Origin of the sequence: Caulobacter sp. SSI4214 (genome assembly GCF_012184455.1) — a bacterium.
Classification (GTDB): domain Bacteria; phylum Pseudomonadota; class Alphaproteobacteria; order Caulobacterales; family Caulobacteraceae; genus Caulobacter; species Caulobacter vibrioides_E.
Genome location: NZ_SZWJ01000022.1, coordinates 1 through 56,550 on the forward strand (window position 1 = coordinate 1; position 56,550 = coordinate 56,550).

At 65.2% G+C, this 56,550-nt stretch carries 51 protein-coding genes, 1 tRNA gene and 2 pseudogenes (1 of these 54 only partly in view); 23 read left to right on the plus strand and 31 right to left on the minus strand.

Going from position 1 to position 56,550, the window contains the following annotated elements:
- Positions 1 to 852 (minus strand): protein-disulfide reductase DsbD domain-containing protein (locus tag FCU40_RS08835; RefSeq protein WP_275052045.1); only part of this gene is annotated, 852 nt, incomplete at its 3' end.
- 114 nt (positions 853 to 966) lie between these two features.
- On the opposite strand from FCU40_RS08835, the gene FCU40_RS08840 reads away from it, so the two are divergent.
- Positions 967 to 1,359 carry a hypothetical protein gene (locus FCU40_RS08840; RefSeq protein WP_004615838.1) on the plus strand — a complete coding sequence of 131 codons (393 nt, stop codon included), beginning with the start codon at positions 967 to 969 and terminating at the stop codon, positions 1,357 to 1,359.
- Positions 1,360 to 1,418: 59 nt separating this feature from the next.
- Here FCU40_RS08840 and FCU40_RS08845 read toward each other — a convergent pair whose 3' ends face one another.
- The 5 genes from FCU40_RS08845 to FCU40_RS08865 form a co-directional block, all read right to left on the minus strand.
- Positions 1,419 to 2,216, minus strand: coding sequence for a SapC family protein (locus FCU40_RS08845; RefSeq protein WP_004615840.1), 798 nt, complete (start codon positions 2,214 to 2,216; stop codon positions 1,419 to 1,421).
- 119 nt (positions 2,217 to 2,335) lie between these two features.
- Entirely contained in the window at positions 2,336 to 2,863 is a 528-nt protein-coding gene (locus FCU40_RS08850) for a GNAT family N-acetyltransferase (protein ID WP_168074426.1), read from the minus strand.
- Positions 2,864 to 2,876: 13 nt separating this feature from the next.
- Positions 2,877 to 3,755: an N-carbamoylputrescine amidase gene (gene aguB, locus FCU40_RS08855; protein ID WP_168074428.1), complete on the minus strand. Its 879-nt coding sequence runs from the start codon at positions 3,753 to 3,755 to the stop codon at positions 2,877 to 2,879.
- Complete coding sequence (locus FCU40_RS08860; protein WP_168074430.1) at positions 3,755 to 4,756, minus strand: agmatine deiminase family protein; 1,002 nt, start codon at positions 4,754 to 4,756, stop codon at positions 3,755 to 3,757. Before FCU40_RS08860 ends, aguB begins: the two co-directional genes overlap by 1 nt.
- 171 nt (positions 4,757 to 4,927) lie before the next feature.
- Positions 4,928 to 8,293 carry a carboxypeptidase regulatory-like domain-containing protein gene (locus FCU40_RS08865; RefSeq protein ID WP_168074433.1) on the minus strand — a complete coding sequence of 1,122 codons (3,366 nt, stop codon included), beginning with the start codon at positions 8,291 to 8,293 and terminating at the stop codon, positions 4,928 to 4,930.
- A gap of 207 nt (positions 8,294 to 8,500) precedes the next feature.
- Here FCU40_RS08865 and FCU40_RS08870 point away from each other — a divergent pair, with 207 nt between their 5' ends.
- Both FCU40_RS08870 and FCU40_RS08875 read left to right on the plus strand, forming a co-directional pair.
- The gene (locus FCU40_RS08870; RefSeq protein ID WP_168074436.1) at positions 8,501 to 10,075 is read left to right on the plus strand and encodes a glycosyltransferase family 39 protein; all 1,575 of its coding nucleotides are present in this window, start codon (positions 8,501 to 8,503) and stop codon (positions 10,073 to 10,075) included.
- An 83-nt stretch (positions 10,076 to 10,158) separates the two neighbouring features.
- Positions 10,159 to 11,142: a DJ-1/PfpI family protein gene (locus tag FCU40_RS08875; protein WP_168074438.1), complete on the plus strand. Its 984-nt coding sequence runs from the start codon at positions 10,159 to 10,161 to the stop codon at positions 11,140 to 11,142.
- Positions 11,143 to 11,200: 58 nt separating this feature from the next.
- Here the strand turns inward: FCU40_RS08875 and FCU40_RS08880 are convergent, their stop codons facing one another.
- Both FCU40_RS08880 and FCU40_RS08885 read right to left on the minus strand, forming a co-directional pair.
- Complete coding sequence (locus FCU40_RS08880) at positions 11,201 to 11,842, minus strand: 3-oxoacid CoA-transferase subunit B (protein ID WP_004615854.1); 642 nt, start codon at positions 11,840 to 11,842, stop codon at positions 11,201 to 11,203.
- Entirely contained in the window at positions 11,842 to 12,552 is a 711-nt protein-coding gene (locus FCU40_RS08885; protein ID WP_004615856.1) for a CoA transferase subunit A, read from the minus strand. The genes FCU40_RS08880 and FCU40_RS08885 overlap by 1 nt, the downstream gene beginning before the upstream one ends.
- Between FCU40_RS08885 and FCU40_RS23270 the strand changes: the two are divergent.
- The 3 genes and pseudogenes from FCU40_RS23270 (at position 12,455) to FCU40_RS08895 (ending at position 15,169) form a co-directional block, all read left to right on the plus strand.
- A pseudogene (locus FCU40_RS23270) lies at positions 12,455 to 12,663 on the plus strand (hypothetical protein). The gene FCU40_RS08885 and the pseudogene FCU40_RS23270 sit on opposite strands and share 98 nt — an antisense overlap.
- Positions 12,660 to 13,256 (plus strand): NAD(P)H-dependent oxidoreductase, encoded by a 597-nt coding sequence (locus FCU40_RS08890; protein WP_168074439.1) that lies wholly within the window; start codon positions 12,660 to 12,662, stop codon positions 13,254 to 13,256. The pseudogene FCU40_RS23270 and the gene FCU40_RS08890 overlap by 4 nt, the downstream one beginning before the upstream one ends.
- Positions 13,257 to 13,264: 8 nt before the next feature.
- Positions 13,265 to 15,169 carry a monovalent cation:proton antiporter-2 (CPA2) family protein gene (locus tag FCU40_RS08895; RefSeq protein ID WP_168074440.1) on the plus strand — a complete coding sequence of 635 codons (1,905 nt, stop codon included), beginning with the start codon at positions 13,265 to 13,267 and terminating at the stop codon, positions 15,167 to 15,169.
- Between the two features lie 10 nt (positions 15,170 to 15,179).
- On the opposite strand, the gene FCU40_RS08900 is transcribed toward FCU40_RS08895, so the two are convergent.
- A complete protein-coding gene (locus FCU40_RS08900) occupies positions 15,180 to 16,232 on the minus strand; it encodes a fatty acid desaturase (protein WP_168074441.1) in 1,053 nt (350 codons plus the stop codon).
- A gap of 289 nt (positions 16,233 to 16,521) precedes the next feature.
- On the opposite strand from FCU40_RS08900, the gene FCU40_RS08905 reads away from it, so the two are divergent.
- Positions 16,522 to 17,457 (plus strand): isopenicillin N synthase family oxygenase, encoded by a 936-nt coding sequence (locus FCU40_RS08905; protein ID WP_168074442.1) that lies wholly within the window; start codon positions 16,522 to 16,524, stop codon positions 17,455 to 17,457.
- 54 nt (positions 17,458 to 17,511) lie between these two features.
- On the opposite strand, the gene FCU40_RS08910 is transcribed toward FCU40_RS08905, so the two are convergent.
- Both FCU40_RS08910 and FCU40_RS08915 read right to left on the minus strand, forming a co-directional pair.
- The gene (locus tag FCU40_RS08910; protein WP_168074443.1) at positions 17,512 to 19,182 is read right to left on the minus strand and encodes a pilus assembly protein; all 1,671 of its coding nucleotides are present in this window, start codon (positions 19,180 to 19,182) and stop codon (positions 17,512 to 17,514) included.
- Between the two features lie 138 nt (positions 19,183 to 19,320).
- Positions 19,321 to 20,781 (minus strand): pilus assembly protein TadG-related protein, encoded by a 1,461-nt coding sequence (locus FCU40_RS08915; protein WP_168074444.1) that lies wholly within the window; start codon positions 20,779 to 20,781, stop codon positions 19,321 to 19,323.
- Positions 20,782 to 20,907: 126 nt separating this feature from the next.
- Here FCU40_RS08915 and trmD point away from each other — a divergent pair, with 126 nt between their 5' ends.
- The gene (gene trmD / locus FCU40_RS08920) at positions 20,908 to 21,645 is read left to right on the plus strand and encodes a tRNA (guanosine(37)-N1)-methyltransferase TrmD (protein WP_004615870.1); all 738 of its coding nucleotides are present in this window, start codon (positions 20,908 to 20,910) and stop codon (positions 21,643 to 21,645) included.
- Between the two features lie 2 nt (positions 21,646 to 21,647).
- Positions 21,648 to 22,043 (plus strand): 50S ribosomal protein L19, encoded by a 396-nt coding sequence (gene rplS, locus FCU40_RS08925; protein WP_004615872.1) that lies wholly within the window; start codon positions 21,648 to 21,650, stop codon positions 22,041 to 22,043.
- 75 nt (positions 22,044 to 22,118) lie between these two features.
- Here the strand turns inward: rplS and FCU40_RS08930 are convergent, their stop codons facing one another.
- Complete coding sequence (locus FCU40_RS08930; RefSeq protein WP_168074445.1) at positions 22,119 to 22,871, minus strand: SDR family oxidoreductase; 753 nt, start codon at positions 22,869 to 22,871, stop codon at positions 22,119 to 22,121.
- Between the two features lie 137 nt (positions 22,872 to 23,008).
- Here FCU40_RS08930 and FCU40_RS23275 point away from each other — a divergent pair, with 137 nt between their 5' ends.
- The 7 genes from FCU40_RS23275 (at position 23,009) to FCU40_RS08965 (ending at position 30,241) form a co-directional block, all read left to right on the plus strand.
- Positions 23,009 to 23,896: an AraC family transcriptional regulator gene (locus tag FCU40_RS23275; protein WP_168074446.1), complete on the plus strand. Its 888-nt coding sequence runs from the start codon at positions 23,009 to 23,011 to the stop codon at positions 23,894 to 23,896.
- A gap of 384 nt (positions 23,897 to 24,280) precedes the next feature.
- Entirely contained in the window at positions 24,281 to 24,865 is a 585-nt protein-coding gene (locus tag FCU40_RS08940) for a hypothetical protein (RefSeq protein ID WP_168074448.1), read from the plus strand.
- A 135-nt stretch (positions 24,866 to 25,000) separates the two neighbouring features.
- Positions 25,001 to 26,446 carry a 3-isopropylmalate dehydratase large subunit gene (leuC, locus tag FCU40_RS08945; protein WP_168074450.1) on the plus strand — a complete coding sequence of 482 codons (1,446 nt, stop codon included), beginning with the start codon at positions 25,001 to 25,003 and terminating at the stop codon, positions 26,444 to 26,446.
- Positions 26,443 to 27,051 (plus strand): 3-isopropylmalate dehydratase small subunit, encoded by a 609-nt coding sequence (gene leuD / locus FCU40_RS08950; protein ID WP_168074452.1) that lies wholly within the window; start codon positions 26,443 to 26,445, stop codon positions 27,049 to 27,051. Before leuC ends, leuD begins: the two co-directional genes overlap by 4 nt.
- A 136-nt stretch (positions 27,052 to 27,187) precedes the next feature.
- Complete coding sequence (locus FCU40_RS08955) at positions 27,188 to 27,490, plus strand: putative quinol monooxygenase (RefSeq protein WP_168074454.1); 303 nt, start codon at positions 27,188 to 27,190, stop codon at positions 27,488 to 27,490.
- A gap of 12 nt (positions 27,491 to 27,502) precedes the next feature.
- A complete protein-coding gene (gene leuB / locus FCU40_RS08960) occupies positions 27,503 to 28,555 on the plus strand; it encodes a 3-isopropylmalate dehydrogenase (RefSeq protein ID WP_168074455.1) in 1,053 nt (350 codons plus the stop codon).
- Positions 28,556 to 28,618: 63 nt separating this feature from the next.
- Entirely contained in the window at positions 28,619 to 30,241 is a 1,623-nt protein-coding gene (locus tag FCU40_RS08965) for a long-chain fatty acid--CoA ligase (protein WP_168074456.1), read from the plus strand.
- A gap of 23 nt (positions 30,242 to 30,264) precedes the next feature.
- Here the strand turns inward: FCU40_RS08965 and FCU40_RS08970 are convergent, their stop codons facing one another.
- From FCU40_RS08970 to FCU40_RS08980, 3 genes are read right to left on the minus strand one after another with little or no spacing between them, the layout of a single operon-like run.
- On the minus strand, positions 30,265 to 31,395 hold the full coding sequence (locus FCU40_RS08970) for an acyltransferase (RefSeq protein WP_168074457.1): 1,131 nt from the start codon (positions 31,393 to 31,395) through the stop codon (positions 30,265 to 30,267).
- 6 nt (positions 31,396 to 31,401) lie between these two features.
- Positions 31,402 to 31,839 (minus strand): acyl-CoA thioesterase, encoded by a 438-nt coding sequence (locus FCU40_RS08975; protein ID WP_035016927.1) that lies wholly within the window; start codon positions 31,837 to 31,839, stop codon positions 31,402 to 31,404.
- A 16-nt stretch (positions 31,840 to 31,855) separates the two neighbouring features.
- Positions 31,856 to 32,125 (minus strand): zinc-finger domain-containing protein, encoded by a 270-nt coding sequence (locus FCU40_RS08980; protein WP_004615887.1) that lies wholly within the window; start codon positions 32,123 to 32,125, stop codon positions 31,856 to 31,858.
- Between the two features lie 146 nt (positions 32,126 to 32,271).
- Here FCU40_RS08980 and FCU40_RS08985 point away from each other — a divergent pair, with 146 nt between their 5' ends.
- The 4 genes from FCU40_RS08985 (at position 32,272) to FCU40_RS09000 (ending at position 36,049) form a co-directional block, all read left to right on the plus strand.
- Positions 32,272 to 33,234 carry an ABC transporter ATP-binding protein gene (locus tag FCU40_RS08985; RefSeq protein ID WP_168074458.1) on the plus strand — a complete coding sequence of 321 codons (963 nt, stop codon included), beginning with the start codon at positions 32,272 to 32,274 and terminating at the stop codon, positions 33,232 to 33,234.
- Positions 33,235 to 33,336: 102 nt separating this feature from the next.
- The gene (locus FCU40_RS08990; protein WP_168074459.1) at positions 33,337 to 34,389 is read left to right on the plus strand and encodes a purine nucleoside permease; all 1,053 of its coding nucleotides are present in this window, start codon (positions 33,337 to 33,339) and stop codon (positions 34,387 to 34,389) included.
- Between the two features lie 6 nt (positions 34,390 to 34,395).
- The gene (locus tag FCU40_RS08995; RefSeq protein WP_168074460.1) at positions 34,396 to 35,736 is read left to right on the plus strand and encodes an NCS2 family permease; all 1,341 of its coding nucleotides are present in this window, start codon (positions 34,396 to 34,398) and stop codon (positions 35,734 to 35,736) included.
- 236 nt (positions 35,737 to 35,972) lie between these two features.
- Positions 35,973 to 36,049 (plus strand) — tRNA-Arg (locus FCU40_RS09000).
- Positions 36,050 to 36,139: 90 nt separating this feature from the next.
- On the opposite strand, the gene rnk is transcribed toward FCU40_RS09000, so the two are convergent.
- Both rnk and FCU40_RS09010 read right to left on the minus strand, forming a co-directional pair.
- A complete protein-coding gene (gene rnk, locus FCU40_RS09005; RefSeq protein ID WP_111467794.1) occupies positions 36,140 to 36,568 on the minus strand; it encodes a nucleoside diphosphate kinase regulator in 429 nt (142 codons plus the stop codon).
- Positions 36,569 to 36,850: 282 nt separating this feature from the next.
- A complete protein-coding gene (locus tag FCU40_RS09010; RefSeq protein WP_168074461.1) occupies positions 36,851 to 37,141 on the minus strand; it encodes a hypothetical protein in 291 nt (96 codons plus the stop codon).
- A gap of 970 nt (positions 37,142 to 38,111) precedes the next feature.
- On the opposite strand from FCU40_RS09010, the gene FCU40_RS23280 reads away from it, so the two are divergent.
- A complete protein-coding gene (locus FCU40_RS23280; protein ID WP_241693576.1) occupies positions 38,112 to 38,564 on the plus strand; it encodes a hypothetical protein in 453 nt (150 codons plus the stop codon).
- Positions 38,565 to 38,792: 228 nt separating this feature from the next.
- Here FCU40_RS23280 and FCU40_RS09020 read toward each other — a convergent pair whose 3' ends face one another.
- The 9 genes from FCU40_RS09020 to kdpF form a co-directional block, all read right to left on the minus strand.
- Entirely contained in the window at positions 38,793 to 39,050 is a 258-nt protein-coding gene (locus FCU40_RS09020; RefSeq protein WP_168074464.1) for a hypothetical protein, read from the minus strand.
- A gap of 545 nt (positions 39,051 to 39,595) precedes the next feature.
- Positions 39,596 to 40,564 carry a magnesium and cobalt transport protein CorA gene (locus FCU40_RS09030; protein WP_168074466.1) on the minus strand — a complete coding sequence of 323 codons (969 nt, stop codon included), beginning with the start codon at positions 40,562 to 40,564 and terminating at the stop codon, positions 39,596 to 39,598.
- A gap of 468 nt (positions 40,565 to 41,032) precedes the next feature.
- Positions 41,033 to 41,785: an STAS/SEC14 domain-containing protein gene (locus tag FCU40_RS09035; protein ID WP_168074467.1), complete on the minus strand. Its 753-nt coding sequence runs from the start codon at positions 41,783 to 41,785 to the stop codon at positions 41,033 to 41,035.
- Between the two features lie 44 nt (positions 41,786 to 41,829).
- A complete protein-coding gene (locus tag FCU40_RS09040; RefSeq protein WP_168074468.1) occupies positions 41,830 to 42,549 on the minus strand; it encodes a response regulator in 720 nt (239 codons plus the stop codon).
- A complete protein-coding gene (locus tag FCU40_RS09045) occupies positions 42,521 to 45,211 on the minus strand; it encodes a sensor histidine kinase KdpD (protein ID WP_168074469.1) in 2,691 nt (896 codons plus the stop codon). Before FCU40_RS09045 ends, FCU40_RS09040 begins: the two co-directional genes overlap by 29 nt.
- A gap of 37 nt (positions 45,212 to 45,248) precedes the next feature.
- Positions 45,249 to 47,333 carry a potassium-transporting ATPase subunit KdpB gene (gene kdpB / locus FCU40_RS09050; protein WP_168074470.1) on the minus strand — a complete coding sequence of 695 codons (2,085 nt, stop codon included), beginning with the start codon at positions 47,331 to 47,333 and terminating at the stop codon, positions 45,249 to 45,251.
- Positions 47,334 to 47,348: 15 nt separating this feature from the next.
- A complete protein-coding gene (gene kdpC, locus FCU40_RS09055; RefSeq protein ID WP_168074472.1) occupies positions 47,349 to 48,029 on the minus strand; it encodes a potassium-transporting ATPase subunit KdpC in 681 nt (226 codons plus the stop codon).
- Between the two features lie 10 nt (positions 48,030 to 48,039).
- Positions 48,040 to 49,743, minus strand: coding sequence for a potassium-transporting ATPase subunit KdpA (gene kdpA, locus FCU40_RS09060; RefSeq protein WP_168074474.1), 1,704 nt, complete (start codon positions 49,741 to 49,743; stop codon positions 48,040 to 48,042).
- A 130-nt stretch (positions 49,744 to 49,873) separates the two neighbouring features.
- Positions 49,874 to 49,969 (minus strand): K(+)-transporting ATPase subunit F, encoded by a 96-nt coding sequence (gene kdpF, locus FCU40_RS09065; RefSeq protein ID WP_194246536.1) that lies wholly within the window; start codon positions 49,967 to 49,969, stop codon positions 49,874 to 49,876.
- Positions 49,970 to 50,472: 503 nt separating this feature from the next.
- Here kdpF and FCU40_RS09070 point away from each other — a divergent pair.
- The gene (locus FCU40_RS09070; protein ID WP_275052046.1) at positions 50,473 to 51,369 is read left to right on the plus strand and encodes a LysR family transcriptional regulator; all 897 of its coding nucleotides are present in this window, start codon (positions 50,473 to 50,475) and stop codon (positions 51,367 to 51,369) included.
- A gap of 181 nt (positions 51,370 to 51,550) precedes the next feature.
- On the plus strand, positions 51,551 to 52,789 hold the full coding sequence (locus FCU40_RS09075) for an outer membrane beta-barrel protein (RefSeq protein WP_168074476.1): 1,239 nt from the start codon (positions 51,551 to 51,553) through the stop codon (positions 52,787 to 52,789).
- Positions 52,790 to 53,158: 369 nt separating this feature from the next.
- Here FCU40_RS09075 and FCU40_RS09080 read toward each other — a convergent pair whose 3' ends face one another.
- The 5 genes and pseudogenes from FCU40_RS09080 to FCU40_RS09100 all read right to left on the minus strand — a co-directional run.
- Positions 53,159 to 53,383: a DUF2274 domain-containing protein gene (locus FCU40_RS09080; protein WP_168074477.1), complete on the minus strand. Its 225-nt coding sequence runs from the start codon at positions 53,381 to 53,383 to the stop codon at positions 53,159 to 53,161.
- A gap of 2 nt (positions 53,384 to 53,385) precedes the next feature.
- Complete coding sequence (locus FCU40_RS09085) at positions 53,386 to 54,576, minus strand: TrbI/VirB10 family protein (protein ID WP_206677322.1); 1,191 nt, start codon at positions 54,574 to 54,576, stop codon at positions 53,386 to 53,388.
- A 26-nt stretch (positions 54,577 to 54,602) separates the two neighbouring features.
- Positions 54,603 to 55,652, minus strand: a complete 1,050-nt coding sequence (gene trbG, locus FCU40_RS09090) for a P-type conjugative transfer protein TrbG (RefSeq protein ID WP_168074479.1) — start codon at positions 55,650 to 55,652, stop codon at positions 54,603 to 54,605.
- Positions 55,649 to 56,332, minus strand: a complete 684-nt coding sequence (trbF, locus tag FCU40_RS09095; protein WP_099957426.1) for a conjugal transfer protein TrbF — start codon at positions 56,330 to 56,332, stop codon at positions 55,649 to 55,651. The genes trbG and trbF overlap by 4 nt, the downstream gene beginning before the upstream one ends.
- Positions 56,332 to 56,550, minus strand: a pseudogene (locus tag FCU40_RS09100) (P-type conjugative transfer protein TrbL); its annotated part runs 189 nt beyond the window's last position; the annotation flags it as partial. The pseudogene FCU40_RS09100 and the gene trbF, both read right to left, overlap by 1 nt.

Genomic DNA, 56,550 nt, shown 5'->3' on the forward strand with positions numbered 1-56,550 from the left:
GGCGGCGGGCGGTTCGCCGGGCGTCCCGGTGACTTCCCAGGCGCCGGAACGGGTCTCCAGCACGCCGGCCAGTTCGCTCGGCGCCTTACCCCCGCCGACGAAGTCGTAGCCGGCCTTGATGGACAGGGTCAGGCCCTCCGGACCGCGCTCGATCGCCTGCGGCGCGGCGTGCTCGATGACCTTTGGCGAGTACGGGTAGAAATAGGCGTCGGCCATCTCGGCGCCCTTCAGCGGCGCGCCGGTGATCGCCAGCTTCAGGGTCGGACCGTCCAGCTTGAACACCGCCTTCAGCCCGGCGGGCTTTGGAGCCTTGGCCAGGACTTCGCCAATCGCCGCGCCCCATTGAGGATCGGCCGTGGGCGCGCCGGCGACAACCGGCAACAGAAGGGTCAGCTTGGCGTCCTCGGGCACGCAGACATCCTGGCAGACCAGGTACTGGACGGCGGCGTTGAGACTGATCGTCGTTCCAGGCTGGGCGTTGGCGGGCGCGGTGATCGGCACGGGGATCAGCACCTGGCCCTCGTAGGCGTAGTCCAGCAGCGGGCCCAGCTTGGCCTTGATCGGCGCCGGCCAGACCATGTCGCCGGCGCTCCAGCCGGCGGGCAGGGTCCAGGCGATCTTGGTCGCCTCGCCCGCGTCGCCTGGATTGCGCCAATAGGTGTGCCAGCCCGGAATGATCTTCTGGCGCAGGGCGACATAGACCGTGCCGCCCGGCGCGACGCCGCTTTCCTGCGCGATCAGCTCGGACTCGATGTGCCCGGAATTGACCACCGGCCCAGCCGCCGCGGCGCTCGCCACGAGGCCCGCCATCAGCAGGGCTTGCAGGGCGAGAACGAACTTCTTCAGGAACATCGGCGACGGGCTCGGTGAAAAACGACAGCGGACGAACACATGGCGCGCCGCGCGCGTCTCGACAATGGCCAAGGCTCAAGGGACAGTCGAAAGAGAATCAATCGGGAGACGCTGATGCCCGCCGCCTTCGACGACATCGAGATTGGACAGGTCGTCAATCTGGGCTCACGGGCCGTGGACGAAAAGGCCCTGGCGGCCTTCGTCGCCGCGTTCAATCCGGGCTGGCCGGTGGAGAACGGCGCGCCGGACGGCATGGTCTTCGCGCTCTGGTCGCGCCTTGACGCCGAGGCCAGCGCCGCCTGGCCCCAGACCAAGCGCCTGGGCGTCGACGCCCTGCGCTGGCTACGCAATCCGCCCGTCGGCGAGCTGTTGCGCGGCCGGATGACCGTGATGGGCAAGGACCCGGTCGGCGAGGGCAAGGGCATCGTCATCGCCCAGCACGATCTGCTGGACGAGGCGGGCCGGCTGGTCTTCTCGTGCCTGACCCGCAGCATCTTCGCGAGATAAAGAAAAGGCGGCGAAGCCGAAGCCCCGCCGCCCTTCCGTCTTTCAGCTGACGCCGAACCTCAGTTCAGGTTGGCGGCCGGCGCTTGAGCGGCCTGCTTCAGCATGGTCTTGGTGATCAGACGATCCCAGCCCAGCAGCGACACCAGGTGCGCGTAGATCTGGGCCAGGGCGCCGTTTTCCTGCAGTTCCTTCAGCTTGTCGGCCGGAAGCTTGTTCAGCTTCTCTTCCGAAACGCCGAAATATTCGGCGACCGTGACGAGCTCGCCGGCCGGCGCGCCGGTTTCGTCCTGCGGCTGGAACACGGCCTTCTTCAGCTCGAACAGGTCCAGGTCCTTCAGGAGCTGGACGAACGAGTCCGTGCGACGGCGCTCGACCTCGAAGTCGTCGCAGAACTTGATGCAGTTCTGGGTGTATTCGGTCGGCTCGCCCTTGGCGTCGAACAGCGGGGTCTGGCCGGCTTCCGACAGCAGGTCCGAACCGCGGTCGATACAGACGATCAGGCGATCGGCCGTGTCGTCATTGGCCAGCACGAACGGATAGCGACGGATATAGGCCGGGATATAGACGTTCGGCTCGATCGAGCCATCGGCCTCGATGAACAGGTTTTCTTGCTGGTTCAGGCCCATCACCGCCAGCGGCACGCGGTCTTCGCCCGCGAAGATCACCGGATAGGTCAGCGCGGCCGGCGCGAATTCCGAGACCGTCAGCGGCACGGCGGTGCCGGCGGCGGCGAAGCCATACGGCTTGTCCTTGTGGACCAGAGCCAGTTTGGCGTGCTGTTCGCGGTTCAGCGGTTCAGGCGAGTGGTAGAACAGAACGTTGCCGGAGATTTCGCCGGCGGACTGGGTCGTTTCCATGAAGAGCTCTACGACAGAATAAGAAACGGGCGCTCGATGACGACCGCGAAGGCTCGGCCTTCTAGCCGATCCCAGGCCGACCGGCAATCTTGCCGCTCTCACGGACGGGACTTGGCCGCCTAGGGCCGAGCGATCCATGTCACGTGCGGCCGCAGCGGATCGCCCTCGGCCACCAGCGGATGGTCGAAATCCCGATCCGGCGTCGCGACCATGCCGATACGGCGCATGACCTTTTGCGAAGCGACATTGATCCGCGCCGTGAAGGCGACGATCTCGGTCGCGCCGATCTTTTGGAACCCTTCGGCCAGCCAGGCGCGGGCGGCCTCGGTCGCGTAGCCCTGCCCCCAGACCTCGGACAGCAGGCGCCAGCCGATCTCGACCTCGCCCTCCTCGGGCAGGCCGTCGGGGACATAGCCCAGGCCGGCCATCCCGATCACCCGCCGGTCGGCCTTGCGCTCGATCACGCCGATGCCGAAGCCGAACCGTTCCAGATGCTCCAGGCAGCGGTCGACCAGCAGATCGCTGGCGGCGCGGTCGCGCACGCCGCCCAGCCACCGGCCGACCTCGGGGTCGGCGCCGATCGCCGCCACCGCCGCCCGGTCCCCATCGACGGGCGGACGAAGGATCAGGCGCTCGGTCTCGATCACCGGCAGGTCTCGATCAAGCCGGGCGGCCGGTCGATAGCGCCGAATAGAATTCGGGCCGGCGGTCGCGGAAGAAGCCCCAGGCGGCGCGGTGCGTCGTCAGGAAGTCGAGATCGAAGGTGGCGCTGACCAGGCCTTCGTCCGAACGCCCGAGCTCCGACACCAGGTCGCCGCGATGATCGGCCACGAACGACGAGCCATAGAAGGTCTGACCGCCGTTCGGATAGCCGTCCCACGGCTCGAAGCCGATCCGGTTGGCGCCGATCACCGGGATCACGTTCGAGACGGCGTGGCCCTGCATGGCCCTCCGCCACGGCAAGGCGGTGTCCAGGCTCGGGTCGTGCGGTTCGCTGCCGATCGCGGTCGGGTAGAACAGGGCCTCGGCGCCCATCAGGGCCATGGCGCGGGCGGCCTCCGGGTACCACTGGTCCCAGCAGATGCCGACGCCGATCCGGCCAAAGCGCGTGTCCCAGACCTTGAAGCCGGTGTCGCCGGGCCGGAAATAGTACTTCTCCATGTAGCCCGGGCCGTCGGGGATATGGCTCTTGCGATAGACGCCCATCAGCGAGCCGTCGGCGTCGGCCATCACGAGGCTGTTGAAGTAGTGCGGGCCCTCGCGCTCGAAGATCGAGATCGGCAGCACCACGCCCAATTCGCCGGCCAGCGGCGCGATCGCCTTGACCACCGGATGCTCGCGCCACGGATGGGCTTCCGCGAACCAGCGCTCCTCCTGGGCGACGCAGAAGTACGGCCCCTGGAAAAGCTCGGACGGCAGGATGACCTGCGCGCCCTTGGACGCGGCCTCGCGGATGAAGGCTTCGGTCTTCTTGATATTGGCCTGCAGATCCATGCCGTAAGAGGTCTGGATCGCGGCGACGCTGAGCGTGCGGGCCATTAGGCGGGCTCCTGCTGGCTGATGCAGTGGAACGAGCCGCCGCCCGTCAGGATGGCGGTGGACGGCAGGCCGATGACCTGGCGCTCGGGGAACAGGCCCTTGATCACCTCGACGGCGAAGGCCCCCGACTCCTCGGCGTAGATCGGCACGATGACCGCCTCGTTGGCGATCAGGAAGTTCATGTGCGAGGCGGGGATCGGCTCGCCGTCCTCGTCGAGGATCTTGCCCGGCGAGGGGATGCGCGCGACCTGCAGCGGCGAGCCCCGGCTGTCGGTCATGCCGGCCAAGAGGCGCGCGGTCTCGGCATAGACCTGGGCGTTCGGATCGTCGGCCCCGAAAGCCATCGGACAGGCCACGACGCCGGGCGCCACGAAACGCGCCAGGTTGTCGACATGGCCGTCGGTGTGGTCGTTCAGGAGACCATCGCCCAGCCACAGCACCTTCTTCGCGCCCAGGGCGGAGGCCAGGGCCGAACTGGCCGCGGCCTCATCCCAGCCGGCGTTGCGATTGGCGTTGAGCAGGCACTGGCGCGTGGTCAGGATCGTGCCGTTGCCGTCATGATCGAGGGCGCCGCCCTCGAGGATGAAGCCGTTGCGGACCAGCGGCGCGCCCGAGGCGGCGGCGATCTGCTCGGCGACGATGTCGTCGCCCTCCAGGCTGTACTTGCCGCCCCAGCCGTTGAACTGGAAGCCGGCCGCCACGGCCTTGCCAGCATCGTCGACGAAGATCGGGCCGGTGTCGCGAAGCCAGATGTCGCCGAACTGGCCTCGGACGATCTCGACGCTGGTGTCGCCGAGCAGGGCGCGCGCGGCGGCTTCGGCCTCGTCGCCGACCACCATCAGGCGCACGCGCTCGCCGCCGGGACCGGCCAGGGCGCGGGCGAGGCCGGCGACCTCGGCCTGCGCCTGCTCAAGATCCTCCTGCCACAGCTCGGCGTGGCTGGGAAAACCTACCCACATGGCGCGGTGCGGAGCCCACTCGGCGGGAACGATGACGGTCATGGCGAAGCTCGGGCCTGAAACGGGAAGACGGGGGGCGAAAACACGAAAGGGGGCGCAGATGGCCCCTCTCGGGACCAGGGTCAAGCGCCGCCTAGTTAGCAAACGAAAATGACAAAGAAAAAGGGCGGCCCGAAGCCGGACCGCCCTTTCCCCTAGATGAGGTCGTGGACCTTAGAACTCGTACTTCAGGCCGACCTTGATGTACCAGGTCGAGCTTTGGTTCGAGCTGTTCACGGTCGGCGCCGTGGTCGGCGAGATCGTGCTGTACTGATAGTAGTTGCCCGGGCCGGCGGCGCAGGCGGTCGTGGCGGTCGCCTTGTTGGCGGCGCTCAGGCTCGGGTTGGCCAGAGCGGTCGCCTGACAGTTCACGGCCTGCACCACGTTCACGCGGTACGGGAACGAGTACTGTTCCAGCACGCCCCACTTCTTGTTGATCAGGTTGCCCAGGTTGATGATGTCCAGGGTCGCCTTCAGCTTCGAGCCGCCCGGGAAGAAGGCGGGCAGTTCCTGCTGCAGGCGAACGTCCATCGTCGTGATGTCGCGCGACTTGAAGGCGTTACGCGGCGCGATCTGGCCGGCGTAGTCCTTCAGGCCCGTGCTCTTCACGAACGCGTCGAGCTTGGCGGCGTCGGCGGCGTTGTTGAAGTGCACGATCGGGTCGCTGGTCATCGTGATGTTGCCCGACGAGTCGGCCTTCGGCACGTAGAACAGCTGGGTGTCGCGGAACGCCACGTCGCCCGTTTCGCCGAACGCCTGGTCGGCCTGGCCCGCGTTCGTGCCCAGGAACGAGTCGAACGTGTAGCTGAAGGGCAGGCCGGCGCGGCGCTGAATGAAGAAGCGCGCGGAAGTCTTGTTATCGCCGAAGAATTCGCGGCTATAACCAATCGACAGCTTCATCGAATACTTGATGTTGTAGTTCGAGATCGCGACCTCGGGATTGTCGCGGTCGCTGATGGCCCACTGGCTGTAGTTCGACAGAGCCACCGAGCTGGTGCCCGGGTTGGTCTCTTTCATGTTGGTGCGGGTGTAGGTGTAGTCGAAGTTCAGGCCGCGCGCCCAACCGTCGTTCCAGTCCTTGCCGACGCCCAGGGCGTAGGAGGTGCCGCCGCCCTTGCGGGTGTTGGTCAGCAGCAGGTCATAGAAGGCCGCGCTGCTGTTCTGGGTCCGGCTGGACAGGTAGGTCGGACGGCCGTCCGGCGCCCGCGGGCCCGGGTTGGCGTCGGCGTACAGGTCACGCCAGGTAACGCCATAGTTCGTGCGCTGATAGAGGCCGTCCGCGTGGAAGCGGAAGTCCTTGCCCAGGTACGGGATATCCACGTAGCGGGCGGCGCTGATCGAGTACTTCCACACCGACGGGGCTTGGAAGTTCGGATCGACGGCGTTGGCGATGCCGGTGCCCAGATTGGCCGAGTTCGTGTTGGCTTGCTTGGCGGCGTCGCCGACCTTGTTGCCGTCGACGTTGAGCAGGGCGCTCGAGCAGGCCGTCGGCGCGGTGGCCGTCGGGGACGCGGCTTGCGTCGGCGAGCAGCTGACCGAACCCAGCAGGTTGCCGGTGTTGCTGAAGCTGTTCGACAGCCACACGTTCGGGCTGCCGCCCGAGAACAGGCCCACGCCGCCGGTGATCACGGTGCGGTCGTCCGGACGCCAGTTGAAGCCCACGCGCGGCATGATCACGTGCATGTTCTTGTACGTGGCCGTGTTGGCGAAGCCGTATTGCGCCAGGAAGCGCTGGTTCAGCTGCGGGGTCGTGTCGGAGTCGTAGAACTCGCCGCGCAGGCCGACGCGGATCGTCAGGCCCGGCATCACGGTGTACTCGTCTTGAGCGTACAGCGTGTTGGTGATCGAGTTCCAGTTGGCCGCGCCGTGCGTCGCGATGTTGTCGGCGGCGTTGTTATAGGCCAGCGAGCAAGCTTGACGGTTTTGCAGGTTCACCAGGGCGTCCTTGGCGCCGCAGGTGTTGTCGAACACGTAGGAGCCGTTCGCGCGTTGGACGAACTCGTTGAAGACGTCCAGCTTTTCGCGGATCGCGCCGGCCGTGAAGACGTGGTCGCCGACCTTGTAGGTGGCGCGGAACTTCAGGGTCTTGGTCTTGTTGTCCAGGACGTTGGCCTGGCTCGAGATATCCGGGCCGAGCAGAACGGTCGAGCCGCCGAGCTTGATCTGGAAGTTGGCGAAGGTCGTGCCGCCCAGCGGGGCGCGCACCGACGAGACTTCCTTGCTCGAATATTCCAGCGCCGTCGAGAACTGGTCCGTCCACTGCGAGAACAGCTGACCAACCCAGATCTCGTTGGTTTCCGGCTTGGTGTAGTATTCCGACAGCAGCGACAGGTTGTTCGAGTTGTTGGTGCCGCCGTTGAACGTGCTGTTGTTCTCTTCGCGGGCGTATTCCAGCACCGCGCGGTGCTTGTCGGTGATGTTGCCGTCGAGCTTGATGAAGTACTTCTTGTCGGTCTGCGGCGGCAGGGTCAGGCCGTAGCCGAGCGGGTCATAGTTGTAGACCGACTTCAGGATGCTCTGGATCTGCTGGACCTGGGCGACGGTGACGCCGTTCACCTTGTTGGCCGCGGTGCTGTCCGACGGGCCGTAGGCGTCGCTGGCTTGCGAGTATTCGCCCTTTTCATAGCCGGCCGAGAAGAACAGGCGGTCCTTGATGATCGGGCCGCTGAAGGTCACGCCGTAGGTCTTGTCCTCGAAACGCGCGACGGTGAAGTTGCGGGTCCCGTCGACGCTTTGGAAGTGACGGCCGGCCATGCGCGAGGAGTCGTAGTCGCCGTAGACCGAGCCGTGGAAGCTGTTGCCGCCCGACTTGGTGACGATGTTCATCACGCCGCCCTGGAACGAGCCGTACTGGACGTCGTAGGGGGCGACTTCGAAGTTGAACGAGCGGACCAGTTCCAGCGAGATCGGCGAACGCTGCGACGGATAGCCGTTGCCGTTCAGGCCGAAGTCGTCGGCTTGCTTGACGCCGTCGATATAGACCGTGTTCACGCGGTTGTTCGAACCGGCGACGATCAGGGCGTTGTTGTTGGTCGGGTCGATCGTGACGAACGGGTTCAGGCGCGCCAGATCCTTCAGATCGCGGCTGAACGACGGCAGGGTTTCGATGTCCTTGGCCGTGAAGGTCGAGCGCGGGCCGGTCTCGAGGGTGCGGGCGCCGCTGGCCGACGCGGTCACGACGATCTGCGAGACTTGGTTGTCGGCATTGCCCAGGGCGATGTCGAGGGAGACCGGGGCGCCCGTGCCGACGTCGGCGACGTCGACGACCTTGCCTTGGTGAGCCGGGTCGCTGACCGCGACCGTGTACGGACCGCCGACGCGCAGGTTGCGGGCGGCGTAATAGCCGTCGGCGCTGGTGACGGTCGTCACCTTGGTGTTCGACGGCACGTGCGTGACGACGACGGCGACATTGCCCAGCGGGGCGCCGTTCGGGCCGGTGACGCGACCGCCGATCGAACCGGTGGTTTCCTGGGCGTAGACGGCCGAGGCCGACGCCATGGCCAGAACGGTCAGCGCAGCGCCGCCCGCGAGCCTTTTCATCGAGATCATTTTATCCCCTCGTTTTTTTTCGCGATGGCCAGACGGACAGCCTACTGAGCAGTCTCGTCGCCCATTCAGCGCCGGTCTTTAGCCTCCCTTTTCGAAGGTTTGGTGACGGAAAGGCCACGACCGCCCAGAAATTGTCATAAATGCCCACGGGGGCAGAAAAAATTGGTCAGTTTTATTTTACATGGCTAAGCAGGAGGCATGTCCGTACCCGCCCTGAAACTTGACCATAAGACAGCCGATCGCGCCTGGCGGTTGACGCTGATGATGGTGGGGGTGCTGACGGTTGCAAGGCTGGCGGCGCTGTTTGCGACCCCGCTGGAACTCTATCCGGACGAGGCGCAATATTGGCTTTGGTCTCGGACCCTGGCCTTCGGCTATTTCTCCAAGCCGCCGATGATCGCCTGGCTGATCTGGCTCACCACCCATATCGGCGGCGACGGCGAAGCCTGGGTGCGGCTGTCCGCGCCGCTGCTGCATGGCGCCACGGCGCTGATCGTCAGCCGGATCGCGCATCGGCTCTACGGCGGCTGGAGCGGCCTGGTCGCCGCGGCGATCTACGCCCTGATGCCGGGCGTCGTGCTGTCCTCGGGCCTGATGGCGACCGACGCGCCGCTGCTGTTTTTCCTGTCGCTGACGATCTGGGCCTATGTCGATCTGGCCGAGGCCCGCGCGCCGCGCCGTTATGCGGTGGCGCTGGGCATGGGCGTGGCGCTGGGGCTGGCCTTCCTGTCGAAATACGCGGCGATCTACGCCCTGGGCAGCATCGTGGTCCACGCGGCGATCTCCAGGGAGGCCCGCGCCCGCTGGTGTCCGGCGGCGATCAGCCTGTTCCTGGCCGCCTTCGTGATCACCCTGGCGCCCAACTTCGCCTGGAACGCCCGCCACCACTTCTCGACGGTCAAGCACACGGCGTCGAACGCCAATTGGAGCGGACACCATCTGTTCAATGTCCGCGAGCTGATCGAATTCATCGGCTCGCAGTTTGGCGTGTTCGGCCCCGCGCCCTTCGCCGCCCTGCTGGGCGGGGCGATCTGGCTGGGCGCCCGGAAACGGCTGTCGTCGCCGGATCTGTTGCTGCTGTGCTTCTCGGCCCCGCCGCTGATCATCGTCGCCGGCGAAGCCTTCGTGTCGCGCGCCAACGCCAACTGGGCCGGCGCGGCCTTCGTGGCGGGCTCGGTGCTGACGGCGGCCTGGCTGCTGCGGTGGAACGCCCGCCGCTGGCTGATCGGCGGGCTGGCCTTCGAGGCCCTGTTCGCGGCCTTCTTCATGGCCTGCATGGTCAGCCCCAAGCTGGCCGACGCCACCGGCCTGTCGAACGGCTTCAAGCGCGTGCGCGGCTGGGACCAGGCCGTCCAGACGATCATCGACCGCGCCCGCGAGGAGCAGGCCTCGCACGGCGGCGTCACCGCCGTCGCGATGGACGACCGCTTCGTCTACAACGCCGCCGCCTATTACGGCCGCGACTATTTCGGCGTCCCCGGCGCGCCGCCGCTGAAGATGTGGGTGCATGAAGCCCACCCGCAGAACCAGGCCGAGACCGAGGCCCCGCTGGACGCCGCTTCCGGCCGGCGGGCCCTGATCGTCAGCCTGGAAGGCGGCTATCGCCCCGAGATCGAGCAGGACTTCAGGCAAACCTCGGACCTCCAGATCGCCCGCGTGCGCCTGGACAAGAAACGCTCGCGGCGGATCGACCTGTTCATCGCCCGGGGGTTCGCGCCGCTGCCGCGCGATCCCGTCACCGGCCTGCCGCCCGAGCCGAGACACCAACCGTAGCCGCTGGCTGATTTCGAGGGATCATCGTCCTTTCGTTCGCCGCGCCGGCGCCGAGACTTAACCCCGTTGGATGGGAGGTCTCGATGTCGCGCCTATTCCTGATGCTGATCGTCCTGGCGATCGGCTCGCCTGCCTTGGCCAGGCCCCTGGTCGCGATCCTGGCCGAGCCGCGCGGGACCGAGACCACCGACCTGATCGCGCCCTATGCCGTGCTGGCCGAGTCCGGAGCGATCGACGTCCGGATCGTCGCGGCCGGCATGACGCCGATCAGACTGATGCCGGGCCAGGCCTTCGTCCGGCCGCAGGCGACCTATGCCGACCTGCGCCCCAACGTGATCGTTGTCCCCTTCATGATGCCGGCCGCGGATCCGGCCCGCGAGGCCTGGCTGAAGGCCCAGGCGGCGCGCGGCGCCCGGATCGTGTCGATCTGCGCCGGAGCCGAGACCCTGGCCCACGCCGGCCTGCTGGACGGTCTCGACGCCACCACCCACTGGTACGAGCTGGGTCGTCTGGCCAAGGCCTACCCCAAGGTCCGGTGGCGGCGCGACCGGCGCTGGATCGTCGACGGAAACGTCACGACCACCGCCGGGGTGACGGCCTCGATTCCGGCGAGCCTGGCCCTGCTGCGCGACCTGGCGGGCGAGGACACGATGCGGGCCACCGCCGCGAGACTGGGGGTTCCGCCGCCGGTCCAGGCCCACGACGGCGCCGCGTTCCGGGTCAACGGCGACGCGGTCCTGGCCGGCCTGTCGGGCTGGGCCAACGCCTGGCGGTCGCAGACGGTCGCGGTGAGGATCGCCGACGGCTTCGACGATCTGGCCTTCGCCACCACGCTGGACGCCTGGTCGCGCACCAACCGCTCCGAAGCCTTCGCCAGCGCGAGCGCGGTGTCGCGCCACGGCCTGGCCGTGATCGCCCCGGAGAAGCCTCCCCACGCGGAGCGGACGGTGGAGGCGCGGGCGGGAGATCCGGCATTGGTGCTGGAGGATATCGCCAGCGCCTACGGCAAGCCGACGGCGCGCTACGTGGCGCTCACGCTGGAGCACCCGTACTGGCTGACGAAATGATGGGGTGGCGGACCTCGCCCCGCGACAGGCTCAGGGCGAGGTCCGAATTCGAGTTCGGCTAGACGGCCACCTCGAACGCCGCCTCGGTCTTGGCCTTGACGTCATCGACCGTAACGCCGGGCGCCAGTTCGATCAGCTTCACCGGTGTCTTGCCGCGATTGATCTCGAAGACGCCCAGCTCGGTGATCAGCAGATCGACCACGCCGGCGCCAGTCAGCGGTAGCGTGCATTGCTTCAGCAGCTTGGGCGCGCCGGACTTCTCGCAGTGGTCCATGACCACCACCACCCGCTTGACGCCGGCGACGAGGTCCATGGCCCCGCCCATGCCCTTGACCATCTTGCCGGGCACCATCCAGTTGGCGAGGTCGCCGTTCTCCGCCACCTGCATCCCGCCCAGGATCGACAGGGCGATGTGGCCGCCCCGGATCATGGCGAAGCTGTCGGCCGAGCTGAAATAGGAGCTCGAATCCAGCTCGGTGATCGTCTGCTTGCCGGCGTTGATCAGGTCCGCGTCCTCTTCGCCCTCGTAGGGGAAGGGGCCCATGCCCAACATGCCGTTCTCGCTCTGCAGCGTCACATGCATCCCTTCCGGGATGTAGTTGGCCACCAGGGTCGGGATGCCGATGCCGAGGTTCACATAGAAGCCGTCCTGCAGCTCCTTGGCGGCGCGGGCCGCCATCTCGTCGCGGGTCCAGGCCATTACGCGGCTTCCTTCTGACGGGTGGTGACGCGCTCGATGCGCTTTTCGAATTTCGCGCCCTTGAGGATGCGGTCGACATAGATGCCCGGCGTGTGGATGGCGTCCTTGTCCAGGGCGCCGATCTCGACCAATTCCTCGACCTCGACGACGGTGGCCTTGCCGGCCGTGGCCATCATCGGATTGAAGTTCCGGGCGGTCTTCCGATAGATCAGGTTGCCCTCGGCGTCGCCCTTCCAGGCCTTGACGATCGCGAGGTCGGCGGTCAGGCCGCGCTCCATCACGTACATCTCGCCGTCGAATTCGCGGGTCTCCTTGCCCTCGGCCACCAGCGTGCCGTAGCCGGTGCGCGTGAAGAAGGCCGGGATGCCCGCGCCGCCGGCGCGGATGCGCTCGGCCAGGGTGCCCTGCGGATTGAACTCCAGTTCCAGTTCGCCGCTGAGGTAGAGCTGTTCGAACAGCTTGTTCTCGCCCACATAGGACGAGACCATCTTCTTGATCTGACGGTTCTCCAGCAGGATGCCCAGGCCGAAGCCGTCGACGCCGCAATTGTTGGAGATGACCGTGAGGTCCTTGGTCCCCGCCGCGCGGATCGCCGCGATCAGGTTTTCCGGAATGCCGCAGAGGCCGAACCCGCCGGCCATGATGGTCATGCCGTCGAACAGCAGCCCGGCCAGGGCCTCGACGGCGTCTGTCTTCACCTTGTCGACCATGGTGTCTCCCTTGTTCCGGATTATACGTCCGGCGTCTGGCGACCCGTGTCGCCCGAGCCGAGAAGAAATTCAACCCTTGATGAATTATTTTCCAGAAGGGCCGTTCGATGACCGACGCTAGCACCGGGCCCGTGACGCCTTCCACCTCCGGGGTGCTGCTCGTGCTGGCCCATCCGGCGCTTGAACGCTCCCGCGCCAATCGCGCCCTGGCCAAGGCGGCCAAAGGCCTTTCCGGCGTCACCTTCAAGGACTTGTACGAGGTCTATCCTGACTTCGTGGTCGATATCGAGGCCGAACAGGCCGCCCTGCTCGCCCACGACGTCGTGGCCCTGCAATTTCCGCTCTACTGGTACTCGACCCCGTCGCTGATGAAGGAATGGCTGGATCTGGTGTGGCTGCACGGCTTCGCCTACGGCGAGGGCGGCGAGGCCCTGAAGGGCAAGCGTCTGTTCGTGGCCTGCACGACCGGAGCGAGCGCCAAGGCCTATCACGCCCACGGCTACAATCGCTTTTCGATGGACGAATTCCTGCGTCCGCTGGAGCAGACCGCCCATCTGTGCGGCATGGGCTGGGAGACCCCCTTCGTGGTCCATGGCGCCTCGGTCAAGGACGACGACGCCCTGAAGGCCGAGGCCGAACGCTACAAGGCGCGCCTGGCTTCGCTGCTTCCCGCCCCATCGATTTCTGGCAAGACGGAGGCGTAAGGAACGGCATGGAGAACTTCCTCACCCAGACCCTGGTCTATCTGGGCGCGGCCGTCGTCTCGGTGCCGATCGCCAAGCGGCTCGGGCTCGGCTCTGTGCTGGGCTATCTGATCGCCGGCGTCATTATCGGCCCGTTCGCCCTGGGCCTGACCGGCCAACTGGCCGACGTCATGAAGTTCGCCGAGTTCGGCGTCGTCATCCTGCTGTTCCTGATCGGCCTCGAGGTGCAGCCCTCGATGCTGTGGGACATGCGCAAGGCGATCTTCGGCCTGGGCGGAGCCCAGGTGCTGGGAACGGGCCTGGCCATCGCCGCCGCCTCGCTGGCCCTCGGGCTGCCCTGGCAGCAGGCCCTGGCCGTCGGCCTCGTCCTGGCCATGTCCTCCACCGCGATCGTGCTCCAGACGTTGGACGAGAAGGGTCTCCGGCAAGGGCCGGTGGGGCGCGCGGCCTTCGGGGTGCTGTTGCTGCAGGACCTGGCGGTCATCCCGCTGTTCGCCCTGCTGCCCTTGCTGGCGACCGGCGCCCCTCACCCGACCGAGACCAGCGGCGGCCATGGCGGCGGCAGCCTGGTGGCCCACCTGCCCGTCTGGGCCCAGATGCTGTCGGTGTTCGCCGCCGTCGGCGCCGTGGTCGGCGGCGGGCGCTATCTGGTTCGGCCGGTGTTCCGCTTCATCGCCAAGGCCCGCCTGCGCGAGATCTTCGTCGCCGCCGCCCTGCTGATCGTGGTTGCCGTCGCAAGCCTGATGCAGATCGTCGGCCTCTCCCCCGCCCTCGGCGCCTTCCTGGCCGGGGTGGTGCTGGCCGAGAGCGAGTTCCGCCGCGAACTGGAGACCGATATCGAGCCGTTCCGGGGCCTCCTGCTGGGCCTGTTCTTCATCACGGTCGGCGCGGGCGTGAACCTGCCGCTGGTGGCCAGCCAGCCCCTGACGCTGCTGGGCCTGGTGATCGGCCTGATGGCGCTGAAGTTCCTGGTCATGTACGGTCTGGCCCGACTGTTCGGCGCGCCGAAACGGGGCGCCATGGCGGTGGCCACGGCCCTGGCTCAGGGCGGCGAGTTCGCCTTCGTTCTGCTCACCTTCACGGTCGGCGCCGGCGTCATCGGCGCGCAGCTGGCCGCGCTGCTGACCGCCGCCGTGGCGGTCTCGATGGCCTTCACCCCGCTGGCCATGATCCTGTACGAGCGCGTCGCGGCCCTGATGGACGCGGCCATTCCCGACGTGGTCCCCGACACCGGCGACTTCGACGAGGGAGAGCCCGACATCATCATCGCCGGCTTCGGCCGTTTCGGTCAGATCGCGGGCCGCCTGCTGTCCGCCAACGGCTTCAAGTCGACCGTGCTGGATAGCGATATCGAACAGATCGAGCTGCTGCGCCGGTTCGGCCGGCGCGTTCACTATGGCGACGCCACGCGGCTCGACCTGCTACGCCAAGCCGGCGCCGATCGCGCGCGGATGCTGATCGTCGCGCTGGACGACCGCGAGAAGACCGTCGAGCTGGTCGAGACGGCGCGGAAGGCCTTTCCCGATCTCGTCATCCTGGCCCGGGCGTGGGACCGGCGCCATGCCTACGATCTGCTGGCCAATGGCGCGGACGCGGTCGAACGCGAGACCTTCGAGTCGGCCCTGGCGCTCGGAACCACGGCCTTGCAGAAGCTGGGCTTCCGGGCCCACCGCGCCCATCGCGCCGCGGCCTTCTTCCGTCGCCACGATCGGCGAACGTTCGAGGAGCTGCGGCCGATGTGGGGCCAGGAAGAGGCCTATATCCTGGCCTCGCGCGACGCGGCCCAGACCATGGACCGCCTGCTGAACGCCGACCTGCACCGGATGCGCCCCGGCGACGCCGGCGGGGCCTGGAACACCGCCAGCCTCGACGAGGAGCTGCGCGAACAGGCCGCGCGGGAAGGCGCCGAGTAGACGGCCGGCCCTACCGCGCCGGCTGGTCGGCCGGAACCTTGCCGCCGGCGCGGCGGAAGAGATCGGCGAGGGCGGGGAACAGACCGCGCTCCGAGGCGCGATGATAGATCGAGTCCGCGCCCAGGGCCTGGGCCAGCCGGGCGTGGGCCTTGCCCAGGTTGTGATACGGCAGGCGCGGCAGCAGGTGGTGCAGGGCGTGGTAGCGCAGGCCCACCGGCGCCCACAGCGCCGACAGCACGTTGGGCGGCGGCACGTTCACCGAGTCGAGAAACTGCTCGTCCAGGGTCATCTTGCCGCCGTCGTTGTCCCAATGGTGGGCCGCGAGCGTGCGCGCCTGGTTGAGGAAGGTGGCGAGGGCGAAGACGGCAAGACCCGTCAGCACCCCGCGCAACGGCAGCCAGCCCGCGATCGTGGCGCCGATCACCGTCCAGGACCACAGCCAGCAGGCGATATCCTGGATCACCCATTCGCGGCGCCAGCGGTCGACGTCCTCGCGCACGAAGTCCGGATTGATCATCAGCGCCGACAGGCGTCCGCGCACCATGCGGCGCAGCGACGGAATGACGAACGACAGCGGAACCAGCACCGCCGAGCGCAGGATCACGCCGAGCGGCGCCAGCAGCGCCACGAATAGAAAGCCGGCCAGCTTGAACGGCGTGAAACGCGACAGCGGCAGGTATTCCGGATCCAGAGCGGTGCCGAAGCGGTCCTTGACGTGGTGGACGTTGTGCACCCCCTCGTACATCAGCGACGGCGTCATCAGCGGCACGCCCACCAGCACGTTCCAGCCGAGGCGGAAGCCGGGCGCTTCGTCGTCACGAATGTGGGTCAGCTCGTGAATGAAGCTGAGCGCGCGATAGAGCGCCAGCACGCCGACCAATCCTGCCGCCAGGCCGATCGCCAGGTTGGAGGTCGTCGCGGCGACCACGACGCCGCCCCACATCAAGGCCACCGAAACCAGCATGTCGGCCCAGTAGACGGTCGCGTTCGGCGTCATCAGGTCCTGCGCCAGGCCATAGGCTTGCTTGGTCAGGCCGACACCATCGCTGGCGGTTTTCGTCACGTCTTCCTCGCGCCGGACGGAATTGAAGGAGACGAATTGGCGACGACAGGGGCGAAAAGCAACTGTTTGCGTGGGCTCAGGCGACAATTCCGCGCCCTTACGGACGCAACGCCCCGTCGCCACCTTGGCGGGTTTGCTGTAAATCAAAGCGCCTTGGGCGAAGGCCCGTCAATTAGCCAGGTTTCGCCCCTACGTCGTGGCCGGCCCGAACAGGCTTCGCGTCCCATCGCCGCCCGTGTAGTAAGAAGAGACTTACCCCCTCAGACCTCGTTCCTCAAGGCTCGCAGACGTGTCCACCTCCGCCATCGAACCTGTCTCGTTCTCCCTCTACGCCAAGGACTTCCCGCGCTTCGCCCAGGCGCTGGGCGCCTCGTTCGAGCGCTATGGCTTCGCCGTGTTGTCCGACTATGACCTGCCGCAGGACCGCATCGACGCGGCCGTCGACAGCGCCAAGGCGTTCTTCGCCCTGCCCGAGGACGTCAAGAAGCAGTACGCCGGCGTCAAGGGCGGCGCGCGCGGCTACATCCCGTTCGGCGTCGAGACCGCCAAGGGCGCCGACCACTACGACCTCAAGGAATTCTGGCACATGGGCCGCGACCTGCCGCCCGGCCACCGCTTCCGCGCCCACATGGCCGACAACGTCTGGCCGGCCGAGATTCCGGCGTTCAAGCACGATGTCAGCTGGCTCTACAACGGCCTCGACGCCATGGGCGGCAAGGTGCTGGAGGCGATCGCCACCTATCTGAAGCTGGACCGCGACTTCTTCAAGCCGACCGTCCAGGACGGCAATTCGGTGCTGCGCCTGCTGCACTATCCGCCGATCCCCGCCGACGCGACCGGCGTGCGGGCCGGCGCCCACGGCGACATCAACACCATCACGCTGCTGCTGGGCGCCGAGGAAGGCGGCCTGGAGGTCTTGGACCGCGACGGCAAGTGGCTCCCGATCAATCCGCCTCCGGGTTGCCTGGTGATCAATATCGGCGACATGCTGGAGCGTCTGACCAACAACGTTCTGCCCTCGACGGTGCACCGCGTGGTGAACCCGCCGCCCGAACGGCGCGGCGTGCCGCGCTATTCGACGCCGTTCTTCCTGCACTTCGCGTCGGACTACGAGATCAAGACGCTGCCGAACTGCATCACGCCCGACAACCCGGACCGCTATCCGCAATCGATCACGGCGGACGAATTCCTCCAGCAGCGCCTGCGCGAGATCAAGCTGGCCTGAGGCTGGCGACCGAAACGCCGAAAGGCGGGCGACGGCTTCGCGGCCGTCGCCTTTCTACTGCGAAATCCGCAGGTTCTGGATCGAGCCGGCGATGGTGTTGAACACCGCGGTCAGCTGGGCCGAGGCCGTCACGTCGTAATATTTGTCGCTGGAGCTGGCGCAGGCCTGCAGGCCGGCCTTGGCGTTCGACGAGACGCCGACGCCGATCGTATAGATGATGACGCCGGCGTTCTTGGCGTTTGTGCAGGTCTTGGATTCCCGGCTGTCGATCGCCGCCTGGCGATCGTCGCCCGACGATGACGTGGTCAGCGGCGTATTGTTGCTATCTCTAAGCCTGCCCTGCCAGATATAGCCGTAGCCGGTATAGATCGAATAGTTAGGGTTGCTGTAGACGTCGTTGGTGTTGTCGCCATCGGTCAGCAGCACGATGATCTTTTGGGTCTTGGGCGTGCTGTAGGCCGCACCGTCGGCGAAAGGCGCGTTCGGCGACAGGGTGTGCCAGCCCCACATCAGGCCCATAGCGATATTGGTGTTGCCGCCGGCCGTCATCTGGTCGAGCTTGGCGTTGACCGTATTGACCCCGGACATCGTCGCCAGATTGGTCAAGCGCAACAGACTGGCGACGCTGCAGCCCGCGTTCGGACCATAGTCCGTGCCCGTCTTCGCCCCGCTATACACCGAGCTTTTGTTACTCGCTGAATACTTCGAAGTGACGTTCTGCCTGGTAAACCAGTCCTTGGACGATGTCGCCCCGGTGTCCTTCAGCCAGTTGTTCTGGATATCCCCATAGTAGCTGTGCTGGGTGTCGCGATAGTTCGAGTACCTGTACTCAGGAATGACATTGTCGTCGGGCTCGTCCGGCGCGAAGAACGGCACGAACATCGTGGCGCCCGTCCCGGACGTCGGCGCGGTGTCCTGCGTATCGTAGGGGTCCGGCCGGCTCTCGACGCACCCGCCCCAGCTTAGTCCCAGATTGCTCAGCAAGGTGAAGCGGTTCTGCGAGGTCGCGAAGAGGTCGGAGCCGTAGGCGGACGGCTGGGTCCCGGTGATCCAGGCAGCGTTCTGATAGGTCGAGCCCACGTTCACGGTCATCGAGAACGGGACCACCGAGATCTTCACCGCGTTCGGATCCGACGACCGGGTCGCGGCCGCGGCCAGGGTCGAGACCAGGGACTTGGAGGCCGATTTCAGAGCATCGATCTTGGAGCCGCCGGAGCCCAGCGTGTCGTTCATCGACCCGGTGTTGTCGAGCACCAGGGCCACCTCGAGCTTGTTGACCGAGCGGACCACCGTCGACGAGGCGGTGACCGTCATGTTCGCGTTGGTCCAAAGGTTGGAGATGATCGGCGCGATCGACACCGTGGCCGCGCCGATCACCGTATTGTTGGCGCCCGCGACGAAGTTGGAATTGCTGCCGGTGACGCCCAGGTTCAGGTTCGCGACCTCGGCCAGAAAGGCGGCGTTGCCCACCGTGGTGAGATCGGCGTCCGTCACCGCGGTCGAGCGCGCCGCGATCAGGGTGGCCGCGTCCAGGGCGTCCTGCAGCTGACGACGCTCCAGACTGGCGCGACCGATATCGACCATGCCCAACACCATGATCGACAGGGGAATGGCCAGAAAGACGAACTGAACCGCGGCCGCGCCGCGCTCGTCGCGAGCGGCTCCGCCCAGCCAGCGGCGCAATCGGGTCATCAGTCGGGTCAGCCCCGAATTTTGCCCCGTCATGTCAAGCGACTCCCGCGAAAGGCGGCAAGGCTAGGCAACCAGACCCGAACAATTAGGAAAGCAACATGGTTAAGCACTCATGAACGGCGGGTGCGTCGACCGCCCGTCCCTACACTTGGCCTGGCGTCGCCGAGCGGGCTACCGCGCGATGTAGAGGCTGCGCAGCGAGTCGCCGATGTTCTGGAACGCCGTCAGCAGCTTGCCCGTGTCCGTCGCGTCGAAATAGTGCGAACTGTCGGTGGCGCAGGTGCTCAGGATGCTCTTGATGGTGGGGTCCGTGACGTTGAACGCCACCGTGAACACCTCGATGTTCTTGGCCTTGATGTTGGTGCAGAGCTCGGCCGTATAGGTGTTGGCCTGGACCGCCGGGCTGTCGGGATAGGGCGTGGGCGACACGTCATGCGCGCCGTTGCTGGCCCGCATCAGCTTGGAATTGGCCCCGTCGGTCATCAGCACCATGGCCTTTCGCGGGTTGCGGTTCTTGCCGCTCGGGTCGTAGGCCGCCGCGTCGGTCAGGGGCTGGGCCGAGGACAGCATGTTGAAGCCCCAGGCCAGACCGGCCGGAATATAGGTATCGCCCGAGGCCGACAGGGCGTTGATCGCCGACTTGACCGTCGCGGCGGTGCTGGTCAGCGGCGTGATCGTGGCGCTGCAGGTCAGGTTCAGGAACCCCGGATAGACCCGCGTCGCATCATCGTCCGTGACGTTCTTCGGATAGGGCGGCGAACCGACGCAGCCGTTGAACTTGTAGTTCGTGGTCGTGGTCTTGTCCTGCGTACAGGTCGTCACGGGCGTGATGGGGGTCGTGACGCAGTTGATCGAACGACTGCAAGTCGCCGTGTAAGGGACGCCATCGCTATAGCCCGTGCAGCTATAGTATTGGGTCTGGCACGTGGTCTTGGTCGAGACCGTGGTGCACTGGCCCTTGGTCGTGGAGGTGGTCGAATAGTCGGCTGGGACGCTGACCCAGCTCTGATAGCGGCTGGCGACGCCGACATTGACGTACTGAGCGAACGGCACCACGCCGATCTTGACGTTGGCGGTCCCCCCGGAGGTCAACTTGTCCACCAACGATGAGGCCGCGGTCTTGAGGGTGGCGAGCTTGGTGCCCGCCATCGACCCGGTGGTGTCCAGCACCATGACCAACTCGACCGGCGCCCCCTGAGCCCGCATCACCGTCGTCCTGGCCGTGACGGGAATGTCGGCCCCGGACCACAGGTTGGAGATGATCGGCTTCAGAGTCGCCGTCGCCGTGCCGACCACCTGATTGTTGGCTCCCATGGTGAAGGTCACGTTGCTGGCGGTCAGACCAAGGTTCAGGCCCGCCACCTCGGACAGGAAGGCCGGGTCGCCGACCGCTTCGAGGTCGGCGGTGGTGGTCACCGTCGAGCGGGCCGCCAGCAGCGTCGCGGCGTCCAGGGCGTCCTGCATCTGCCGGCGCTGAAGGCTCAGGCGGCCAATATCCACCAGGCCGAAGATCAGGATGGCCAGCGGAATGGCCAGGAACGCGACCTGCACGGCGACGGCCCCGCGGCGGTCTTGCCACAGGCCTGCGATCAGGACGCCGAGGCGGCGTAGATGCGAACGGGCGATCGACATTCTCAACACCAAGGCGTGACCTTTCGTCGCAATCATGCCTGGCGAGAGTGAATAACCTGGAAATGGCCCCCGGAGACGCGTGGTAAGGCTTCGACTCCCGATCCGGGTGCGGCTAAACCCCGACCCATGCCGTTCACCGCCACCGTCCTGACCATGTTCCCCGAGGCCTTCCCCGGCCCGCTCGGCGTCTCGATGATCGGGACCGCCTGGAAGGAGCAGGACCTGTGGCGCCTGGAAACGCTGGACATTCGGGCCTTTTCCAAGGATAAGCGCGGCTTCCTCGACGACACCCCCGCGGGTGGCGGCGCGGGAGCCGTGCTCAAGGCGGACGTTATCGCCTCCGCGCTGGACAGCGTGGAGCGCGATGGGCGGCCGCTTTTGTACATGAGCGCCCGGGGCAGGCCCCTGACCCAGGCGCGCGTTCGGGAGTGGTCCAAGGCGCCCGGTATCGTGGTGCTGTGCGGTCGCTTCGAAGGGGTGGATCAGCGGGTGCTCGACGCCCGGGGGTTCGAGGAGGTCTCGGTCGGAGACGCCGTGCTCGCCGGTGGCGAAGCGGCGGCGATGGTCGTGATCGAGGCGTGCGTTCGACTGGCCCCGGGGGTTCTGGGGAATATCGAGAGCACGCTGGAAGAAAGCTTCGAGGACGGTCTCCTCGAGCATCCGCAGTACACCAGGCCGCGGACGTTCGAAGGGCTCGACATCCCCGAGGTGCTGCTGTCGGGCGATCACAAGAAGATCGACCAATGGCGCAAGCTTATGCGTGAAGAGACGACCCGCGAGCGGCGCCCGGATCTCTGGGAGGCCCACCTCGCCAATCAACAGGCAAAAGGCGACCCGAAAACGGGTAAGCCCAAGGAGACATGATCATGGCGATCAACATCATCGCTCAGCTTGAGCAAGAAGAATCGGCCCGTCTGCTGGCCGCCCGCGCGATCCCGGACTTCCGTCCCGGCGACACCCTGCGCGTCAACGTGAAGATCAAGGAAGGCGAGCGCGAGCGCGTTCAGGCCTACGAAGGCGTCTGCATCGCCCGTCAAGGCGCCGGCGTCCACGAGAGCTTCACGGTCCGTAAGATCTCGTTCGGCGAAGGCGTGGAGCGTCTGTTCCCGCTGCTGTCGCCGAGCATCGAAAGCATCGAAGTCAAGCGTCGCGGCGTCGTCCGTCGCGCCAAGCTGTACTACCTGCGCGACCGTCGCGGTAAGTCGGCCCGTATCGCCGAACGCGCTGGCGGCCCGAAGGCCTCGGCTTCGTCGGAAGACTAAGTCTCCGATACTCGGAATGAACGAGGCCCCGGCGGAAACGCCGGGGCCTTTTTCTTTGCCGATTGCGTGGCCGCGTCAGATGTGCGTGCCGCCCGAGACCTCGATGCGCTGGGCGTTGACCCAGCCGAAGTCATCCGACAGCAGGCCGGCGATCACCGGGCCGACATCCTCGGGCAGGCCGACGCGACCGAGGGCGGTGTTGTCGGCGACCATCTTGTTGACCTGCGGGTTATCGCGGACCATGCCGCCGCTGAAGTCGGTAGCGATGGCGCCCGGGGCCACGACATTGGCGGTGATTCGACGCGGGCCCAGCTCGACGGCCATATAGCGGGTCAGGGCCTCGACGGCCGCCTTGATGGGACCGTAGCCGACCCGGCCCGGCATGGCGAAGCGCGCCAAGCCCGAGGAGATATTCACGATCCGCCCGCCGTCGTTCATCAGTGGAAGCAGGGCCTGGGTCAGGAACATCGGCCCCTTCAGGTGCACGGCGTAGAGCGCGTCCATCTCGGCCTGGGAAATCGTGGTCAGCGCGGCGCCCGAGGACGTGCCGGCATTGTTGACCAGGTAGTCGAAGCGCTCGGCGCCCAGCTGCGCTAGCGCGGCCCGCACCTGCTCGGCGAAACCCGTGAACGAGGCCGCTTCGCCGACGTCGAGCCGCAACGCGACCGCCTTGGCGCCGGCCTCGTCGATCGCCGCGACGACGGCGTCGGCCTCGGCGCGGCTGGACTTGTAGGTGATGATCGAGCGCACGCCACGCTCGGCCAGGCGCAGGGCGGCGTCGCGGCCGATGCCGCGGCTGGCGCCGGTGATGATCGCGATCTTGGACATGGGGAGGCTCCTAATGGGTAATCGATAACACCCACCCTGCGCCTCGCGCCGCGCAGACTGGATGCCAGGACCATCCGATTTCTTGCCTATTCCTACTCCATGCTTACATTGGCCGAGACCCAGGACCGGAGCCGTCCATGCCCACGCCCCTGGCTGAAGCCCTGCTGCGCTACACCGAGCGCCAGACCGGTGAGAGCCCGTTCCTCACGGTCTTGCCGGGCGTGGCGGTCATGCGCTCGGACCATCCCAGGCCCCCAAGTCATATCCTGTCAGGCCCCGCGGTCTGCCTGGTCGCCCAGGGCGCCAAGTGGGGCAATTTCGGCGGCCGGCAGTTGGAATACCGCGCGGGCCAGGCGCTGGTGATCGGGGTAGAAACCCCCTCGGTCGGCAAGGTGTTCGAGGCCAAGCCAGGCGCGCCGTGCCTCGTCCTGATGTTCGAGCTCGATCTTACCGTTCTGCGCGAAGTAGCCGAGACCCTGGACCCGCCACCGCAGATCAACGCCCCCCCGCGCCGGGGGGTGTTCGTTACGAATTTCGACGGCCCTTTGGCCGACTGCGCCCTGCGGTTGGCGCGCCTGCTGGAAACGCCCCAGGCGGCCCCGGCCCTGCAGCCGGCCATCATGCGCGAGATCTGCTACTGGCTGCTGGCCGGTCCGCACGGCGGCGACATCGCCCGGCTGGCCCTAAAGACAGGTCCTTCGCGCCATCTGCAGGACGCGCTGAAGGCGTTGCGCGACCGCTTCCGAGACACCGTCCGGATCGAAGACCTCGCGCGGATAGCTCATATGAGCGTCTCGGCCTTCCACCGGCGGTTCAAGGCCCTGACCTCGTACACGCCGCTGCAGTACCAGAAGCAGCTACGTCTGCTGGAGGCCCGTCGGCTGATGGTGGCCCACGGCGCGAACGTCGAGACCGCCGCCTTCGAGGTCGGCTACGAGAGCCCTTCGCAGTTCAGCCGGGAATATGCCCGACTATTCGGCGCGCCGCCCAAGCGGGACGTCCAGCGCCTGCGGGTCGCGGCCTAAGCTGGCTTATCGCCATGGGCCGCGGCCCAGACCCTTTGCGCGGCAAAGCTTGAGTGCAATCGCACCATTCTTGACAAACCCGCGTTCCGTGAGATGATGAATTCACCCCCGGCGCTTGTCGCCCGGGCTTCCAGACCGTCTTCTTTCTAGCGGACGGCCCTCTTCGGGAAGGCGACATCGGCCCCCGAAGGCTAAAAATGATGCTAGGGCGCGCCGACATGTCGAAAGACCGGCGCGCCCTTTGTCTATCTTCAAAATCAGAGGCAACCTCGTCCGGCGGCTCCGCGGATGCGCCGCTGTTCGGAGAACAATCTTATGAGCTCGTCCTTGGAGACTCGCCTCGCGGCCTGCGAGCGCGCCAATAGCCGCCTTCGTAGGATCGTCTTGGCCCAGTTTCTGGTCTGGCCGGTGGGGGCTCTTGTTCTGGCTGGCGTGGCGCTCGCCGATCGCTCGCCCGCGCCGGTGGCGTCCATCAAGGCGCGTGAAATCGCCATCATCGACGGCAAAGGCGTGGTGCGAGCGCGCCTAAGCGGCGACTTGCCGGACGGCGTCATGGCGAACGGCCACGTGGCAAAGCGGGGCAGCAAGGCGGCCGGCCTGATACTTTACGACGAGCAGGGCATTGAACGCGGAGGCTACGTAACCCAAGACACCGGCAGCAACGTCATGCTGACCCTCGACTCCAAGTATCGACAGGCGGCTCTGTTCGTCGCGGGCCCAGACCAAGAACAAGCTAGCGCGCTAAGGCTGTGGTCAACCGCCAGCGGGATCGAGTTGCGATCAGACGACATGGGATCGCGGATGAGCGTCAATGACCGTTCAGGCGTAATACTCCAGCAGCCAGTCATCTCCACCATTTCGGCGGAGACCTGCGGCGAGTACCGGGCGCTGGCCGTCCAATACCCCAAGGAACGCATCTGCCAGTCGCGCTTCACCGAAGCCGCCTGCACCGCCTGCCTGACGCATTGAGGCAAGAAACATGCGCTACCCTGACCTTCTCTACCGCTATAGAGGCACGAACGACCGCTAGACCGCGATCGACAAAGCATTTTCAGCGCTTCCTCGCTTTACGCGCCCCGTCGGAAAGCCTAGATGCGACGCGCCATGACCCGCACAGCCAAAACCCTTTACGACAAGATCTGGGACGCTCACGTCGTCAACGAAGCCGACGGCGAGGCGATCCTCTATATCGACCTACACCTGATCCACGAGGTGACCACGCCGCAGGCCTTCGCCGGCCTTCGCGCGGCGGGTCGCAAGGTGCGTCGTCCCGACCGCACGCTGGCCGTGGCGGACCACAATATCCCGACCGAGGGTCAGGCCCTGGGCGTGGACGCCGTGAAGGACGAGGAGGCGCGCCTCCAGCTCAAGACGCTGGCCCGTAACGTGGCGGACAACGGCATCGAATTCTTCCCGATGGGCGACATCCGCAACGGCATCGTCCATGTGGTCGGCCCCGAGCAGGGCCGCACCCAGCCGGGCATGACCATCGTCTGCGGCGACAGCCACACCTCGACCCACGGCGCCTTCGGAGCCCTGGCCCACGGCATCGGCACGTCCGAGGTCGAGCACGTGCTGGCCACCCAGACCCTGCGCCAGAAGAAGGCCAAGAACATGCTGGTCCGCGTCGACGGCCAGCTGGCGCCCGGCGTCACCGGCAAGGACATCGCTCTCGCCGTCATCGGCGAGATCGGCACCGCCGGCGGCACCGGCTATGTCATCGAGTTCGCCGGCGAGGCCGTGCGGAGCCTGTCCATGGAGGGCCGCATGACCCTCTGCAACCTGACCATCGAGGGCGGCGCCAAGGCCGGTCTGGTGGCGCCGGACGAGAAGACCTTCGCCTACATCCAGGGCAAGCCCTCGTCTCCCAAGGGGGCGGCCTGGGACATGGCCCTGTCGCACTGGAAGACCTTCTTCACCGACGAAGACGCCGTCTTCGACCGCACCGTGGTCATCGACGGCGCTGCCCTGGTTCCGATGGTCACCTGGGGCACTTCCCCCGAGGACGTCATCCCGGTCACCGGCAACGTGCCGGATCCGGAAAGCTTCGCCACGCCGGACAAGCGCGCGGCCGCTCACCGCGCGCTCGACTATATGGGCCTAACCGCCGGGCAGCCGATCTCGGAAGCCAAGATCGACCGCGTGTTCATCGGCTCGTGCACCAACAGCCGCATCGAGGACATGCGCGCCGCCGCCGCCGTGGTGCAGGAAGCCTTCCTGCACGGCCGCCTGGTCGCGCCGCACGTCAAGGCGATGGTCGTGCCGGGTTCGGGCCTCGTGAAGGAACAGGCCGAGGCGGAAGGACTGGACGCCATCTTCAAGGCGGCCGGCTTCGACTGGCGCGAGCCTGGCTGCTCGATGTGCCTGGCCATGAACCCCGACAAGCTGGCCCCGGGCGAGCGCTGCGCCTCGACCAGCAACCGCAACTTCGAAGGCCGCCAGGGCCGCGCCGGCCGCACGCACCTGGTCTCGCCGGCCATGGCGGCGGCGGCGGCGATCGCCGGCCACCTGACCGACGTGCGGACCTTCCTGCAGGAGAGCGCCCAATGAAGGCCTTCACCCGCCTCGACGGCCGCGCGGCTCCGCTGGAGCTGGCCAATATCGACACCGACCAGATCATCCCCAAGCAGTTCCTCAAGACCGTGGAACGCGAGGGCCTGGCCAAGGGTCTGTTCTACGACTTCCGGTTCGATGGCGACGGCAATGAAATCAGCGACTTCGTGCTGAACAAGCCGGAGTACAAAGGCGCGTCCGTGCTGATCGCCGGCGACAATTTCGGCTGCGGCAGCTCGCGCGAGCACGCGCCCTGGGCGCTGATGGACTTTGGGATCATGTGCGTGATCTCGACCAGCTTCGCCGACATCTTCTTCAACAACTGCTTCAACAACGGCCTGTTGCCGGTGATCGTGAAGCCGGAGGAGCTGGCGGCCCTGATGGACGAGGCCAAGGGCGGCAACCACATGGTCAGCGTCGACCTTGAGGCCCAGACCGTGGTCTCGCCGTCGGGCAAGACGTTCAGCTTCGCCATCGATCCGGTTCGCAAGGAGAAGATGCTCAAAGGCCTCGACGCCATCGGCGAGACCCTGCAGCACGGCGGCGACATCGACGTCTTCGAGAGCAAGCGCGCGATCAGCCAACCCTGGCTGGAAGTTTGATGTCCTCTCCCCTCCCCTTGATGGGGAGGGGCAGGGGTGGGGTGGCGCGGCGGTTCGGCCGCGCTAGACCCCGACAGGCTGTCACCCCCATGCTCGACCCTTCCTCCATCAAAAGGGGGAAGGGGGAGACCGCTAGATGACCCTCATCCTCGCCGGCACGATCCGCATCGCCCCCGAACGCCTGGCCGACCTGCGCCCCCATCTGCGCGCCCAGGTCGAGAACACCCGCGGCGAGCCGGGCTGCCTGGACTACGCTCTGACCGAGGACCCGCTGGATCCCGGCTTGATCCGGGTCTACGAGCACTTCGAGAGCGAGGCCGCGCTGGAGCACCACCGCGCCACCCCGCACATGGCCGCCTGGCGCGCCGCCTGCGCCGAGCTGGGCGTACACGGCCGCGACCTGCAATCGTTCGATATTTCCGCCTATCGCAAGATCTAGAGAGAGCTCCTCATGTCCACCCTGCTGCTCCTGCCCGGCGACGGCATCGGCCCGGAAGTCTGCGCCGAGGTGCGCCGCGTGGCCGCCGCCCTCACCCCGGACCTGAAGGTCGAGGAAGCGCCCTATGGCGGCATGAGCTATGACGCCCACGGCACGCCGCTGCTGGACGAGGTGCGCGATCAGGCCATCGCCAGCGACGCGGTGCTGATGGGCGCCGTCGGCGGTCCGAAATGGGCGGACGCGCCGCGCCATCTGCGCCCGGAAGCGGGCCTCCTGAACCTGCGCAAGGCCATGGACGTCTATGCCAACCTGCGTCCGGCCTATTGCTTCGAGGCCCTGGCCGGCGCGTCCAGCCTGAAGCCGGAGCTGGTCTCGGGCCTGGACATCATGTTCGTCCGCGAACTGGTGGGCGGCGTCTATTTCGGCCAGCCGCGCGGCATCGAGGACCTGCCGGACGGCCAGAAGAAGGGCTTCGACACCGCCGTCTACACGACCAGCGAAATCGAGCGCGTGGGTCGCGTGGCCTTCGAACTGGCGCGCGGCCGGACCAACAAGGTCCACTCGGCCGAGAAGTCGAACGTCATGGAGTCGGGCCTGCTGTGGAAGCAGGTGATCGCCGACCTGCACGCCCGCGAATATCCGGACGTTCAGCTTGAGCATATCCTGGCCGACAACTGCGCCATGCAGCTGGTCCGGGCGCCCAAGCAGTTCGACGTGATCGTCACCGACAACCTGTTCGGCGACATCCTCTCGGACGCCGCCGCCATGCTGACCGGCTCGCTGGGGATGCTGCCCTCGGCCGCGCTCGGCGCGAAGGGCAAGCCGGGTCTCTATGAGCCCATCCACGGCTCGGCCCCCGACATCGCCGGCAAGGCCCTGGCCAACCCGCTGGCCGCCATCCTGTCGTTCGAGATGGCCCTGCGCTGGTCGCTGAACCAGGTCGAGGCCGCCGACGCTCTGCTGGCGGCCGTCAAGGCGGCGCTCGACAGCGGCGCGCGCACCCGGGACCTGGGCGGCTCGCTGACCACCGCCCAGATGGGCGATGCGGTGCTGGCGGCGCTGTAGGCCCCTTCCCTAACAAGCGTTTCAGGCTCTAGGCTCCTCCCAACGACAAGACGGGAGGAGCCCATGATCGCGGGCCTGATGCAGACGACGCCGCTGCTGATCAGCGGCATCTTGACCTACGCCGCCCAGGCGCATGGGTCGCGCGAGATCGTCTCCCGCCAGATCGACGCGCCGCTGTGGCGCTATGACTATGCGAGCTTGGCGCGCCGCTCGGCGCAAGCGGCCCACGCCTTGAAGCGGCTGGGCGTCAAGTCCGGCGACCGGGTCACGTCCCTGGCCTGGAACACCCACCGGCATCTTGAGCTGTTCTACGCCGTCCCTGGGATCGGCGCGGTGCTGCACACCGCCAATCCGCGCCTGTTCGACGACCAGATCATCTATACGATCAACCACGCCGAAAGCGCGATCCTGGTCTTCGAGCACAACTTCCTGGCCCTGGTCGAGCGCATCGCGCCCAAGCTGACCACGGTGAAGACCTTCGTGATGCTGTCCGACCCGGAGCGGACGGAACGCGGCGCGATCGGCGCGGTCTCCTACGAGTCGCTGATCGCCGACGAGCTGGAGGCCTATCCCTGGCCGTCGCTGGACGAGAACGCCGGCGCGTTCCTCTGCTACACCTCGGGCACGACGGGCGACCCGAAGGGGGTGCTTTATTCGCATCGCGCCGTGGTGCTGCACGCCATGGCCGGCGGCCTGAACAGCGCCTTCGGCTTCACGGCCTTCGACGTCGTGATGCCATGTTCGAGCCTCTACCACGCCACCGCCTGGGGCCTGCCGTTCACCGCCCCGATCTGCGGCGCCAAGCTGGTCCTGCCCGCCGACAAGATGGACGGCGCCTCCCTGCACGAGCTGATCCAGGGCGAGGGCGTCACCTTCACCGGCGGGGTGCCCACTATCTGGACGCTTTATCTGGACTGGCTGGAAAAGAACGACCAGCGTCCGGAGAGCTTGAAGCGGGTCGTGATCGGCGGCAGCGCCGTGCCGCGCGCCATGGCCGAAACCTTCAAGCAACGCTACGACGTTCAGACCCTGCAGATCTGGGGAATGACCGAGACCTGTCCGCTCGGCGTGGTCTCCACCCCCACCCCGGCCCTCGCGAGCCTGGGCGAGGCGGCGATGGACGAGGCGCTCTGGACCCGCCAGGGCCGCTTGCAGTTCGGCGTCGAGCTGAAGGTCGAGACCGAGGACGGCGCCGAGGCCCCTCGCGATGGCCACACCTCCGGCGCCTTGCTGGTGCGCGGGCCGTGGGTGGTCAGGCGCTATTTCCGCAAGGACGTCGACGCCGCCCGACCCGACGGCTGGTTCGACACCGGCGACATCGCCACGCTGGACGAGCACGGCTTCATGCGCATCACCGACCGCCAGAAGGACGTGATCAAATCCGGCGGCGAATGGATCAGCTCGATCGACCTGGAGAACGTCGCCGCCGGCTGTCCGGGCGTGAAGATCGCCGCCGTGGTCGGGGTCCCCCATCCCAAGTGGGAGGAACGGCCGCTGCTGGTCATCGAGGCCCACGAGGGCGCGGAAGTCCACAAGGCGATCGTGCTCGACTATCTGGCGCCGCGCATCGTCAAGTGGTGGACGCCCGACGACGTGGTCTTCGCCCGGGTGCCGCTGACCGCCACCGGCAAGATCGACAAGAAGGTGCTCCGCGAAGCTTGGAAGGGGCATCTGACAGGGGCATAGGCCCTCGCCGACGGCCTGGGGCTTCAGGCCCTCGCGCGCCCGAACAACCGCGTCGACAGCCAGCGCCGGACCGGCTCGTCATAGAGCCTGAGGCTGGCATAGGCGATCGTCACGGCGGCGGCCAGCACGCCGGCGCCGACCAGGGCGCCCCTGGCTGCGTCGGGTTTCCCGTCCACCACCCAGCCGGTGTAGATGTAGATCAGCGGATAGTGGGTGATGTAGAGCGGGTAGGACAGCTCGCCGAAGAAGCGGGCGACGCGGACCGAGGGGCCGTCCGCGCGCTGCTCTCCCGCGCCGATGGCCACGATCAGCGGGAACAGCCCGATGATGCAGGCGGCCTCGTAGAGACCATTGATCCAGCGCTGGTCGCCGACGCCGAAGCGCGGCGCGGCCAAGGCCGCGACCAGCAGCAGGCTGGCGATGGCGAAACCGCCGCGCAGGCGGATCCGTCCGCCCAGCCGCATCAACAGCACGCCCGCGAAGAACGGAAACATCACGCGCGTGAGGCCAACCCTCACGCCCTCGGCGTCCAGCGCCCAGCCGCCGATGACGTCGCCGCGCGGGCCCGCGACCAGCATCCAGATCAGCGCCGCGCCCGCCCCGGCCACCACGACGCCCATCGCCCGGTTCGACAGCTTTCGAAGGCCGACGGCGTAAAGGATGTTGGCGATATATTCGTAGAACAGCGACCACTGCGGGCCGTTCAGCGGATAGATCTCCTGCCAGCCTCGGATCTCGGCGGCCGGCGTCATGGGGATCATCAGAAAGCCCAGCGCCAGCACGCCCAGGACCTGCCAAGCCGTGACGCTGGCCAGCTTCGGGAACAGCGACGAATGCTGAAAGCCCAGCAGGGCCGCGCCCAACAGGCCGCCGACCAGGATCATCGGCTGCAGACGCGCCAGACGGCGCGTGTAGAACGCCCAGGCGTTCATGCCGCGCCAGCGGTCGTCATAGGCGTAGGCGATCACGAAGCCCGACAGCAGGAAGAAGAAGTCCACGGCCATGTAGCCGTGGTTGATGATCTGGCGTTCCGGATCTCCGCCGCTCCAGGCCTCGAACAGGTGGAAGACCACCACCATCACGGACGCCACGCCGCGCAGACCGTCCAGAACGACATAGTGCCCCTTGGCGGACCGGTCGGCGTCGGGCGACACGACGGCCTAGATCACCGGCAGGGCGCGGGGCTTCCGGTCCTCGCCGATCGCCACGAAGGTGAAGACGCCCTCGGTCACCTTGTGGGCCTGCTCGGCGTCGCGACGGCGGCGCCAGGCCTCGACCTGCACCTTCAGCGAGGTTCGGCCGGTATGGATCACCTTGGCGAACAGGCTGACCTCGTCGCCGACGAACACCGGGCTGATGAAGGTCATGCCGTCGACGGCGATGGTGGCGCAGCGGCCGGCCGCGCGGTGAAAGGCGATCGAGGCGGCCGCCAAGTCCATCTGCGACAGCAGCCAGCCGCCGAAGATGTCGCCTTCGGGGTTTGTGTCGGACGGCATGGCGATGGCGCGCAGAACCGGCGCCTCGTGCGGCCACTCGGCCCTTTCCCAGGCCTTGGCCAGGGTCTCGGCGCGCTTGCCGGCGGGAACGGTGTCGGTCAAGGCCTCGGACACGCGCTTAGTGGCCGGCGGCGCCTTCATAGACGCCGGGGGCGAGAACTTCGTTCTCGTCGCCCACGCCGGTGGCGGCCACGAAGCGGCGGTCGCAATAGGGGCAGTCGACGAAGCCGGCCGCGCCCATCTCCAGCCACACGCGGGGATGGCCCAGCGCGCCGCCGACGCCATCGCAGGCGATGCGGTGCGAGTGAACCGCGATCGTCTCGGGCGCGGGTCCGGCGATCGTGGTCGGGTCCATGTCGGTCGGCGCGGTGGCGGGGGTCTTGGCCATTTTCGGCGAGTCCTCGAGGAATTCCGAGCGCGGTCTTGGCGCGACCGCGAACGAGGCATACCTATGCGACGCCGGAAGGCGCCGTCAATTGACGCGCGCCTCATCGGGCGCTTCTCCGCCCTACTCTGCCCCTGTCTGGACGATCCATGGACCTGCCCGCCTACGCCATCGAAGCCGAAGGCCTGTACAAGACCTACGCGGCGACCAAGACCTCGCCCGAGAAGCGCGCCCTGAACGGCATCGACCTGAAGATTCCCCGCGGCTCGATCTTCGGCCTGCTGGGGCCCAATGGCGCGGGCAAGTCGACCTTCATCAACATCCTGGCCGGTCTGGTGCGAAAGAGTTCGGGCACGGTGAAGATCTGGGGTCGCGACATCGATCAGCGTCCGCGCGACGCCCGCGCCGCCATCGGCGTCGTGCCCCAGGAACTGGCCGCGGACGTCTTCTTCACGCCGCGCGAGTCGCTGGAGGTGCAGGCGGGCTTCTACGGCGTGCCCAAGAACGAGCGCCGCACCGACGAGCTGCTGAACGCCCTGGGCCTGGGCGATAAGGCCAACGCCTATGTCCGCCAGCTGTCGGGCGGCATGAAGCGGCGCCTGATGGTGGCCAAGGCGATGGTCCACCAGCCGCCGGTTCTGATCCTGGACGAGCCCACCGCCGGCGTCGACGTCGAGCTGCGCCGTCAGCTCTGGCACTACGTCACGGGGTTGAATGACCTTGGCGTCACCATCGTGTTGACCACCCACTACCTGGAGGAAGCCCAGGAACTTTGCGACGAGATCGCCATCGTCAACCGCGGCGAGGTGGTGGCCTGCGAGCCGACCGAGACCCTGCTCAAGCGCATGGACAGCCGCAACGTCGTCGTCACGCCCGAGGAGCCGATGGCCCTCGCGCCCGTCTTGGCCGGCTTCGACACCAAGCCGCGTAACGGCGGCGCCTTCCAGGTCAGCTACCGCACCGGCCAGTCCAGCGTCGAGCAGGTGCTGGCCGCCGTCCGCGCGGCCGGCGTGAAGATCAAGGACATCGCCACCGAGGACCCGGATCTGGAAGACGTCTTCCTGGCCCTGACCTATGGCGACCCGAACGCGGCCGATCCGACCAAGGACTGATCACGCCGCGCGCCGTCACGCCTCCGCTGCGAAGACCGCTTGCCAGCGTCCGTCCGCCGCGCCAGCTTCGCCGCGCGTTCGGCGGTGGCGGGAATTGGCGCGATGCGTTTTCTGGGATGGATCTTGGCGGCCTGTTTGGGCCTCGCGCCCATCGCGCGCGCCGAAACCGTCAGGCCTCTCCCGGTCAAGGTCGTCGTCCTGACCACCTTCGAAATCGGCGCCGACACCGGCGACCAGCCCGGCGAGTTCCAGCTGTGGGTCGAGGGTCTGCCTCTCACCGAAACCCTCGACGTCACGGGCCTGCGCCATCCCGCGCGCTGGTCGGCCAAGGACGGCGTGCTGGGCGTGGTCACCGACATGCGCGCCCGTCCGCGCGAGAGCCTGGCGGCCCTGATCCAGTCGGGTCGTTTCGACTTTTCCAAGACCTACTGGATCGTGGCAGGCATCGCCGGCGTCGACCCCAAGGCCGCCTCGATCGGCAGCGCCGCCTGGGCGCGCTATGTCGTCGACGCCGATCCGATCTACGAGGTCGACGATCGCGAGATCCCATCCGACTGGCCCTATGGCCTGTATGCGCTGGAGACCGACCGGCCGAACGTCAAGGGCTCGGCCGCCGGCTCCTCGGGCATGGTCTGGAAGCTGAATCCCGAGATCGTGGACTGGGCCTATGGCCTGACCGCCGGAACCGCCCTGCCCGACACCGCGCGCCTTGGCGCGTTGCGCGCGCCCTACGCCGCCGACACCGCCGCCGTGAAGCCGCCCTTCGTGCTGAAGGGCGACGTCGTCGGGACCACCCGCTTCTGGCACGGCGAGAAGCGCACCCGCTGGGCCGAGGACTGGGTCAAGCTCTGGACCGACGGCGCGGGAACCTTCGCGATGACCGACTGCGAGGACCAGGGCGTCCTCGACGTGCTGGACCTCTACGCCAAGGCAGGCAAGATCGACTTCAGCCGGGTTCTGGTGCTGCGCACGGCCAGCAACTATTCGCGCCCGCCGACCGGCCAGCCCGCCTTTCCGCGCGCCTTCCATGGCGAGGGCGCGATGGCCGCGTTCGACTCGGCCTATCGTGTGGGCTCGGTCGTGGTCCGCGAACTGTCGGAACACTGGGATCGCTATGGGGCGCGGACGCCCAAGGCCAAGACGTCAGGGAACTAGGGCGAGATGATCGAGAAGACCTTCAAGCTTTCGGCCCAGGGAACCTCGGTGCGCACCGAGGTCCTGGCCGGCTTCACCACCTTCCTGACCATGGCCTATATCGTCATCGTCAACCCGACGATCCTGGGTCAGGCCGGGATGCCGGTGGCGGCGGTGGCGGCGGCCACCTGCCTGGCGGCGGGTTTCGGCAGCATCCTGATGGGGCTGATCGCCAACTATCCGATCGCCCTGGCGCCCGGCATGGGCCTCAACGCCTATTTCACCTTCACCGTCGTCAAGGGCATGGGCGTGCCTTGGGAGACCGCCCTGGGCTGCGTCTTCCTGTCGGGCGTGGCCTTCCTGATCCTGACCGTGGCGGGGATCCGCCAGCTGATCGTCGGCGCGATCCCTCGGCCGCTGTTCTCGGCCGTCGCCGCGGGCGTGGGCCTGTTCATCGCCTTCATCGGCCTGAAGGAGGCCGGCATCATCGTCGCCGACCCCGCCACCACCGTGGCCCTGGGCGACCTGACCCAGCCGAGCGCGTCCCTGGCCTTGCTGGGCCTGGTGGTCATGGGCGGCCTGATGGTCTGGCGGGTGAAGGGCGCGATCCTGATCGGCATCCTGGTCGCCGCGGCCGCCGGCTGGTCCATGGGCCTGGCCAAGGTCGTTCCCGGCGACCACGGCCTTTCGGCCCTGACCGCCACCGCCTTCAAGCTGGATATCCCCGCCGCGCTCAGCCTCGGCGGCGCCAAGGGCCACGGCGGCGGCGCGGCGATGGCCATGACCCTGGCCGAGGTCGTCTTCGTCTTCCTGTTCGTCGACCTGTTCGACAATGTCGGCACCCTGGTCGCGGTGACCAAGAAGGCCGGCCTGGTCCAGCCCGACGGGACGATCCCGCGCCTCAACCGCATCCTGACCGCCGACAGCATCGCCACGATCGGCGGTTCGCTGGTCGGCACCTCCACCGTCGTGAGCTATATCGAGAGCGCCTCGGGCGTCGCCGCCGGCGGCCGCACGGGCCTGACCTCGGTCGTGGTCGGCCTTCTGTTCCTGGCCACCCTGTTCTTCGCGCCCTGGGTCCAGGCCATTCCCGCCGCCGCCACGGCGCCGGCCCTGATCATCGTCGGCTCGCTGATGGTCGGCGCCCTGGCCGATATCGACTGGGAGGATCCGGCCGTCGCCATCCCCGCCTTCCTGACGGCGATCACCATCCCGCTGACCTTCTCGATCGCCAATGGCCTGGCCTTCGGCATCACCGCCTATGCGGGGCTGACCCTGCTGCGCGGCCGCGCCCAGCCGAAGGATTGGCTGCTGTTCGTGCTGGCCGCCCTGTTCGTCGCCCGCTTCATCTACATGGGCAAGGCGTGAAGCCGTTTGCGCAACAGCCGCCTTTCGGCTAAGACCCGCTTCCCGCTCCGGTCTCGAACCAGAGCGGCAGGCACCCGTAGCTCAGCTGGATAGAGCGTTGCCCTCCGAAGGCTGATGTCAAGCGGAACGATTGTGAGAAGGAGGTCGAAAAACACTGGAAATACAGCACTTTGAGAGCACCGAGGTTGGCGCTTTCAACTCTTAGATTTTTCGCGTAAGCACCGCGTAAGCATAATGCACCCGTAGCTCAGCTGGATAGAGCGCCACCCTCCGAAGGTGGAGGCCACACGTTCGAATCGTGTCGGGTGCGCCACGCCCCTCAGGGCTGGCGCAATGGGTTAGAGCGAAGCTCCCCAGTGTCGGCTAAGACGGAAAGATTTCAGGCAGGTTCGTAAGTTCGCGATCAGCGACTTTTTGCTGTCGTGTCTCGTGCCGGTTGGATCACCTTAACGACGCTCAGCGTGCGTTCGTGTCCGTCGCGATCTGGCCAGAGTATTGAGTCACCTTCGCGCAAGCCGATGAGCCCGGCGCCGACAGGAGTGATTACGGAGATCCGGTTCGCAGCAATATCGGCCTCGGCAGGGTAGACAAGTTCGACGGTACGACGGGTGCTGGTTGCCTGATCGACAAACTCGACCGTCGAACGCATGGTCACGACGTCAGGAGGAATGTCCTCGGCGGTGTGAATCCTGGCGCGTTCGATCTCGGCCATCAACAGGCGGCTAACATCTGACTGGCGGGCGTGGGCACGCATTCCGAGATCGGACAGCGCATCGGCTTCGGTGTCGATCATATGAATGGGAGGGCGCGCGGCAGCTTTAACAAGGGTCATCACGAAGGCTCGTAGTGTGAGGGTTGCGAACGCTGGCGAGGCGTGGCGGATCGGGCTATGCCCTTACCCCGAACCCAGCACGCGAACGTCCGGACCCGGGGCTAACAGCCCGACATGAGCTGGCACCCGCGATTGCAGAATCGGACGTGAGCCTTCGACGCTTGCATAACCAAGCGACCATGGGCTGCGGCCCTAGCCCCGTCAATCGCCCCGCGAGCCGCAGAGCGATGTGTTACGTAACGCGGTGAACCCGATTTGGCTGAGAACGGCGAGCACACGGCCTTAGCTGACCAGCATTCTGAGTGCCGCGGAGCTGATCAGCATCAGGAGCAACATGGCGAAGACGTGATCCCACATGCAGAGGCTCGTACGCGAAACTGGCTGTCGCGTGACCAGCGCCACACCAACGAGAACGAGTGCGGATGCAGCAAACATTAAATGCACGAAGAACAGGAAAAGAAAGGGCGGCCGATGATCGAGCGCAAAGGTCGGTGCGCAGAGTAGGAGGATCAATCCGACTTGCCCGCAAAACGCGCGGAGATGTATCCGCGAGCGGCTGTCCTGCTCACGCAACAACCTCATCCACCGGAATCGCGTGACCGCTTCCCACATGGTCGGCGAGTGCCCTATCATTGCTCCAAGGCTCGCCGGTCACGGCCGCGCGAGGCCAATGCAACGAACGGTAGCTCGACCGACATCAGGATGGCGTGTGATCGGGCCAAACCGCGCAAATATTGCGTTAGGGCAGATAGCTTCGTTTAAGGCCTTCGCTTTCAGTCTTTCTCGGCCTGAGATCCTTTAAGTCGACCTTGATCTCCAGCTAGAGGTTCTTTTGGAGCCTCGGTTACCGGCCGATCTTTGGCTTTGTTGATGAGCCGAGACTTCGCGAGCGTGTCGAGCTTCGCCATTATTCCTCGTGTGACTTGGCGGCGCCGAACGAACAACGCCACTAGCGCCACGAGCAAAGCGAAGCGCGCGAGCATGAGGATCCACTCGCCGATATCAGCGTGAAGGCTGTTCAACGCCATGGACGGCGACCAAGGAAGGAGCGCCCGCTTCGTTTCCCCGGGATCAGAACGTAGATGATCCCGAGCGCAAGAAACCAAAGCAAGGCGACCGCGCGCAACGGCGTCGCGGCCGCTGGTATATGATGAGCCGCCACGAGCAGGCCGATCAGGCCTGAGACGCCGATGATCTTAACGGCCGCGGAAAGAATGCTGAGGGGCGACATCCTATAGCACCCTGGGCGAGGTCGGTGCAAAAGCCCTTATCATCCGAAGGAAGCTCAGGCGGCGGCGCGCAGCATGGGTTGACGGGGCGATCACTCCAACGCTCCCTGACGGCCTTCGGCCTGGGCATAGGCGAGCAGAACTGAGGCCTCTGGCGAGAGGGTCTCCGGCCGCCATATTGCGTAGACCGCAGCGTGAGGCTCCGGAGCGCTGATCGGTCGGTAGATGACGCCGGGATAATAAACGCCTAGTGCGCAAGAGCGTGTCAGCGCGATCCCGAACCCCAATCCTACGAGATGCATGAGAGTGTCGCGATGTACCTGGGTTGGAATGATCAACCGTGGCCGGCCTTCGAGTATTGTCGCTATTTCGTTCGCCGTGCGGATGACGCGTGTTTCATTGATCGCCATCAGAAACGTTTCGCATCTGAGTGCTTCGCGATGAAGGGCGTGGTGACCGGCGAGCCGATGACCCTCCGGCAAGGCCACTACGATCGTCTCGTTCCAGCAGTGCTCGGACACGATGGACGCTTTATCCACCCGCTTTTGTATGAAAGCGACGTCAATTGTTCCGCGCGCAACTTGATCGGCGATATCGTCGTCGTCACCCTCGACAAAACGTACATCTATTGCTGGTTCTGTTTTTTGGAGCCGAGCGAGCACGTTTCGAAGCGGGCCATAGCTCAGGGAGGCGTCCAGTCCGATCCGAAGCGATGCCGATGTGCTGCCGCCGGTGAAATGACTGCAAGCGTCGCGCAGGCTATGTGAGAGCCTCTTTTGAGACCCACCGGAAGGGGCGGACAACTTGAGAAAGCGGCGATTGTTGCTTGGCTCAAACGTTATAGGGCGTGTTCCAACTGGGCTGTCCATACGTGAAAAGCCTTCGGCTTTTTCGCTCGCGGGGACCGGCGGTCGGCGCTCCGGGCGAAGCAGCAGGCGTGCTGCAATCAAGAGCACTGCCAAGAAGATGATGAAGACGGACGCGCCAGACATTGGTCATTCCGTGCAATCGAGCGGACGGTCAATCGAAGGCGCGACGTTGATCGAAGTTCGCTTGCTCTCAGGTTGATCGCGGCTGCTCCAATCATGTTTTCGATTTTTTGAGGCGGAGCGTTCCTCCGATCCGCGGTCTTTTGTTGCTTTGCGCCTGTCCCGGCGACTCGCCAGAAACAGCTTTACGCGGAGGTAGATGTTCAACCACAGCAACCCGCCGATTATGAGCAGGAGCATCAGGATGCCTTCTGGATTCATCATTGTGCCTCATCGTGCTCCCCGCAGCAGAACCTGGTGGCTGGCGCGCGGCGGGCGCGGAGACACCGATGATGGATTGGCGGGCGCCACGGTCCATCTCATTGCGTCCGATGCCTCCTCGGAGGGAATGTGGAGAGGTGTCGCCGGGGAGCGCCTCGGTAGCTCGATCTGATCAAAGATGTGGCGACCGAGCACGAGCAAGGCGCTGCCCGCGCTCATGCCGACGAAGCCCAACGCCGCCAGAAGCATCTCAAAGGGCGTGGCTTCATGCAGCGGAAGCACATGGACACGTGCGTACAGGCGGCTCAACGCAAGTGCGGCAATGATCACGCCCAGCAAGCCCGCTAGTCGTAACCCTGCATCCCTTGCATCAGTTGCTGCGATTGGCATGCCGCCCTCCATGGTGGCGGCAATCCAATTAAAGGCACGATCATAAAGATTCGAGATCAGATTTTCGGGCTAGACGTAAAGATGGTGTATATATGCGCCTTACTTCCTAAGTCGGCAGCCGTGAGTTATGCCGCGTCTTTGGCCTCAATTAGTGTGGGCTATAGCCATCCAGTTTTTCGGAAGCGCCGGTAGAGTGTAAGGCATATTACGGCGATGATCGACATAACCGCAGGGTAGCCATAGACGGAATGCAACTCGGGCATATGCTCGAAGTTCATCCCGTAAATGCCAGCCAAGGCAGTCGGCACGGCCAGGATCGCCGCCCATGCCGCCAGTTGGCGGGTGATGGCGCCGGTGCGTTGTTGCTCCATCAGATTGCTGAACTCGAAAACAGAAGTCAGCACCTCGCGGAGACCAGTGTTCATCGTCTCCACCCGCCGCACGTGATCCAGCACATCGCCGAAATAGTGGCGAGCTTCGGCATCGATGCAAGGATGGTTGGTCTGAGCTAACTTACGGGCCACCTCCTCCATGGGTATCAGGATGTGTCCAAAGCGAGTGAGCTGACGCCGAAGCGTGAATATTCGGGCGATCTCGGTTCGACCCAAGAAGGCGTCGAGCGTGTGCTGCTCCATAGCCGAGACTTCCTCTTCGAGCGACTCGACCAGTGGAATGTACCCGTCGACGATGAAATCCAGCACCGCGTGCAACACATAGTCGGTGCCTTGGCCGAGGAGATCTGGCGACTCTTCCAGGTGCTTGCGCAGCGGAAGGTGTGATCGGGTTGAGCCTTGCCGCACCGTGATGATGTGACTGTGACCGAGGAACACGGCGGTCTGTCCGTAGGCAATGACGCCGTCGTCCAGTTGCGCGGTGCGCGCGATCAGGAACAACTGATCGCCGTAGATATCGACCTTCGGCAACTGGCCGTCTTTGAGCGAGTCCTCGACCGCGAGTGGGTGAAGATTGTAGAGGGCCTGTAACGCCATGACGTCCTCCGCGCATGGGTCCGACAAGCCTATCCAAACGAACTCGGAGCGATCCGTCGGGCAATCAACCCGTTCGCCGATGTCGACTTCGCGAACCCGACGACCGTCGCGGTAGAGATACGCTGCGATGACTGGCATCAGTCCTCTTTCCGTATGAGGAGGTGCGGCCCGCGCTTAGTCGCCTGACCTGCAGTCGTCATCGCCATGACCGACGATTGTGTGCGGCTACAGCGCTTGTGACGTGCGGCCGATTGGCTCGCCGTGGCTCTAAGCGGCGCGAACATTTGCGGTCGATGCCGGCTTGGGGAGCACCTCTGGACGGGGCTTGACCTCGCCCGCGGCGGCCGGCGGTAAAATCATGTTCGACCGATTGGATGACTCGACTCGACGTCGCGCGCAGCCAACTCGCGGCGCGTTGCATATCGCGCTGCGAGATCGAGATGAAGTCTCTTGACCGCTACATCTGAAGCGTTGGCCGCTAACTCCAGTTCCTGTGCCGCCCGGCGGGCGAAGTATGCTTCGTCCGATGCCGGATCGACGCTCCTCGCATCGGTGCTCCGGACCGAGGAAGCAGTCTCCGATGGGCTGGCGGGGACGGGCTCTTCTTCACTCGCCATGGCGGCGCAACCAGGCTCGTGCAGCCTCTTCGTCGCCAGCCGCGAAATGACGGGCTTCCATCTTGAGCAGCGGATCGAAGAGGTTGGTGAGGCGACTTATCCAATCGGGCCCGCCGACGAGCGCATATCGCTCGATATGGCGTAACAGCCCGATCTTCAGTTCGAGCAGCCTCGTATCAACGAGCAGCGACGGCTCGAAGCCGTCGTAGTGACGTACGATGCCGAGGAGGCGGCGACCGCCCCCGCCGCTGAACGCGGCCGAAAGCCTCTCGGCGAGATTGCGCGCATCCGCGCTGGTGATGCGGCCGTCGATCTCGAAGGTGAAAATATCGGAATCACCGTTCTCCAAGACGCGCAGGCTTTCAGGATGCGCGCAATCGACGTCACCGCGGACCCAGGCGAGGGCGTGCTCCCGACGATCGGGCGTATAGGACTGATACCTGACATAGGGCAGCAAGGCGCTTTCGATCCGGGCGGCGTTACGGATCCAAGCCTGGTCGCTGACGATAGCGATCCGTCCGAATTGCCTGAGCCGTGTCAAGTAGTGGAAGGCATTGCCAAGATCGCTACGCCACGCCTCCGAGGACATGCCCTTGAAGTTGCGGACTTCCACGAAGACATGGACGGTGTCGCCGCGCTCAAGCGCCGTATCAAGCTGCCGCATGGCGGTTTCGACGTCAGCTTTCTCGATACGGCCGTCGGTGGCCAACTCGATGACAGTTTCATTCTGATTTTCGGCCATGATCTGGTCCTTGCGGATTGTCGGATTGATCCGGTTGTTCAGCGTCAGCTATGACGTGTCTCGGCGGCCTCCAGGCCGGACAAGCGGTATCCGACCTGCAATTCCGTCAGGAGGTGCTGGGGCTGCGACGGCTCCTCTTCGAGCTTTTGCCTGAGCTGCGCCATGTAGATGCGGAGGTAATGGGCGCGTTCCGAGTATCCGGGACCCCACACCTCCATAAGCAGTTGGCGGTGGGTTAGCACCTTGCCGTGTCCACGGACCAACGCCGTCAGAAGTCGAAACTCGTTGGGCGTGAGATGGACGGGTATGCCCGCGCGCGCAACTTCGTGCGTGGCAAGATTGATGGTGACCGACCCGAACTTGGCTACGGGCGACGCTGCGCCGCCGTTCGATACGGTGCCGGCGCGCCGCAGTTGTGCCCGCACGCGCGCCAGGAGTTCGGGCACGCCAAACGGCTTGACCAGATAGTCGTCGGCGCCGGCGTCAAGCGCCTCCACCTTTTCGGTTTCCTGCTCGCGCGCGGAGAGTACGAGAACGGGCGCTGACATCCAGCCGCGCACTTCCCGGATCAGCGTCTTGCCGTCGCCGTCGGGTAGTCCGAGATCGACGATCATCAGGTCGGGCTTGCGACTCCCCGCATTCAACCGCGCTTCTTCGGCCGTGGCCGTCTCGAAGACATTCATGCCCTCTTTTTCCAGCGCCATGCGGATAAAGCGCCGAATATCGGCTTCGTCTTCAACGATCAGAATGCGCGGCTTGATCATGGATCGGTTCACTTTCGATCGCAGGCGGCGTCCCAAGCGGCAGTCGTATCTCGAACGCGGCTCCGTTTGGTTTGCGCTGTTCCGCTCGGATGCTTCCGCCGTGAGCCGTGATGATACTGCGGCAGAGCGCGAGCCCCAATCCAACGCCGGCGACCGACGACTCCTTCTGCCCGCGCGCGAACGGCTCGAAGAGCGTTTCTGGATCCCGCACGGGGAGCCCGGGGCCATTATCTTCAACGATAAGATACATGGTGTCCGCCGTAGCACCGGCCCGAACGTTTATCGTGCTATCGCGCGGCGTATACTTGGCGGCGTTGTCGAACAGATTGATCAGAACGCGCTCGATGAGCGTGGCATCGGCCTCTATGAGCGGAAGATCGGCCGGAAGATTGGTTCGAACCTTGCGAGGTTCGACGATCGCGCGCGATTGTAACACGGCGCTGCCGACGATCTCGCTCAAGGAATTCCATTCCTTGTTGAGCCTCACGCCCTCGCTTTGCATGCGTGCCAGGTCGAGCAGGTTGGCAACGAGGCGCTTGAGCTCGTCGGCCTGAACCCGTATTGAGCGCGCTAGGTCACTGCGATCTTCGACTGGAAGCTCTTTGCGATGCTCGAGCGTCTCGGCCAGGCCGCGGATCGCGGTCAGCGGCGTCTTGAGGTCGTGCGATACGGCCGACAGCAGCGCATTGCGGAGCTTCTCACCCTCCATCCGGACCAAGGTTTCCTGTGCGACTTCCATGAAGTGGATGCGCTCGAGCGTGAGGCCAATGGTCGAGCAGCAGGCATCAAGCAGACGGCGATCGTCCGGATCGTCGGGCAGCGGCGCACCGACCGGCACAACCGCCAGCACTCCGCGCATGGCCATCGACGCTTTCAAGGGAAGGTACAGGGCGTGGGCGGCGCTCAAGGTCTGAGTGCCGAGGCCCGCTTGCTGTCCATGATCGAAAGCCCATTGTGCGGTCGATGTATCGACAAGGCCGGGGTCCTCGGTAGGCATCAAGCGCTCGTTCTTGTCCGGAACCAGAAGGATGATCCGCGCTTCGAACAGTGGTGTCAGCGCTTCCCGGCAAATCGCGACAACTTGGTCTATCTTGATCGCGCTTGAGAGGTCGCGGGCGATCCTGGCCAAGGCCGACGCCCTTCGTTCTCCGGCACGGGCTACGCGAGCTTCCGATCGGAGCCGCGCCGCGAGTTGGCTGATCACGACTGCGACTACCAACATAAGCGCGAAAGTGAATATGTATTGCGTGTCGGTGACCGCGAAGGAGAGCTTCGGCTCGACGAAGAAGAAGTCAAAGCAGCCGACCGAAAGCAGGGACGCCCACGCCCCGGCGAGGCGGCCGAGTCGCAAGGCGATGAACACGGTCGTCACCAGGAAAAGCATGACGACGTTGGAAAGATCGAAAAAGCCTACGAGCTGGGAGGCGAGGAAGGTCGCCGCGCCGCATGCGAGCGTGGCGATGCCAAGCGCCGCGATCTGCGTCTGCGGCTCCTCCGGTATCCAGCGAACTCGGCGGGTCGCCCGGACTTCGTCAACGCTCAGCAGCAGGAGCCCAATTTCCGGATTGGCGCGGGCAAGCCGTTCCTGCAATCGACGTTTAAACGTAAATATGCGTCGGCGAGCTGTGTTTCCGATGATGAGCTTGGTGGCGTTGCGCTTTCGAGCGTAGTCGAGGATCGCCTCGGTAATGTCTTGGCCAGGGACATTTGCAAACTCCGCGCCGGCTGATTGGGCCGTCTTGGCGATGACGAGCAGCGCCTCGCGGGATCGCGCGTCATTATTTTGATAGGGCTGATCGACGTGGACGACGATCCATTTGGCCTGAAGCCGCTGGGCGAGGCGCCCGGCTTCACGGACGAGCTTTTCCTGGGACCGATCCGCGCTGACGCAGACCATGAGCAATTCCTGCGTTGGCCAGACCGTCTTGATCGCGTGCGAGACGCGGTAGGTCCGGACATCGGCGTTGACCCGGTCGGCGACGCGGCGGAGCGCAAGCTCGCGTAGCGCGATCAGATTGCCGCGGCGGAAGAAGTTCTGACGCGCGCGCTCGATTGACACGGGCAAGTAGACCTTGCCGGCGTTCATGCGGGCGAGCAGATCGTCCGGCGGCAGGTCGACCAGCACGACATCGGTCGCGGAATCGAAAATGCGATCGGGAACGGTTTCACGGACGCGAATGCCGATAATGCCGCCGACGATGTCGTTGAGGCTGTCGAGGTGCTGTACGTTGAGCGCGGTGTAGACGTCGACGCCGGCGTCGAGCAGCTCTTCGACATCTTGCCACCGCTTGGCATGGCGGCTGCCGGCGACGTTGGTGTGGGCAAGCTCGTCGACCACCAGCAGCTTGTAGTCGGACGCCAGGGCGCCATCGAGATCGAACTCGGTGACAGGCCTGCCATTACCCGGCAACGTCTTGCGCGGGAGAATGGCAAAGCCGTCGATTAGCGCCTCGGTTTCCTTGCGGCCGTGCGTCTCGACGATGCCGATTCCGACGCGCACGCCCTCAGCCTGAGCCTGCCGCGCCGCTTGAAGCATCGCAAAGGTCTTCCCCACCCCAGCGCAGGCCCCGAAGAAAATCTTGAGCTGTCCGCGTTTGGAGTGCTCTGCGTTACCTCTTACGGCCTCCAGAAGAGCGTCCGGATCAGGTCGCTGATCGTTCATCGTCTACTGCCTCACGCCAGTGCCGAACGCCGTTCGTCTAAAAGAACGGCGTGAGCACGAGGTCGATGAGCTTTATACCTATAAATGGTACGATAATCCCGCCTAATCCGTAGATGAGCAGGTTCCGACCGAGAAGCCGCGCCGCCGGTTCGGCGCGATACTTCACCCCGCGTAGGGCGAGCGGGATTAGCACGACGATGATCAGCGCGTTGAAGATGACCGCAGAGAGAATCGCCGAGGCTGGGCTGTGCAGTCCCATCACGTTGAGCGCGGCCAGCGGCGGATAGGTCGCGACGAAGGCGGCGGGAATGATCGCGAAATACTTGGCCAGGTCGTTTGCGACGCTAAAGGTCGTGAGCGCGCCGCGCGTCATGATCATCTGCTTGCCGACTTCGACGACGCGCAGCAGCTTGGTTGGGTTGCTGTCGAGATCGACCATATTGCCGGCTTCCTTGGCCGCCTGCGTGCCGCTGTTCATCGCGACGGCGACATCGGCTTGGGCGAGCGCGGGCGCGTCGTTGGTGCCGTCGCCGGTCATCGCGACGAGCCGTCCCTCAGCCTGGTACTGGCGAATAAGACGGAGCTTGTCCTCTGGAGTCGCCTCAGCCAAGTAATCGTCGACGCCGGCTTCGGCCGCGATGGTCGCTGCCGTCAACTGGTTGTCGCCGGTGATCATCACGGTCTTGATGCCCATCGCGCGAAGCTCGGCGAAGCGCTCCTTGATCCCGCCTTTGATGATGTCCTTGAGCTCGATCACGCCCAGGACATTGGTTCCGTCGCTAACGACGAGCGGTGTGCTGCCGCGGCGAGAAACTTCTTCGACGGTCGTGGTCACTTCCTTGGGGAAGACACCGCCCATCGCCTCGACATGGGCGCGGATCGCACTGGCCGCACCCTTCCGGATCTGGCGGCCGTCGATGTTGATGCCGCTCATTCGGGTTTGCGCGGTGAAACCGATTGTCTCCGCGCCCCGGAGCTCGCGGCCGCGGATGCCGAAAGCGTTTTTGGCCAGGATCACGATAGAGCGCCCTTCGGGCGTCTCGTCGGCAAGGGATGCGAGCTGCGCCGCGTCGGCCAGCGCGGGCTCTTTGATGCCGGGCGCGGGATGGAACTTCGTCGCCTCGCGATTGCCGAGCGTGATCGTGCCGGTCTTGTCGAGGAGGAGGACGTCGACATCGCCCGCCGCCTCGATCGCGCGGCCAGAGGTGGCCAGCACATTGGCCTTCATCATCCGGCTCATACCGGCGATGCCCACGGCCGAGAGCAGTGCTCCGATCGTCGTCGGGATGAGGCAAACGAGAAGCGCAATGAGCACCGTGATCGTCACCACCGTGCCCGAGCCGTTGATGATCGTGCTGAAGCTAGAGAACGGCAGGAGGGTGACGCAGACGAGGAGGAAGATGATCGTGAGTGCGACCAATAGGATCGTCAGTGCGATCTCGTTGGGTGTCTTGCCACGCTTAGCGCCTTCGACCATCGCGATCATGCGATCGAGGAAGGCCTCGCCCGGCTTGGCAGTGACCTCGACAACAATCCAGTCCGAAAGCACGCGTGTGCCGCCCGTCACGGATGCGAAATCGCCTCCTGCCTCGCGGATGACGGGGGCGGACTCGCCGGTGATTGCGGACTCATCCACCGAAGCTGCGCCTTGCAGCACTTCGCCGTCGGCCGGGATGATCTCGCCGGCCTCGACAAGCACGTATGCTCCCACACCCAATTCGTCGCTCGCCTGAGGCCAGGATTCGGCGTCACGTCGCGGCTCCTTGAGCATCCGGGCGAGAACGCGCTGGCGGGTGGCGCGCAGCGCATCGGCCTGCGCCTTGCCGCGCCCTTCCGCCATGGCCTCGGCAGCGTTGGCGAAAAGGACCGTGAACCAAAGCCATGCGGCGATCGCGAAGATGAAGGGAGCAGACGCCTCGCCCTTGCCGGTGACGGCCTGAATGAAAAGCAAAGTTGTGACGATGCTGCCGAGAAACACGACGAACATCACCGGGTTCTTGATCTGAACGCGCGGCGACAGCTTCTTGAAGGCTTCCGCGGCCACTGAGGCCCACGGCACTTGCTTGACGTTTCCGCCGAGGACGGCGGCGCTCTGCGCCGTAGGGGTCTCTAGATCGGACATGATGCCACCTCAGTTTTATTGGGCAGCCGGACGGGCCGGCGCGGCAGCCGCGTCGAGCGCGAGATTGAGTGCAAGGACATTGACGCGTGGATCGCCGAACAGACCGAACTGCGGTCGATCGACATTCTCATTGATCAGCGCCAGGACGCGGTCCACGGCCAGCCCTCGGGCGCGAGCGACCCGCTGCGCCTGGATGTTGGCGTTGGCGATCGAGATATGCGGGTCGAGACCTGAGCCGGACGCGGTCACCGCGTCGACCGGAACGGCGGCGTTGGCCGCCAGTCCGTTTTCCTGACGGTAGGCGATGGCGCGCTCTTCGACCGCGGTGAGGAGCTTCTTGCTGAGAACACCCTGGTTGCTCGCGGCGCTGGCTCCAGCGTTATACGGCTGGTCGACCGTCTTGGAGGAGTCCTGCGGGTCGGGACCCGACGTGGCGCTTGGCCGACTATGGAAATATTCCGGACTGGCGAAATATTGTCCGATCTGGCGAGACCCGATGGCCTGCCCGTTTCTCTCGATCAGGCTTCCCTGAGCCTGGCTCGGGAAGAGCAGATTGGCGACGCCGGTCGTCGCCAGCGGATAGGCCAGACCTGTCACGACCATGAACAGCAGGGCTGAAACAAGCACCGGCCGGGCGATGCCCTTGAAGGCGGAGGCGGCAGAGAGGTCGGCGGATGTCGATTGATCGTTGTGCATGGCGATGTCCTCAGAATGTCGTGCCAGACAGCATCAGCAGATGCTCGACGATCGGGCCGAGCGCGAGCGCGGGGAGGAAGGTCAGACCCCCGACCACTAGCACCACGAACACGAGAAGCCCTGTGAACAGCGGCGTTGCGGTCGAGAGCGTCCCTGGGCCGGCCGGCACCGTCGTCTTCGCCGCCATCACGCCCGCGACCGCCAGCATCGGCAGCAAGGTCAGATAGCGCCCGACCAGCATCGCAAGCCCAATGGTTGTGTTGAAGAAGGGCGTGTTGGCGTTGAAGCCGGCGAAAGCCGAACCGTTGTTGGCGGTGCCCGAGGTATAGGCGTAGAGCACTTCGCTGAAACCGTGGGGCCCCATGTTGGCCAGACTGTCGACGGTTGAGGGCATGACGCATGCGAGCGCCGTGAAACCGAGGATGCTGAAGGCATGGGCGAGAACAGCCAGCATCACGAGCTTCATCTCGCGCGCCTCGACCTTCTTGCCGAGGAATTCGGGCGTTCGCCCGATCATCATGCCAACCAGGAAGACGGTCAGAATTGCATAGGTGACGAGATTAATGAGGCCGACGCCATCGCCGCCGAACACGTTATTGAGCATCATCTGGGCGATCGGGACGAGGCCGCCAAGCGGCGTCAGCGAGGCGTGCATCGAGTCGACCGATCCTGTCGTCGCCGCCGTCGTGGTAGTCACGAAAAGGCTGGTCTGCGCGATGCCGAAGCGAAGTTCCTTACCCTCCATGTTGCCGCCGCCGAGCGTTGCGGTCTGCGCCTGATCAATTCCCAGCGGCGAGAGCATCGGATTGCCCGCATGCTCGGCGCCGTAGACCAGCGCTAGGAAGCCGAGGAACATGACGAAGAAGGCGGCGAAGAACGACCAACCCTGCTTGCGGTTGGCGATCATCGATCCGAAGACGTAGGTCAGGGCCGACGGGATCAACAACATGCTCAGGATGTGCAGCGTGTTGGTGAGCGGTGTCGGGTTTTCAAACGGATGCGCGGCGTTCATGCCGAAGAAGCCACCGCCGTTGGTGCCGATGTGCTTGATGGTCTCGAGACTGGCCACCGGCCCGATGATGAGCTGCTGGCGAGCGCCTTCGAGCGTCGTGACCACCGTGTCGGCCGTCAGCGTCTGCGGCATGCCCTGCCACACATAGATGAGCGCCAAGACGAAGCAGACCGGGAGCAGCAGGCGGTAGGTGACGCGCGTGAAGTCGACCCAATAATTGCCGATGTCGCCGGCGCTCTTGCGGCTAAGGCCCCGGATGAAGCCGCCCGCGGCGGCAACGCCCGTCGCGGCGCTGACGGTCATCAGGAAGGTGATGACCGCCATCTGCGACAGGTTCGAGAGGCTCGTCTCGCCAGAATAGGCCTGCCAGTTGGTATTGGTGATGAACGAGGCGACGGTGTTGAACGCGAGGTCGGGTGTCTGCGAAGAGCGACCGAGCGAATCGCCGGGCAGAAGTTGCTGGATGCGCAAAATCAGGTAGCCGAGCAGCATCATGGCGGCGTTGCTGAGGAGCAGCACCGCGCCATAGCGTTTCCAGGACATTGCCTCGGCGGGATCGACGCCCAGCAACCGGTAGGTGCCGCGCTCGATAATATTGTGTCCAGGCGCGGTGAAGATGCGCGTGAGCCACGGGCCAGCCACAAAGACGAGGCCCGTCATTATCGCCAAAATGACGATGAATTGATTCAGATCGTATCCCATCAGAGCCCCCTCAAATTCGATCGAGGGCCACGATGAACCCTGCTGTGATTGCGAAGAATCCGAGCGTTACCGCTACGAAGATGAGGTCGCCCATATTTGCCACCTGCCGGTTAGAATGGATGGTTGACGCTCAGAAGCGCTCGGGCTTCATGAGGGCGTAGAAAAGGTAGATGAAGAGGCCGACCGCGCAGGCGCCGGCCAGAACAATCATGAGGGTTGCGGTCACGAGGGTTCTCCAAACAGCGCGACGACGCCGAGCGATCGTCTCTTCGTGCGCGAGCGCGGACGCACGCGGCTCAGTAGACGCGCAGATCTCGGGTCCTCGGCCAGAAAGTTGCTGAGCATTTTGGCTGCAGCTCCAGTTTAGTGTCAGTCTCCGGGACGCCTTTAAGACGTTGCACGTAAAGGCGGCGCTGAGTTTTTACGCCCGTGTATAAGGATGGCGTAAGGAAGCATGTCACAGCCACCGCCCGCGACGTTTCTTGGCCGACGATGAATAGATGAATGCGAGTGAAGTGGAGTACGCTCTGGAACTGGCGAATGAGGGCTGCGTTTTACGCGGTCTTTGCGGTCGGCCCTCGAAACTCTACGTGATCCTTATGTCAAGCGGGGTAAGCAGCGTCCTATAGCATCGCGTTCGGTTCGACGCGTTCCAATTACAGGTAACGCCGAGATGCGCTGTAGCTTCCATCCCCATCGACATTGCTGCATAGCCCGGCCCTTCTGGCGGTGAAGGCCTTTGAGCTAGAGCTTAGGCACATACGATACGTTTTGACGGCCGCCCGGTTCGGAAGCTTTCGCAAGGCATCCTCATGCCTTGGCGTGCGGGAGTCGACGATCAGTCGGCAGGTCAGAAATTTGGAAGACGGGTTAGGCTCTAGCTTATTTCTTCGCAAAAGGTCCGGCGTTTCGCTAACGCAAGCTGGCTCTATTTTTGTCGAGCATGCCCAAGCCGCGCTGAACGAGATTGATCGTGCGGTAGGCGATGTCGGCACGATCGGCCGCGGCAGGTCCGGTACGGTTCGCGTCGGCCTGTCATCTCCGCTCGCAACCGGGTTCCTCGGGGAGCTGCTTATTCGCTTTTGTCGGCAACATGAAGCAGTGCAGCTTGAGTTTGTGGAAGGCACACATACACAGCTCTTCGAGGACTTAGAGCGCGGCAACCTCGATATCGCGTTCATGGCTGCGCCGCTTGACACTGGCGGCCTCGCCACCAAACGGTTGTGGACGGAGGATGTGTTTGTCGTCTTGTCGGAGAATGATGCACTCACGAAAAAGAGCGAAATCGCGTGGAGTGACATCAGGCTGAAGCAGTTTCTGGTGACCGAAGCTACGCCGGGACGCGAGATCGAAGCGTTCGTTTTCCGGCACCTCTCCTCCATTGGATATTCGCCACGGATACAGCGTGACCGCGTCTCGTCACAGACCCTGATGCAGTTGGTTGCGATCGGCAGAGGCATCTCGATAACGAGCCAATCGGTCGCGGAGACGTCGTTCCCCGGCATCACCTATCGGAAGCTCGAAGGTTGCGCGGTGCCGTTCTCGGCGGTTTGGTCGACCGAGAACGATAACCCGCCCTTTCGTCGGCTGCTGAGCTTGACGGCCGGGCAAGCCGCTACCGCATAGTGGTCGAAGTCGCCCGTGCTGAGGGTCTTTACCGTCAAGGCGGTCTAAGCCGCGTCAAACAGTGCTGACGCTTCTCAAATATATATACAATCCTTACGGCCCAACGTCAGATAAAGCGCCGACTTTATACGCGTAAAATTAGTGCTTCGCTGCATCTGCCCAATCAAATGGGGATGCATATATGCCCGTACGTGCTGATTTCTCTGCTATTCGCAAGTCGACCCCGCGACACAAACGGTGGTTGACGTCGCCCTCGACTTTGGCGCTTGGAGTGGCGTGCGCTACGCTCTTCGGCGCGAGCGCGGCATATGCAGATCCGGTTCCGGCACCGAGTTTTGCTGGCCCCCTCGTCCCTAATCCTGACGCCATCGCGCTTGAGGCAGGGCCGTTCGGTCAGGTTCTGGTGTCGGGCCAAGTGACGGGCATTGGCGTCGCGCAGACTAATGCAACGCACGCCGGCGGCATCGGCAACCGCGATGGCTTCGTCGATATCAGCAACGCGCAAGTCCAGTTTCAAACGACCCGGGGCCCGCTACAGTTCTATGTTCAGACGGGCATTTACTCCATCCCTTCGCTGGGTACGTCTTACCTGAAGGCAACCGAAGCGACGGAACAGCTTTTTGGTCCGGTTCCGGTGGCGTACGCGAAAGCGGTGATATCGCCCGAACTATCCGTGTCTGCCGGATTACTGCCGACGATGGTCGGCGCGGAGTCGACGTTCACCTTCCAAAACGTCAATATCGAGCGCGGCTTGCTGTGGAATCAGGAGCCGGCCATCAGCCGCGGCGTCCAAGTGAACTACGCCAAGGGAGCCGTCAGTGCGGCGGTCTCGCTTAACGACGGCTACTTTTCGGGAAAGCTGAACTGGCTCTCGGGCACGCTTTCCTACGCGTTTGATTCCTCGAATTCGCTGAGCTTCGTCGGCGCTGGCGCGCTATCGCGTAATGACAAATCCTCCTTCGCGACGCCTTTGGCGCAGAACAATAGCAGCATTTTCAATCTCATTTACACCCATACGAGCGGTCCGCTCACGCTGACGCCGTATCTCCAATACAGCCACGTTGGCCGCGATGATCAGCTCGGCATCAATCGTTCCGCAGATACCTACGGCGGGGCGCTGCTCGTTAAATACGCGATCGACAAGGAGTGGTCGCTCGGCGCGCGGGCTGAGTATCTGAAGACTAGCGGGGGAAGATGCGGATGGGATGCGTCGTGTGCGCCAACGAACTTGCTTTATGGTCCCGGAAGCAGTGCCTGGTCGCTGACCTTCACGCCGACTTATCAGAAAGGCATATTCTTCGCGCGAGGAGAGGTGTCGTACACCCGGATCGGGAACCTCGAGGCGGGCTTTGGCTTCGGTCGTGACTTCGATCGACGCGATCAGGTGCGCGCGCTGATCGAGACAGGCATACTTTTTTGAAGGCCGCACCGCGCTATCGCGCACGTGCGAGCTGATCGATGGGACCCGCGAACGCATAGTTGGCGCGATGGTGGCAGCGAGCATTCATGATGCCGCATCTAGACGCGGAGTCGCGCCTGACGCTTCGACGCTTCGCTACAAAACTCTGCGTCTCCTCTATTATTGGGCTATACGGCCGGCCGCATTATTTCCCAATGGTGTCGCTCGTACTCTCGCTTTACTCGATCTGTAGCGCCGTCTTTGCGATCACGCTCGGTGAGAAATTCCTGAGGCGTGATGGGTTCAACCATTGGGACGAGGCGCTGTGGCTGCTTTTGGTTAGCACCGCCGTTCGCGTCATATACGGAATATACTGACGGGGTCGCCCCGTCAGTCCGGAGCGGACTTCCTGGCAGCTGCGAACGCGCGATCGGTCGCGATGAAACGCTGCAACATCGGCGCTATGAGCTTGACCGGATCTGAAATGGTTCGTCCCTGTTCGCGGCCTAGTATCTCCGCATACAGCACCAGGTCACGATGCAGAGAGGCCGGCAGTTCGAGCGACACTTTGACGGCTTTGTCTTCTAAGAGCGCACCTAGTTTCAGCTTCGCCATGATCAGCCTCTATACGGTTCGAGTACGAGATCACGTGTCACGATCACGCGGACCGGGAAACCCGGCCGAATGGTGAGCGTGGGAGCGACGTTGAGCTGGCGGCGCACGATCTGCTGACCAGCATCGTTTATGGTATCCTGGCCGCCGTTGCGGATGGCTCGGAGCAGCCGATCTTGATCATCGACCGCAAGTTCAGCACCGACGTTGAGGAGCGTGGATAGACCAGCGGCCTTCGCAAGATCCCACCAGTGGTAGTCCACGCCGTCTTGAAGGCCGGCAAACCCTTGGGAGTCTGCGCCAGGTTGGCGCTCTAGCACGATCGAGCGGCCGTTCGGAAAAATCAGCCGGTTCCAGACCAAGAGCACGCGGCTCTGTCCGAATTGCACGTTGTTGTCGTACTGTCCCACGACGCGCGTGCCCTGCGGGACGAGAAGGACGCGCCCAGTCGGGCTGTCGTAGATGTTCTCGGTGACCTGCGCGGTGATCTGCCCGGGCAGATCGGAACGAATTCCGGTGATGAGCGCGGCCGAGATGACGGCGCCGGCTTGCAGAACGTTCGGCGACGGCGGCGCGACGACTCGATCGGGCGCTACCGTCCTGCGATCGGCCGCCGCATTGAGGAAGGCGTTCTGGCGGTCTTGGGCTGAAGGGGTAGCTGGCGGTGGCGCGAGCCCGAGGCTGGCGAGGTCCGGCGTCGGCGGAGGCACGAGGGCCGGCGTCGTTACGGGCGCTCCGGCGCGGGTCTCCGACCCGGAAAACAGCCGACTGGTCCGTGCAGTCTCGATTTCCTGAAGGCGCCGCTGCTCTTCCTGGCTAAGCCCGGGGTTCGGCGTCGCGATGCCAGGGGCCGGAACTGGCTGTCCGCCGCTCGGTGCGCTGAGCATCGGCCGGCCGAGATCGCCGGGCAGCGGCGGACCGAGCCGAGGAACGCCGCTGTAATCGCGCGGCAGGCCCGCAAGCCCGTCGGCCGTCGAGCGGTTCTCGGTCGAATAGAGTTCATCGTTTGGCCGACCACTGTCGCGGGTCTGAAGCGCATAGATCAGGGCGCCGCCGAGCCCGAGGCTGGCGATCAAGCCCACACCTGCCAGGACCCTGCGCGACAGCCGGGTGACGCGCGGCGGCTCGGCGCGAAGCCGCATCGGCGCAGGGCTGACGGACTCGCCAGTCAAAGGCAGTGCATCGTCGGCCGGCATGTCCTCATTTCGGGGCGGGTTCTCGCTCACGAGGTTGGCCTCCCGTCGGTTCGGGTGATGCGAACGCGGCGTTGCCGATCGCCCGAACCGAAGCGAAGTTCTGCGGCGGCGAAGAGACGGTCGACGATCATGTGGTGCCCGCGCACCCGGTAGTTCACCAGCTCCGAGGTATCGCCTTCCGCGCCGACGACGAAGAGCGGAGGCATTTCGCCCTGACCGATGCCGCGCGGAAACTCGATAAAGACCTGGCGGCCATCATCGAAAGCGCGCAAGGGACGCCAAGGGGCGCGATCACCTTCGATTGCGTAGCGGAAGTTGACGTTGGCGAGATCAACACCGCTCGCCACAGGCTGGGCTGCTTGGGCCTCGGCGTTCTGTCGGCGCAGCGCAATGAGCTGATCCTGCGGATATTGCCAGGAGACCGACGCCATATAGGTTCGCTCGGTCGAGCGAAGCTCCATGTGGTAGGTTCGCATGTTGGTGTTGATGACGAGGTTGGTCATCAGTTCCGCGCGGGTCGGCTTTACCAGGATATGGATTTGGCGCGTCGCGCCCGCCCCGCTCTCGGTGTCACCGATGATCCAGCGCACGGTGTCGCCCGCGGCGACGGGACCGGAGCCCACGAGCTGCTCGCCCGGCTGCAACGCGATATCCGTAATCTGACCGACGGCGGTATAGACCTGATAGAGCGCGCCCTGGGTGAAGGGATAGACTTGCATCGAATTTATGAAGCCATCGCGCACCGGCTGAATGCGCGCGGCGGCGTTGGCCTGATTTACCCGCGCCGTCGGATCGGTGGGTTCGGGCGTACGCGGCGATGGCTCGACCCGCTGCAATTGACCGGGCAGCGGTAGCGGTCGCGGCAGCTCGACCACAGTGACGGGCGCAGGCGGATCGAGCGCCTGCACGGCGGGAGCCGCGTTGTCGTAGGAAATCTCGGGCGGCGGCGTGGTGGTGGCGCAGCCTGCGAGGGCGGTCGTTGCCAGCAGGACCGCCGGAATTGCGATTCTGCGTAGAGCCGGAAATGCGAGACTGTGTGAAGCCGGGTTTCCGGCTTTACGGAAAGACGGCTTCATTGCCCAAGCTCCCGTGACCAATTTATTGCGTTGACGTAGATGCCGAGCGGGTTCGCCCGGAGGCGATCGGCGTTGCGGGGGATCTGGACCACGATCGTCAGGATCGCGGTCCAGCGCGTGGTCTCGGCGAGTTGGCCGTTTTCGTAGCGGCGCTCGACCCAGGCAACGCGAAAGCTGTCGGGTGACGCGCGAATGACGCTGGAGACGTCGACGGCGATCTGCTGGCGGCCTACCTTTGCGAACGGGTCGTTCGACCGCGCGTAGTCGTTCAGGGCCGCAGCGCCGCGATCGGTCGTGAAATCGTAAGCTCGCAGCCAGTTTTGGCGGACGATGATGGCGTCTGCGGGAATCGATCGGACCTGCTCGATGAAGCGCGCGAGGTGAAAGGCGATTTGCGGATCGGTCGGACGATAGTCCGCCTGAGCGGGGGCGACCGCTTGCGCTTGGCCGAGCCGGTCGACTTGGACCACCCAGGGCACGATGGTCCCGCGGGCTGACTGTACGACGAGCGCGGTGGCGAATCCGGCTGACAGGAGCAACGAGCCAAACGCCATCAATCGCCAATTTTTGGCCTGGATGCGTGATGCGCCGATGCGCTCGTCCCAAACTTGGGCGGCGCGCTGATAAGGCGTCTCCGGCTCGGGGGCCTTGCCGTAATGGGTAGAGGGTCGTTTGAACATCAGCGATCGCCTTCGGACAGGTTGACGGACGAGCCACCGCCATGTGCGTCGCCTGAGCGAACGGCATGGGCTGTGGCCTGTGCGGCGTGGGTCATGTGTTGGGAGCGCCGCATGCGTTGCGCCCAGGCCGGAGCGCCGCCAGCGCTCGCGGGCGCTGCTTCGTCGCCGGCGGCATCACCGCCGATCGAGCCCATGGTGGAAGTTCCGCCTGTGGCTTC

Bases quoted from the DNA above. Each gene is read 5' to 3' on its own strand.
- FCU40_RS23275 (WP_168074446.1), top strand. From the start codon at position 23,009: ATGCCCACGCCCCTGGCTGAAGCCCTGCTGCGCTACACCGAGCGCCAG.
- kdpB (WP_168074470.1), bottom strand. From the start codon at position 47,333: ATGTCCGATCTAGAGACCCCTACGGCGCAGAGCGCCGCCGTCCTCGGC.
- FCU40_RS08895 (WP_168074440.1), top strand. From the start codon at position 13,265: ATGGAGAACTTCCTCACCCAGACCCTGGTCTATCTGGGCGCGGCCGTC.
- FCU40_RS08845 (WP_004615840.1), bottom strand. From the start codon at position 2,216: ATGGAAACGACCCAGTCCGCCGGCGAAATCTCCGGCAACGTTCTGTTC.
- FCU40_RS23280 (WP_241693576.1), top strand. From the start codon at position 38,112: ATGTACCTGGGTTGGAATGATCAACCGTGGCCGGCCTTCGAGTATTGT.
- trmD (WP_004615870.1), top strand. From the start codon at position 20,908: ATGCCGTTCACCGCCACCGTCCTGACCATGTTCCCCGAGGCCTTCCCC.
- FCU40_RS09040 (WP_168074468.1), bottom strand. From the start codon at position 42,549: ATGATCAAGCCGCGCATTCTGATCGTTGAAGACGAAGCCGATATTCGG.
- FCU40_RS09020 (WP_168074464.1), bottom strand. From the start codon at position 39,050: ATGATGAATCCAGAAGGCATCCTGATGCTCCTGCTCATAATCGGCGGG.
- FCU40_RS09085 (WP_206677322.1), bottom strand. From the start codon at position 54,576: ATGCCGGCCGACGATGCACTGCCTTTGACTGGCGAGTCCGTCAGCCCT.
- FCU40_RS08880 (WP_004615854.1), bottom strand. From the start codon at position 11,842: ATGGCCTGGACCCGCGACGAGATGGCGGCCCGCGCCGCCAAGGAGCTG.
- FCU40_RS08885 (WP_004615856.1), bottom strand. From the start codon at position 12,552: ATGGTCGACAAGGTGAAGACAGACGCCGTCGAGGCCCTGGCCGGGCTG.
- leuB (WP_168074455.1), top strand. From the start codon at position 27,503: ATGTCCACCCTGCTGCTCCTGCCCGGCGACGGCATCGGCCCGGAAGTC.
- leuC (WP_168074450.1), top strand. From the start codon at position 25,001: ATGACCCGCACAGCCAAAACCCTTTACGACAAGATCTGGGACGCTCAC.
- FCU40_RS08965 (WP_168074456.1), top strand. From the start codon at position 28,619: ATGATCGCGGGCCTGATGCAGACGACGCCGCTGCTGATCAGCGGCATC.
- FCU40_RS08915 (WP_168074444.1), bottom strand. From the start codon at position 20,781: ATGTCGATCGCCCGTTCGCATCTACGCCGCCTCGGCGTCCTGATCGCA.
- FCU40_RS08890 (WP_168074439.1), top strand. From the start codon at position 12,660: ATGACCGACGCTAGCACCGGGCCCGTGACGCCTTCCACCTCCGGGGTG.
- kdpC (WP_168074472.1), bottom strand. From the start codon at position 48,029: ATGCACAACGATCAATCGACATCCGCCGACCTCTCTGCCGCCTCCGCC.
- FCU40_RS08955 (WP_168074454.1), top strand. From the start codon at position 27,188: ATGACCCTCATCCTCGCCGGCACGATCCGCATCGCCCCCGAACGCCTG.
- FCU40_RS08865 (WP_168074433.1), bottom strand. From the start codon at position 8,293: ATGAAAAGGCTCGCGGGCGGCGCTGCGCTGACCGTTCTGGCCATGGCG.
- leuD (WP_168074452.1), top strand. From the start codon at position 26,443: ATGAAGGCCTTCACCCGCCTCGACGGCCGCGCGGCTCCGCTGGAGCTG.
- FCU40_RS08990 (WP_168074459.1), top strand. From the start codon at position 33,337: ATGCGTTTTCTGGGATGGATCTTGGCGGCCTGTTTGGGCCTCGCGCCC.
- kdpA (WP_168074474.1), bottom strand. From the start codon at position 49,743: ATGGGATACGATCTGAATCAATTCATCGTCATTTTGGCGATAATGACG.
- FCU40_RS08910 (WP_168074443.1), bottom strand. From the start codon at position 19,182: ATGACGGGGCAAAATTCGGGGCTGACCCGACTGATGACCCGATTGCGC.
- rnk (WP_111467794.1), bottom strand. From the start codon at position 36,568: ATGACCCTTGTTAAAGCTGCCGCGCGCCCTCCCATTCATATGATCGAC.
- trbF (WP_099957426.1), bottom strand. From the start codon at position 56,332: ATGTTCAAACGACCCTCTACCCATTACGGCAAGGCCCCCGAGCCGGAG.
- FCU40_RS08870 (WP_168074436.1), top strand. From the start codon at position 8,501: ATGTCCGTACCCGCCCTGAAACTTGACCATAAGACAGCCGATCGCGCC.
- FCU40_RS09045 (WP_168074469.1), bottom strand. From the start codon at position 45,211: ATGAACGATCAGCGACCTGATCCGGACGCTCTTCTGGAGGCCGTAAGA.
- FCU40_RS08860 (WP_168074430.1), bottom strand. From the start codon at position 4,756: ATGACCGTCATCGTTCCCGCCGAGTGGGCTCCGCACCGCGCCATGTGG.
- FCU40_RS09080 (WP_168074477.1), bottom strand. From the start codon at position 53,383: ATGGCGAAGCTGAAACTAGGTGCGCTCTTAGAAGACAAAGCCGTCAAA.
- trbG (WP_168074479.1), bottom strand. From the start codon at position 55,652: ATGAAGCCGTCTTTCCGTAAAGCCGGAAACCCGGCTTCACACAGTCTC.
- FCU40_RS09030 (WP_168074466.1), bottom strand. From the start codon at position 40,564: ATGCCAGTCATCGCAGCGTATCTCTACCGCGACGGTCGTCGGGTTCGC.
- FCU40_RS08930 (WP_168074445.1), bottom strand. From the start codon at position 22,871: ATGTCCAAGATCGCGATCATCACCGGCGCCAGCCGCGGCATCGGCCGC.
- FCU40_RS09035 (WP_168074467.1), bottom strand. From the start codon at position 41,785: ATGGCCGAAAATCAGAATGAAACTGTCATCGAGTTGGCCACCGACGGC.
- FCU40_RS08840 (WP_004615838.1), top strand. From the start codon at position 967: ATGCCCGCCGCCTTCGACGACATCGAGATTGGACAGGTCGTCAATCTG.
- FCU40_RS09075 (WP_168074476.1), top strand. From the start codon at position 51,551: ATGCCCGTACGTGCTGATTTCTCTGCTATTCGCAAGTCGACCCCGCGA.
- FCU40_RS08985 (WP_168074458.1), top strand. From the start codon at position 32,272: ATGGACCTGCCCGCCTACGCCATCGAAGCCGAAGGCCTGTACAAGACC.
- rplS (WP_004615872.1), top strand. From the start codon at position 21,648: ATGGCGATCAACATCATCGCTCAGCTTGAGCAAGAAGAATCGGCCCGT.
- FCU40_RS08980 (WP_004615887.1), bottom strand. From the start codon at position 32,125: ATGGCCAAGACCCCCGCCACCGCGCCGACCGACATGGACCCGACCACG.
- aguB (WP_168074428.1), bottom strand. From the start codon at position 3,755: ATGGCCCGCACGCTCAGCGTCGCCGCGATCCAGACCTCTTACGGCATG.
- FCU40_RS08875 (WP_168074438.1), top strand. From the start codon at position 10,159: ATGTCGCGCCTATTCCTGATGCTGATCGTCCTGGCGATCGGCTCGCCT.
- FCU40_RS08995 (WP_168074460.1), top strand. From the start codon at position 34,396: ATGATCGAGAAGACCTTCAAGCTTTCGGCCCAGGGAACCTCGGTGCGC.